Origin of the sequence: Jejuia spongiicola, assembly GCF_023502325.1 — a bacterium.
Taxonomy (GTDB): domain Bacteria; phylum Bacteroidota; class Bacteroidia; order Flavobacteriales; family Flavobacteriaceae; genus Wocania_A; species Wocania_A spongiicola.
Map to the genome: position 1 here is coordinate 230,687 of NZ_JAMFLZ010000004.1, position 57,671 is coordinate 288,357.

At 32.1% G+C, this 57,671-nt stretch carries 44 protein-coding genes, 1 tRNA gene and 1 riboswitch (2 of these 46 running past the window's edge); of the genes, 21 read left to right on the top strand and 24 right to left on the bottom strand.

The genetic code is table 11. The annotated features are described in order from the left end of the window. The 5 genes from M3P09_RS10785 to M3P09_RS10805 all read right to left on the bottom strand — a co-directional run. Positions 1 to 1,528, bottom strand: the 5' portion of a protein-coding gene (locus M3P09_RS10785; RefSeq protein WP_249973130.1) for a glutamate synthase-related protein. The gene continues 86 nt to the left of window position 1, outside the view; the window shows 1,528 of its 1,614 coding nt (coding positions 1-1,528); its start codon is at positions 1,526 to 1,528; its stop codon lies off the left edge, out of view. A gap of 174 nt (positions 1,529 to 1,702) precedes the next feature. Then, positions 1,703 to 2,317: a deoxynucleoside kinase gene (locus M3P09_RS10790; RefSeq protein ID WP_099563424.1), complete on the bottom strand. Its 615-nt coding sequence runs from the start codon at positions 2,315 to 2,317 to the stop codon at positions 1,703 to 1,705. Between the two features lie 3 nt (positions 2,318 to 2,320). After that, the gene (locus tag M3P09_RS10795; RefSeq protein ID WP_249973131.1) at positions 2,321 to 3,115 is read right to left on the bottom strand and encodes a hypothetical protein; all 795 of its coding nucleotides are present in this window, start codon (positions 3,113 to 3,115) and stop codon (positions 2,321 to 2,323) included. A gap of 33 nt (positions 3,116 to 3,148) precedes the next feature. Beyond that, positions 3,149 to 3,832 (bottom strand): response regulator transcription factor, encoded by a 684-nt coding sequence (locus M3P09_RS10800; protein ID WP_099563426.1) that lies wholly within the window; start codon positions 3,830 to 3,832, stop codon positions 3,149 to 3,151. Beyond that, positions 3,825 to 5,291 (bottom strand): sensor histidine kinase, encoded by a 1,467-nt coding sequence (locus M3P09_RS10805; protein WP_099563427.1) that lies wholly within the window; start codon positions 5,289 to 5,291, stop codon positions 3,825 to 3,827. Before M3P09_RS10805 ends, M3P09_RS10800 begins: the two co-directional genes overlap by 8 nt. 146 nt (positions 5,292 to 5,437) lie before the next feature. Here M3P09_RS10805 and M3P09_RS10810 point away from each other — a divergent pair, with 146 nt between their 5' ends. The 4 genes from M3P09_RS10810 to M3P09_RS10825 all read left to right on the top strand — a co-directional run bounded on the left by M3P09_RS10810 (position 5,438) and on the right by M3P09_RS10825 (position 10,145). Continuing rightward, positions 5,438 to 6,259 (top strand): GLPGLI family protein, encoded by an 822-nt coding sequence (locus M3P09_RS10810; protein WP_249973132.1) that lies wholly within the window; start codon positions 5,438 to 5,440, stop codon positions 6,257 to 6,259. A 137-nt stretch (positions 6,260 to 6,396) separates the two neighbouring features. Continuing rightward, positions 6,397 to 7,224, top strand: coding sequence for a GLPGLI family protein (locus tag M3P09_RS10815; RefSeq protein WP_249973133.1), 828 nt, complete (start codon positions 6,397 to 6,399; stop codon positions 7,222 to 7,224). Between the two features lie 47 nt (positions 7,225 to 7,271). Next, positions 7,272 to 10,010 (top strand): TonB-dependent receptor, encoded by a 2,739-nt coding sequence (locus M3P09_RS10820; protein ID WP_249973134.1) that lies wholly within the window; start codon positions 7,272 to 7,274, stop codon positions 10,008 to 10,010. Positions 10,011 to 10,063: 53 nt separating this feature from the next. After that, positions 10,064 to 10,145 (top strand) — tRNA-Tyr (locus M3P09_RS10825). An 84-nt stretch (positions 10,146 to 10,229) separates the two neighbouring features. On the opposite strand, the gene M3P09_RS10830 is transcribed toward M3P09_RS10825, so the two are convergent. The 12 genes from M3P09_RS10830 to M3P09_RS10885 all read right to left on the bottom strand — a co-directional run bounded on the left by M3P09_RS10830 (position 10,230) and on the right by M3P09_RS10885 (position 23,430). Continuing rightward, positions 10,230 to 11,093, bottom strand: a complete 864-nt coding sequence (locus M3P09_RS10830; protein ID WP_249973135.1) for an alpha/beta hydrolase — start codon at positions 11,091 to 11,093, stop codon at positions 10,230 to 10,232. A gap of 59 nt (positions 11,094 to 11,152) precedes the next feature. Next, a complete protein-coding gene (gene argH, locus M3P09_RS10835; RefSeq protein WP_249973136.1) occupies positions 11,153 to 12,427 on the bottom strand; it encodes an argininosuccinate lyase in 1,275 nt (424 codons plus the stop codon). A gap of 35 nt (positions 12,428 to 12,462) precedes the next feature. Further along, a complete protein-coding gene (locus M3P09_RS10840; RefSeq protein ID WP_249973137.1) occupies positions 12,463 to 13,533 on the bottom strand; it encodes a M20 family metallo-hydrolase in 1,071 nt (356 codons plus the stop codon). Continuing rightward, positions 13,533 to 14,309: an acetylglutamate kinase gene (argB, locus tag M3P09_RS10845; protein ID WP_099563577.1), complete on the bottom strand. Its 777-nt coding sequence runs from the start codon at positions 14,307 to 14,309 to the stop codon at positions 13,533 to 13,535. Before argB ends, M3P09_RS10840 begins: the two co-directional genes overlap by 1 nt. Continuing rightward, positions 14,306 to 15,247: an N-acetylornithine carbamoyltransferase gene (locus M3P09_RS10850; protein ID WP_249973138.1), complete on the bottom strand. Its 942-nt coding sequence runs from the start codon at positions 15,245 to 15,247 to the stop codon at positions 14,306 to 14,308. The genes argB and M3P09_RS10850 overlap by 4 nt, the downstream gene beginning before the upstream one ends. After that, the gene (locus M3P09_RS10855; protein ID WP_249973139.1) at positions 15,244 to 16,371 is read right to left on the bottom strand and encodes an aspartate aminotransferase family protein; all 1,128 of its coding nucleotides are present in this window, start codon (positions 16,369 to 16,371) and stop codon (positions 15,244 to 15,246) included. Before M3P09_RS10855 ends, M3P09_RS10850 begins: the two co-directional genes overlap by 4 nt. Continuing rightward, on the bottom strand, positions 16,368 to 17,168 hold the full coding sequence (gene proC, locus M3P09_RS10860) for a pyrroline-5-carboxylate reductase (protein WP_099563578.1): 801 nt from the start codon (positions 17,166 to 17,168) through the stop codon (positions 16,368 to 16,370). The genes M3P09_RS10855 and proC overlap by 4 nt, the downstream gene beginning before the upstream one ends. A gap of 101 nt (positions 17,169 to 17,269) precedes the next feature. Beyond that, complete coding sequence (gene argC / locus M3P09_RS10865) at positions 17,270 to 18,247, bottom strand: N-acetyl-gamma-glutamyl-phosphate reductase (protein WP_249973140.1); 978 nt, start codon at positions 18,245 to 18,247, stop codon at positions 17,270 to 17,272. Positions 18,248 to 18,250: 3 nt separating this feature from the next. Beyond that, positions 18,251 to 19,426, bottom strand: a complete 1,176-nt coding sequence (locus M3P09_RS10870) for an argininosuccinate synthase (protein WP_249973141.1) — start codon at positions 19,424 to 19,426, stop codon at positions 18,251 to 18,253. Then, positions 19,423 to 20,046 carry a GNAT family N-acetyltransferase gene (locus M3P09_RS10875; protein WP_249973142.1) on the bottom strand — a complete coding sequence of 208 codons (624 nt, stop codon included), beginning with the start codon at positions 20,044 to 20,046 and terminating at the stop codon, positions 19,423 to 19,425. Before M3P09_RS10875 ends, M3P09_RS10870 begins: the two co-directional genes overlap by 4 nt. A gap of 504 nt (positions 20,047 to 20,550) precedes the next feature. Continuing rightward, positions 20,551 to 22,143 (bottom strand): NADP-dependent glyceraldehyde-3-phosphate dehydrogenase, encoded by a 1,593-nt coding sequence (locus tag M3P09_RS10880; RefSeq protein WP_249973143.1) that lies wholly within the window; start codon positions 22,141 to 22,143, stop codon positions 20,551 to 20,553. 210 nt (positions 22,144 to 22,353) lie between these two features. Further along, on the bottom strand, positions 22,354 to 23,430 hold the full coding sequence (locus M3P09_RS10885) for a substrate-binding domain-containing protein (protein WP_249973144.1): 1,077 nt from the start codon (positions 23,428 to 23,430) through the stop codon (positions 22,354 to 22,356). 162 nt (positions 23,431 to 23,592) lie between these two features. On the opposite strand from M3P09_RS10885, the gene M3P09_RS10890 reads away from it, so the two are divergent. The 12 genes from M3P09_RS10890 (at position 23,593) to M3P09_RS10945 (ending at position 39,234) form a co-directional block, all read left to right on the top strand. Then, positions 23,593 to 24,411 (top strand): SDR family oxidoreductase, encoded by an 819-nt coding sequence (locus M3P09_RS10890; RefSeq protein ID WP_249973145.1) that lies wholly within the window; start codon positions 23,593 to 23,595, stop codon positions 24,409 to 24,411. Positions 24,412 to 24,429: 18 nt separating this feature from the next. Then, positions 24,430 to 25,590, top strand: a complete 1,161-nt coding sequence (uxuA, locus tag M3P09_RS10895) for a mannonate dehydratase (RefSeq protein ID WP_249973146.1) — start codon at positions 24,430 to 24,432, stop codon at positions 25,588 to 25,590. Next, positions 25,590 to 26,999 carry a glucuronate isomerase gene (uxaC, locus tag M3P09_RS10900; RefSeq protein WP_249973147.1) on the top strand — a complete coding sequence of 470 codons (1,410 nt, stop codon included), beginning with the start codon at positions 25,590 to 25,592 and terminating at the stop codon, positions 26,997 to 26,999. The genes uxuA and uxaC overlap by 1 nt, the downstream gene beginning before the upstream one ends. Further along, positions 26,971 to 27,984, top strand: a complete 1,014-nt coding sequence (locus M3P09_RS10905) for a TRAP transporter substrate-binding protein (RefSeq protein WP_249973148.1) — start codon at positions 26,971 to 26,973, stop codon at positions 27,982 to 27,984. Before uxaC ends, M3P09_RS10905 begins: the two co-directional genes overlap by 29 nt. A gap of 2 nt (positions 27,985 to 27,986) precedes the next feature. After that, positions 27,987 to 28,478 carry a TRAP transporter small permease gene (locus M3P09_RS10910; protein ID WP_249973149.1) on the top strand — a complete coding sequence of 164 codons (492 nt, stop codon included), beginning with the start codon at positions 27,987 to 27,989 and terminating at the stop codon, positions 28,476 to 28,478. A 2-nt stretch (positions 28,479 to 28,480) separates the two neighbouring features. After that, a complete protein-coding gene (locus M3P09_RS10915; protein WP_249973150.1) occupies positions 28,481 to 29,785 on the top strand; it encodes a TRAP transporter large permease in 1,305 nt (434 codons plus the stop codon). A gap of 260 nt (positions 29,786 to 30,045) precedes the next feature. Continuing rightward, a complete protein-coding gene (locus M3P09_RS10920; protein ID WP_249973151.1) occupies positions 30,046 to 30,795 on the top strand; it encodes a 3-keto-disaccharide hydrolase in 750 nt (249 codons plus the stop codon). 20 nt (positions 30,796 to 30,815) lie between these two features. Beyond that, on the top strand, positions 30,816 to 32,249 hold the full coding sequence (locus M3P09_RS10925) for a Gfo/Idh/MocA family protein (protein WP_249973152.1): 1,434 nt from the start codon (positions 30,816 to 30,818) through the stop codon (positions 32,247 to 32,249). Positions 32,250 to 32,371: 122 nt separating this feature from the next. Further along, a complete protein-coding gene (locus M3P09_RS10930) occupies positions 32,372 to 33,778 on the top strand; it encodes a 3-keto-disaccharide hydrolase (protein ID WP_099563447.1) in 1,407 nt (468 codons plus the stop codon). 14 nt (positions 33,779 to 33,792) lie between these two features. After that, on the top strand, positions 33,793 to 35,130 hold the full coding sequence (locus M3P09_RS10935; RefSeq protein WP_249973153.1) for a Gfo/Idh/MocA family oxidoreductase: 1,338 nt from the start codon (positions 33,793 to 33,795) through the stop codon (positions 35,128 to 35,130). Between the two features lie 193 nt (positions 35,131 to 35,323). Next, the gene (locus tag M3P09_RS10940; protein WP_249973154.1) at positions 35,324 to 36,901 is read left to right on the top strand and encodes a beta-N-acetylhexosaminidase; all 1,578 of its coding nucleotides are present in this window, start codon (positions 35,324 to 35,326) and stop codon (positions 36,899 to 36,901) included. 65 nt (positions 36,902 to 36,966) lie between these two features. After that, positions 36,967 to 39,234, top strand: a complete 2,268-nt coding sequence (locus M3P09_RS10945) for a DUF7133 domain-containing protein (RefSeq protein WP_249973155.1) — start codon at positions 36,967 to 36,969, stop codon at positions 39,232 to 39,234. A gap of 21 nt (positions 39,235 to 39,255) precedes the next feature. Here the strand turns inward: M3P09_RS10945 and ilvA are convergent, their stop codons facing one another. From ilvA to ilvD, 5 genes are read right to left on the bottom strand one after another with little or no spacing between them, the layout of a single operon-like run. After that, positions 39,256 to 40,521, bottom strand: coding sequence for a threonine ammonia-lyase IlvA (ilvA, locus tag M3P09_RS10950; protein WP_099563451.1), 1,266 nt, complete (start codon positions 40,519 to 40,521; stop codon positions 39,256 to 39,258). A gap of 12 nt (positions 40,522 to 40,533) precedes the next feature. Then, entirely contained in the window at positions 40,534 to 42,009 is a 1,476-nt protein-coding gene (gene ilvC, locus M3P09_RS10955; protein ID WP_249973156.1) for a ketol-acid reductoisomerase, read from the bottom strand. Between the two features lie 13 nt (positions 42,010 to 42,022). Continuing rightward, positions 42,023 to 42,556 carry an acetolactate synthase small subunit gene (gene ilvN / locus M3P09_RS10960; RefSeq protein WP_099563453.1) on the bottom strand — a complete coding sequence of 178 codons (534 nt, stop codon included), beginning with the start codon at positions 42,554 to 42,556 and terminating at the stop codon, positions 42,023 to 42,025. A gap of 12 nt (positions 42,557 to 42,568) precedes the next feature. Beyond that, entirely contained in the window at positions 42,569 to 44,302 is a 1,734-nt protein-coding gene (gene ilvB / locus M3P09_RS10965) for a biosynthetic-type acetolactate synthase large subunit (RefSeq protein WP_249973157.1), read from the bottom strand. Between the two features lie 9 nt (positions 44,303 to 44,311). Continuing rightward, the gene (ilvD, locus tag M3P09_RS10970; RefSeq protein ID WP_249973158.1) at positions 44,312 to 45,997 is read right to left on the bottom strand and encodes a dihydroxy-acid dehydratase; all 1,686 of its coding nucleotides are present in this window, start codon (positions 45,995 to 45,997) and stop codon (positions 44,312 to 44,314) included. A gap of 608 nt (positions 45,998 to 46,605) precedes the next feature. On the opposite strand from ilvD, the gene metK reads away from it, so the two are divergent. Beyond that, on the top strand, positions 46,606 to 47,859 hold the full coding sequence (metK, locus tag M3P09_RS10975; protein WP_249973159.1) for a methionine adenosyltransferase: 1,254 nt from the start codon (positions 46,606 to 46,608) through the stop codon (positions 47,857 to 47,859). A 182-nt stretch (positions 47,860 to 48,041) separates the two neighbouring features. Then, on the top strand, positions 48,042 to 48,833 hold the full coding sequence (locus M3P09_RS10980) for a 3-keto-disaccharide hydrolase (RefSeq protein WP_249973160.1): 792 nt from the start codon (positions 48,042 to 48,044) through the stop codon (positions 48,831 to 48,833). 184 nt (positions 48,834 to 49,017) lie between these two features. On the opposite strand, the gene leuB is transcribed toward M3P09_RS10980, so the two are convergent. Continuing rightward, a complete protein-coding gene (leuB, locus tag M3P09_RS10985) occupies positions 49,018 to 50,130 on the bottom strand; it encodes a 3-isopropylmalate dehydrogenase (RefSeq protein ID WP_249973161.1) in 1,113 nt (370 codons plus the stop codon). Positions 50,131 to 50,141: 11 nt separating this feature from the next. Further along, positions 50,142 to 51,317: a 2-isopropylmalate synthase gene (locus M3P09_RS10990; RefSeq protein ID WP_249973162.1), complete on the bottom strand. Its 1,176-nt coding sequence runs from the start codon at positions 51,315 to 51,317 to the stop codon at positions 50,142 to 50,144. A gap of 148 nt (positions 51,318 to 51,465) precedes the next feature. Here M3P09_RS10990 and M3P09_RS10995 point away from each other — a divergent pair, with 148 nt between their 5' ends. The 3 genes from M3P09_RS10995 to thrA form a co-directional block, all read left to right on the top strand. After that, positions 51,466 to 53,019, top strand: a complete 1,554-nt coding sequence (locus M3P09_RS10995; protein ID WP_249973163.1) for a hypothetical protein — start codon at positions 51,466 to 51,468, stop codon at positions 53,017 to 53,019. An 86-nt stretch (positions 53,020 to 53,105) separates the two neighbouring features. Continuing rightward, positions 53,106 to 53,226, top strand: a riboswitch (SAM riboswitch). Between the two features lie 120 nt (positions 53,227 to 53,346). Then, on the top strand, positions 53,347 to 54,621 hold the full coding sequence (locus M3P09_RS11000; RefSeq protein ID WP_249973164.1) for an O-acetylhomoserine aminocarboxypropyltransferase/cysteine synthase family protein: 1,275 nt from the start codon (positions 53,347 to 53,349) through the stop codon (positions 54,619 to 54,621). A gap of 18 nt (positions 54,622 to 54,639) precedes the next feature. Then, positions 54,640 to 57,671, top strand: partial view of a bifunctional aspartate kinase/homoserine dehydrogenase I gene (gene thrA, locus M3P09_RS11005; protein ID WP_249973165.1) — the 5' portion only. Its footprint extends 370 nt past the window's final position; 3,032 of the gene's 3,402 nt are visible here — the first part of the coding sequence; it begins with the start codon at positions 54,640 to 54,642; its stop codon lies off the right edge, out of view.

The following is a 57,671-nucleotide window of genomic DNA, read 5'->3' on the forward strand; positions in this document are numbered from 1 at the left end:
CATTATCATAACCACAAGAACGTGCTACAACTTTAATTAAATCGTTGGTAGCTTCAAAGTAGTTTTGTAATTGCTTTGCAGAAGAAGATATAATTAACCTACTACGCAACGACTCCTTTTGTGTTGCAATACCAACAGGGCAGTTATTGCTTCCACAAGCGCGCATTCCTAAGCAACCAATGGCTTGTAATGCAGAGTTTGAAACAGCTATCGCATCTGCCCCAAGCATCATTGCTTTAGCAAAATCTTCGGCTACACGTAAACCTCCAGTAATAACTAAAGTAACATTTGTAGCTCCAACTTTATCCATATACTTTCTGGCTCTCGCTAATGCTGGAATTGTTGGTACATTAATATGATCTCTTAAAATAGTAGGAGCAGAGCCAGTTCCACCACCTCGTCCATCAAGAATGATATAATCTACACCAACATCGAGTGCAAATTGAATGTCTTTTTCTATATGACTTGCTGCTATTTTAAAACCGATTGGAATACCCCCTGTACGTTCACGTACCTTATTGGCAAAATTCTTAAAATCTTCTACTGTATGAAAATTTGGGTTTGCCGCAGGAGAAATAGCTGTTTCACCTTCTTTTAATCCACGAACCTCAGCAATCTCTTTACTTACTTTATTACCTGGAAGGTGTCCACCTGTTCCTGTTTTAGCGCCTTGTCCGCCTTTAAAATGAAAGGCTTGTACATGATCTAATTTATCCCAAGAAAATCCAAATTGTGCTGATGCTAATTCATAGAAGTATCTTGAATTATTTGTTTGTTCTTCTGGCAGCATGCCGCCTTCACCAGAACAAATTCCTGTTCCAGCAAGTTCTGCACCTTTTGATAAAGCTATTTTTGCTTCGCGTGATAATGCCCCAAAACTCATGTCACTCACAAATAATGGCATATCTAGTTCTAATGGTTTTTTTGCTTTTGGACCAATAATCACTTTGGTTGCAACAGACTCATTATCTAATAAAGGGCGCGATGCTAATTGTGCAGGCAAAAATTGAATATCGTTCCATTTAGGAAGTGTATTTCTATCAACACCCATAGAAGCTGAAAAGCCATGGTGACCAATATTTTTTAAACCATTTTTTGCTAGTTCTTTTATATAACTAGTGTAAGGTTCTGTGTCCTCAGGATGCGTATCTGCATAAGTGCCCAAATACTCATCTCGATTGAAAGGTTGGGGGTGGTTAATTTCAAATTCTGCAATTTCATTTTCATCTACTAATAAAGAATCTTCTTGAATATATTCTTGAAATTTATGAAGTTGCTCATCGTTATTATACTCACTAACGCCAGTGTCGTACCTATAGTCCCAATGATGGACTCCACAAATAAGATTGTGCCCATCAATATAACCATCTGCTAATAAAGCTCCACGATGATGACAACGTCCATATAGAACAGAAATTCCCTTTTCATGTTTTATAATTACTAAATCGGTGTTTTTTACTAAGGCGTAGGTAGGTTGTTTGTCTTTAAGGTTTGAGATTTTTGCAATTTCAATTTTTTTTGACGACATAAAGTTGGAATTAGTTAATTACTAAAGTTACAACTTTTTTGACGAGAAATATTTGTGTTAATTACAAGTTAGAATTGATGTTATTTTGCGTTAGAGATTGATGTGGCATCCTTTTTTGAGGCACGAGAAAAAGATATAACGGAAAGCGCGGTTTACCTTTTTTGGTAAAACGCCCTAAAAAAGACCGTTAATTTCGGCTTCTACTTTATTAATAATACCGCCTAAATCTTCTGGATTATCAACAAAATCTAAATTATCAACATCAATAATTAGCAAATTGCCTTTATCGTATTTAGAAATCCAAGCTTCGTAGCGTTCGTTTAGTCTGCTTAAATAGTCAATACTTATTGAGTTTTCGTAATCGCGACCACGTTTATGGATTTGTTCCACTAAATTAGAGATTGAACTACGTAAATAAATAAGTAAATCTGGACCTTGTACAAAGGATTCCATAAGATTGAAAAGCGATGAGTAATTCTCAAAATCGCGATTAGTCATTAAGCCCATAGCATGCAAGTTGGGTGCAAAAATATGAGCATCTTCATAAATGGTTCTGTCTTGAATAATGTCTTTTCCACTTTCGCGAATTTGAGCTACTTGACGAAATCTGCTATTTAAAAAATATACTTGCAAGTTAAAACTCCAGCGCTCCATTTGATTATAAAAATCGTCTAAATATGGATTGTCTACAACATCTTCTAGTTGCGCTTCCCATTTATAGTGTTTCGCTAGTAACTTTGTAAGCGTTGTTTTTCCTGCGCCAATATTTCCTGCAATTGCAACGTGCATAATTTAATCTTTTATTAGTTGGTATTCATGAAGAAATTCATTGTCGTAAATATACAAGCTTCCTCTGGTTACTAAAAACTGTTTTATTAACAATTTTGGTATTTCGATTGATGTAATATTTTGATCACGATCTGTTAAATAGAATAACCTATTAGCAGATTTTAGTAAAATATTGTCATTATAATCTAAAGCTATAGCTGTGTAGTTTTTATTTTTAATTTTATAAATAAGGCTTCCGTAAGTATCATATTTATATAAATAGTTTTCTGTGAGTAGCCAACAGCTATTATAGCTGCTTTTCAAATCAATAATATTTGACTGTATTGGAAGAGATTTTGCTGATACTTTATTTGCTTTGTAATTGTAAAGTTCTAGTTGTTGTAAATCTTGATTGAAAACCCAAAGCTTGTTCCCAAAACCTGTAGAAACATGTGATACATTTTTATATGGCTTTATAGCGTTAAAATCAATTTTATCAGTTTCAGCTAAGCGATTATCTAAAACTATAACTGTATTAAAATTTTTAAAGAAGAGCTTAATTTTTAAAGGGCTAAAAGCATCTACGGATGTTATTTCACCTAGTTGGACATTACTATAATTATAAAAAACAGAATTTTTAATTTTTTTAAACAGAGTTTTATTATCTACATATTTAATAACTTCAGAACCATTGAATTTTTCAACAGAAATAATAGCTTCGGCTTTTATCTCAATGGTTTTTACAAATGAAGTTTTAATCGCTTTTTGAGGAAACGCAGCTATCGAAATAAAAAATAAAAGAAATGTAATTGACCTCATAGTATTTGGAAAAATACAAAAATCAAACCACTTTTAGCAAATTAATTTATATCCAAACCCACGAACATTTATAATTTGAATACTATCGTCTCGATTTAGTTTCTTTCTTAGTTTGGTAATAAATACGTCCATACTTCTTGCCGAGAAAAAATCATCATTCCCCCAAAGCTTATTTAATATTACTGACCTGTCTAAAACGGCGTTTTTATTCTTTATTAAATGAAATAATAAATGTGCTTCGCGGTGTGTTAACTGAATGTTTTCATCAGTTTTAAATTGAAGTATTTGTTTAGGGAAATTAAAAGTATATTCTCCAATATTTAGTATTTCCGATGTTTTTTGAAGCTTAGTTCTGTTTAGTAAATTGTTAATACGTACAATAAGCTCTTCCATACTAAAAGGCTTTTTCAAATAGTCGTTACCGCCTATAGTAAAACCTTCTACTACATCTTGTGTTTGCGATTTTGCGGTTAAAAATATAATAGGAATAGTATCGTCTTCTATCCTTACCTCTTTAGCTAAAGTAAATCCATCTTTTTTTGGCATCATTACATCTAAAACTAAAAGCTCTGGTTTTTCTTTTTGATAGGTTTTAAAAGCAACCTCGCCATTTTCGCATAGTAAAACCTGAAAGCCCCTAGTTTCTAGGCTTTCTTTAATTATTAACCCTAATGCAGGCTCATCTTCAGCTAAAAGTATGGTAGTTAATTTACTCATTAGGTAAAGACATTTTAAAAGTTGTTTTATTGTTTTCTAAATCTAAATGAATAGTGCCACCATGTTTTTCTGCAATTTTTTTTGCATAATATAAGCCAATTCCAAAGCCTTTTACATCATGGGTATTACCTTTTGGAACGCGATAAAATTTTTCAAATATCTTTTCTTTATTTGCTTTTGTTAGTGAGTTACCATCATCTGAAATGGAAATTGTAAAGGCAATTGGGTTTTGAGATAAATCAATATTAATTGTATTTCCGCCGTACTTTATCGCATTATCTAAAATGTTATTTATTGCATTTTCAAAATGAAAAACATCAATATTGGCAGTTATTTTATTTGAAGTTGCTGCGTAGTTTATTGATTTTTCAGTTTGTATTTTATGCTTTTCAACTATAGTTTGTAATATGTCTGATATATTATAATTGTCTCTTTTAAGTTTTAAGCTATCGCTATCTAAAGTTGCGGTTTCAAGAAGTTTTTCAACCATTACATTGAGCTTAGATAATTGATTGTTAGACATGTCTAAATACGTTTTAGTCTTCTCTTTATCATCAATTACATTAAAACTTTTAATACTTTCTATAGCAACACCAATGGTAGCAATAGGTGTTTTAAACTCATGGGTAATATTACTAATTAAATCGTTTTTTACTTCGGCTAGTTGTTTTTGGTTTTTTATGATTTTTAAAAGATATAATAAACAACTAATAACAGCTAAAACAAGAATTGTTGACATTAACAAACTTAAAGCACTTCTCTTTAAAATGATTTTTGTAGCATTTGGGTAGGTTATTTCTAAACTTTCATTTTGTTTTAAAAAGGTTGATTTTGATTTAGTTTTTAGAAAATCAGGACTATCGAACTCAATATTATATGCATTAAAAAGGCTATCGTTTTTATAATGTTCTAACAAGTAATCAATATCTAATTGCTTTCTTTTAAGTTCATCGTTAATAATAGGTGTTAATTTTTTAAAATCTAATGTATCATTATGGATGGATATAAAAATGGACGTAATGCCTTTTATAAGTTTTAAGCTATCTGCAGCTTTTTTGCCTTTAATGACTTTAATTCGTTTTATATGATTTTCTTTTTTTGAAAATGTAAAACCACTATCTGAGTCTATTATTTGTGTAAATCCCGATATTTCTTTATCAATCTTACCTTTATAATCTTCTTGAACTTTTCTTATTATCAAATCGGGGTTTATGTGATTTAATTCATCTTTAAATTTTAAACTGTCAGCTTCAATGTCAATAAAAGTCATTTGGTTAGATTCAGCTAAATCTGCATAGTAAGTGTCCAAAGCATTATCAAAACTAACCTGCACTTGGTTTATAAAGTTTTGTTTGTTTTGCAAATAATTTTTGTAATTCCAATAGCATTGTACAACTATTGTTAATAATACAGTTGTAACAATTAAATATAAAAGCCATTTATATTTTTTTTCATTCATAATTCAAAAGTAAATGTTAAACTAATACAAAACCAATTGGTTAACACACGTTAACACTCATTAACTATTAAAAGATATTTTACTTTTCATATTTGTACCTCATTAATCAAAAAACGAATAGTAATTAATTTTAAAAGAAGATTAACATGAAAACAATTATTAAAGCAGTTATTGTATTACTAACCTTAGCGATAACTAAGGTTAGTGCCCAAGATTTTCAAGGCGTAGCTACTTATAAATCACACAGAAAAGTAGATTTAAAGCTGGGTAATGAAAACATGAATGATGAGATGCAAAAACAAATTCAAGAACAATTGCGAAAACAGTTTCAGCAAGAGTATAAACTCACCTTTAGTAAGCATGAGTCTATATACAAACAGGTTGAGAAATTAGATGCTCCCAATCCAATTCAATCGGGAATTCAAATTCGTGTATCTCAAGGGTCAAACATTATGTATAAGAATATAAAAGAGAATAGGTTTGCCAATAAAACTGAAATATTTGGAAAAATATTTTTAATACAGGACTCTTTAACAAATAGAAAATGGGAGTTAGTTAACGAAACAAAGAACATTGGAGATTATACCTGTTTTAAAGCGGTGTTTAATGATGAATATACTACAGAAACATTAACACAAGGAGGAGAAATAGAAACGGTTACTAAACCAAGAACGACTACGGTTTGGTATACACCTCAAATACCTGTTAATAATGGACCAGCAGAATTTTTTGGATTACCAGGGCTTATTTTAGAAGTTAATGATGGTGATTTAACCCTTGTTTGTACAAAAATTGTAATAAACCCAAAAGAGGATATAAAAATTGTTGAACCTTCAAAAGGAAAAAAAGTAACACAAGAAGAGTTTGATGAAATTCGCGACGAAAAATCTAAAGAAAGGATGGAACAGTTTCGTGCAAGAAGCAATGGTGAAGATGGAGAACGTGTTATGATTAGAATTGGTGGATAATAGTAGTTAAACATTATTTTTATTCATCTATTAAACTAATGGTAATTATTGTGGTCTAAAGATTAAGTGAAATCTTTAAAAAATATTTTGTTTAATTATTTATTATATTTGTTAAACAAATAATTTATGCAACCACAATGAAAATCTTTATCACTAAATTCTCTGCTTTACTTTTTATTTTATTTTATGCCATTTCAATTGAAGCTCAAGAGTTTCAAGGAAAAGCTTACTATTTTTCCAAAACTCCTATGGAGTTAGGGCGTTGGGGGGCTAAAATGAGCGAGCAGCAGAAAAAACAAGTAGAAGCACGATTAAAAAACAGGTTAGAAAAAACTTATGTTTTAACATTTAACAAACAAGAGTCGATGTATAAAGAAGATGAAAAACTTGATGCGATTTCTGGAGCTACAGATTCTTGGGGTAAAAATTTCACACCTGGTAATCAATATAAAAACATAAAGACCAATACATTTATTCAAAACCAAGAGTTTTATGGTAAAAAGTTTTTAGTTAAAGACAGTTTACAACCCATTGATTGGAAAATGGGTAGTGAAACAAAAACTATAGGTAAGTATACATGTTTTAAAGCAACAGCTTTACTTCTTAAATCTCAGCTTTCTTGGTATTCTTTTTCATGGGGTCAATTACGTAATAATACCGCAAATTCTAATGATGAGAACAATAATAGTAAAGTAGAAATGGTAGAGGTTGAAGCTTGGTATACATTGCAAATACCTATAAGCCAAGGCCCAGGAGAATATTGGGGTTTGCCTGGTTTAATTCTAGAAGTTAGTGAAGGTAATACTACTATACTTTGTTCAAAAATTGTAATGAATCCAAAAGAAAAAGCCAATATAAAAGTTCCAGAAAAAGGGGAGAATGTTACCCGTAAAGAATATAAAGAAATTATAACCAAAAAAATGACAGAATTTAGAGAGAATAGAGGGAGAAGAAGAAGACAGTAAATTACTCCACTATTTTTAATAAACACGTTTGGAAATCAATCAAAATCATGAAAAAAATAATTTTTGTAGCGCTTTTGTGCTTATCAAATATTACATATGCCCAAATTAAACTTCAAGGAGTAGTTAAGGATAGTATAGGAAACCCATTAGAACTTGCCAATGTTATAGCTATAAATCAAAAAACACAAGCTCTGGAGTCTTATGGAATTACTAACGAAGCAGGGCGTTACAAATTAGATTTAGCAAAAAATACAACATATAGTTTACAGATAAGCTATATAGGAATGAAAGCTTTTAAAGAAACTATTTCTACTAAAGAAATTGACATAGCTAAAGATGTTACATTGGTTGTAGATAATGCCTTAGATGCTGTGGAACTAACCTACGAAATGCCCGTTACGGTTAAAGGCGATACATTAATTTATAACGCAGATTCCTTTAAAAATGGTACTGAGAGAAAGCTTGAAGATGTTTTAGAAAAATTACCAGGTGTTGAAATTAATGATGACGGGCAAGTTGAAGTAGAAGGGAAAGTTGTAAATAAGTTAATGGTTAATGGAAAAGACTTTTTTGATGGCGATACCAAATTAGCCACCAAAAATATACCATCAAATGCAGTAGATAAAGTACAAGTGTTACGAAATTATTCAGAAGTTGGACAATTAAGAAATGTTACAAATAATCAAGATAATATAGCCTTAAATATTAAACTTAAAGAAGGAAAAGAAAATTTTTGGTTTGGAAATATTACAGCCGGCAGTGGAGCGTCTCCAGACAATGAGTTGTATTTAGCACAGCCTAAATTGTTTTATTATAGTCCTAAGTTTAGCCTTAATTTTATTGGAGATTTAAATAACATTGGAGAGCTAGCTATAACCCGTCGCGATCTTCGTGGTTTTGGAGGAGGTTTTAGATTACCTAGTAGGCGTAGTGGTACTAGTATTAATTTAGGCGATAATGGACTTAACTTTTTAACAAGCCAAAATAATGCACTTGAAATTGAAAATAAATTGGCTGCAACCAATTTTAGTTATTCGCCAAATAAGGCATTAGATATAAGCGGATTTGCCATTTTTAATAGTAGTAGAATACTATCAAAAGAAACGAGTTTTGTTCAATATACTGATGGTGATTTAGGGATTCCAGATGAGACTACCGAGCAAAATAGTAAAGAACGCTCTAACCAAGGTTTGGCTAAGTTAAGCGCATCATACAAGCCAAATTTGAATAACCAGTTAGATTATGATGTTTTGGGACGATTTTCTAAAGATACCCAAAATCAAAATCAATTTTCTTCAGTTATTGGTAATACTAATCAATTAGATAAAGTAACACCATTCAGTTTAAATCAAAATTTAAATTACTACTATACGCTTAATGAAACTAATATTTTTGCTTTTGAAGCACAGCACTTAATAAAAAATGAAGATCCATTTTATAATGCTCTATTAGTAAACGACCCTAACAATAATAGCGAAACTAATCCAGACGATAGAGATGCTTTTGATACAACTGCTGAAGCAATGGGATTTAATACTCTACTAAATAATTACGATTTTGCTCAAAACAGGCGTATAAAATCTAATCAACTTGATGCTAAGCTTGATTATTACAATATACTTAATGCAAAAAGCAATATTAACTTTACTTTGGGTACTATTTTAAGTAAACAGCAATTTAATTCTAATATATTCCAGTTTTTAGATGATGGCTCACAATTTAACCCTACACCAAATTTTAATAATGGTCTTAGCACTAATGATACCGATTATAATTTTAGCGATTTTTATTTAGGAGCTCACTATACATTAAAAGCAGGAAAATTTACTATAACTCCTGGGTTTTCTGTACATGCATATGGTAATAAAAATAGTCAATTTGGTGAAACATTTAAAAATAATTTCTTTAAGATCTTACCAGATTTTGAAACTCGAGTTCAATTTAAAAAGAGTGAGAGTTTAACTTTGAGATATAATATGCTAAATCAGTTTACAGATGTTACCCGTTTAGCTCAAGGGTTAGTTTTTAATAACTTTAATAGTATTCAATATGGCGAACCAGATTTACAAAATGCTTTATCTCATAATATAAGTTTGTTTTATAGCAGTTTTAATTTGTTTAATTATACCAATGTATTTGGGCGTATTTCATATTCAAAAAATATAGATCAAATTAGAGGGCTTACAGATTTTGAAAATGTAATAAGAACCAGTTCTTTTTTTAATTCAAATTTTGCAGATGAAAGCGTGTCTGCTAATGGACGTATACAGCGCACTTTTGGAAAAATAAGGGCAAGTTTATCTTCTAGTTTTAATTTTAGTAAAATTAATCAATTTGTTCAAGGAAGGCAGTCCGTAAGTGAGCGCTTTACACAAAGTTATCGACCAGAATTACGTACAAATTTTAGAGTAGCACCAAACCTAAGACTAAGGTATCGTTATAGTGTTACAGATAATAATTTAGGAACAAGTACAACCAAGTTTATAACTAATGCGCCTTCAATAGATTTTGATGCTTATATTTGGAAATCTGTTACTTTTAAAACAGAGTATACATACACTAACCAGAGTAGTAGTGTGCAACCTTCGCAATCATTTGAAACTTGGGATGCTTCTTTGGCCTATCGAAAAGATAGAGATGCTAAATGGGAATATGAAATTAAGGCTACTAATTTATTAGATATAGATTCGCGAATAAGAAATAGTGCTAGTAATTTAGCAGTATTTAATTCAGAAACTTTCATTCAGCCCCGATTTGTAACCTTTAGAATACGTTATGAAATTTAGTATATATTTCTTTTGTTAAATTGATAAACAGTAATATATTTGCGGTCGATTTTGGGGAGATACTCAAGCGGCCAACGAGGGCAGACTGTAAATCTGCTGACTACGTCTTCGCAGGTTCGAATCCTGCTCTCCCCACAAATAATACAAAGTCTGCATGTAAATGCAGACTTTTTTATTTTAACTAAAAAGAAGGAAGTATAATAACTTTATTCTTGAGAGTTATCTATGAAACCCTTCAGAAACAAACTTTAAAACCTCGGGAAGCGATTCTCGCCAATATTTCCACGAGTGTCCGCCATCTCTAATTCTAAACTCATGCTTTACTTCCTTTTTTCTTAAAGCAAGATGTACTAAGCTATTGCCTTCATAAAGAAAATCGTCATCACCACAATCTATATACCAACGTACAGATTCAATTTGTTTTTTAGTCATATTTTCAATTAATGACAACGCATTATGTTTTGGAAAATAGCTTTCAGCATCAGCATCGTTAACTTCAAAATTATTATAGCGTTTAGCAAACCGCTTCATTTCATCAATCGATTTTGGTCCGATATAAGCACTTAAAGGACATGCCGATGCAAATAATTCTGGATGATGTAAAGCATACATAAAAGAGCCTCCACCTCCCATTGATAAACCAGCTACAGCACGATACTCTTTTTTGCTTTTAATACGATATTTACTTTCTACATAAGGCATTAATTCTTTAAAAAAGTAATCTTCGTAATTCCAATCACCTCTTACATCATTAAAGTAGCCTAACCTAGTTGTGTAGGCATCTGGCATTACAATTATCATAGAAGTAGCATGACCTTCTTTTATTGCTTTATCTGTAATTTGCAATACTTCACCAAACTGTACCCAACCTGTTTGGTCATCGCCAGCACCGTGTAATAAATACAAAACAGGGTAACTACGTTGCGAAGTATCATAATCTGGAGGTAAATAGATTGCAAAATTTCGCTCTTGTTTTAAAATTTTACTGGTATGAGATAATTGATCAAATACCTTTCCTGTTTGTGAAAACCCAATACTTGAAGCTAAAAAGCATAGTATGAATAGTAGAACTGTTTTTTGCATGATTTTTAAAAGTGAATTAATTATGAGAACAAGTTAAATGTTATTAATATGAAAATCAATTATTCTGGAAACTTATCCTTTATTTTATTCAAACATAAATTATGAATACTCCCAATGTGCGAATGTTTTTTAGACATGTCTGGTGTATATGTTCCTGCTTGTACTTCGTTACCAATTTTTTGATAAGCCTCTCTAAAGCTCATCCCATCTACCACTAAATTATTAATATTATCAACAGTAAATAGGTATTTATATTTATCATCATTTAGGTCAATGTCTTTAACAACAATTTGCTGAATGGCATAATTAAAAATATCTAAAATAGCTTTTAATTCTTCAAAAGCAGCAATAGTATTTTCTTTTAATAATTGAAAATCTCTATGATAGCCACTCGGTAAATTGTTAGTGATTAATACCATTTCGGTTTGTAAAGCTTGTATTTTATTACATTTACCTCTAATCAATTCAAACACATCAGGATTCTTTTTATGTGGCATAATGCTACTTCCCGTTGTTAACTCGTCTGGGAAGGTAATGAAACCAAAATTCTGACTCATATATAAACATATGTCCATTGCAAAACGCGACATGGTGTTTGCTAGACCTCCTAATGTAGCAGCTATAGTGCGCTCACTTTTACCACGACTCATTTGTGCGGCAACTACATTATATTTTAAGGTTTCAAAACCCATTTCTTTAGTTGTAATGTCTCTATCGATAGGGAAAGAACTACCATAACCTGCTGCTGAACCTAACGGGTTTTGATCTATAGTTTTTATAGCAGCGTTTAATAAATACACATCATCAATTAATAGTTCTGCATAGGCAGAAAACCATAAACCAAATGATGATGGCATGGCCACTTGTAAATGCGTGTAACCAGGTAATAATGCTTCTTTATGTGTTTCAGCTAATTGCAATAAAGTTTCAAAAAAGGTTTTTGTTTTTGATTTTATTTTAGATAAGTTGTCTTTATAGTATAAATGAAGCGCTACCAAAACTTGATCGTTTCTTGAGCGTGCTGTATGGATTTTTTTCCCAATCTCACCTAAGGATTTGGTAAGTTCAAACTCAATTTTAGAGTGCACATCTTCAAATTGTCCATCAATTTCAAACGTTCCATCTTCAATTTGGGTTTCTAAAATTTTTAACCCACTTAACAAATCAACTAGTTCTTCAACAGTTATAATGCCAATTTTTTGAAGCATTTTAGCATGTGCCCTAGATGCTATTACATCGTATTTAGCAATATGTATATCAATTTCTCTATCGTTGCCAACAGTAAATTGCTCTATTTGCTTGTCTATTGTAAATCCTTTATCCCAGAGTTTCATCTTCTTATTGTTTATTTGTTTGTACGTTGATTTGTTTAAACTATCACTTTGTTTAACAATTCAATATAAATCCTAATCCCTTCTTCTATTTCGTTTACATAAATAAATTCATCTGCAGTGTGAGAGCGCGTACTATCACCTGGGCCTAATTTTAGCGAAGGGCAAGTCAATACCGCTTGGTCTGATAAGGTTGGAGATCCATAAGTTTCTCTACCCATAGTTATTCCTGCTTTTACTAATTCGTGTTCAATTGGAATCGATGACGAGTTTAATCGTAAACTTCTGGCTTCAATAGTATCACACGGCGCATTGGATACTAATAAATCGGCTATTTCTTGATTGGTATATTTATCATTTACTCGAACATCTATAACCAGTTTTACATCAGCAGGTACAGCATTATGTTGCTTTCCAGCGTTAATTTGGGTAACTGTCATTTTTACCTCACCCAGTACTTCCGATATTTTATTGAACTTAAAGTCTTTAAACCATTTTAGTACTTCAATAACATTGTAAATAGCATTATTATCATTTGGATGTGCTGCATGACTAGGAGTTCCATGTACTTCAGCATCAAAAACAACCAATCCTTTTTCAGCCACTGCTAAATGCATTAAGGTAGGTTCACCAACAATAGCTACGTTTATTTTGGGAATTACTGATAGCATGCTATTTAACCCATTTGGCCCACTACTTTCTTCTTCAGCAGAAGCTACTAAGACCAAATTATATTTTAAATCTTCTTTTTCGTAAAAATAAGTAAATGTTGCAATTAAAGATACCAAGCAACCACCAGCATCATTACTGCCTAAACCATATAATTTGCCGTCTTCTATAATGGCTTTAAAAGGGTCTTTAGTGTAACCATTATTAGGCTTTACTGTATCGTGATGCGAATTAAGCAATAAGGAGGGCTTATTTTCATCAAAATACTTATTGACTGCCCAAACATTATTTTTTGTACGCGTATAATCAATATTATTGGTAGCTAACCAAGTTTCTAAAATCACTGCTGTATGTTCCTCTTCAGATGAAAAAGATTGTGTTTCAATGAGCTTTTTTAGTATAGCAATTGCTTCTTCTGTTAATTCTTGTTGTGTTTTCATTACCCTTGAATTGTGGTATATTTTATATTTGATTTAAAAAGCATTTCTGGTTTGCCAATACATACTTTATCTACATTATGGTTAATGGCATGAAAGCAGTTGTTAAGTTTTGGTAGCATACCATCTGCAATAATTCCATCATTTATTAATGCTTTATAATTTTCAGAATTAATATGTTCAATAACCGAATTGTCATCACTTACATTCTGTAACACACCATTTTTTTCAAAACAATAATATAATTCAGTTTTAAAAATATTGGCAAAACCGATGGCTAATTCTGATGCAATTGTATCTGCGTTTGTGTTTAAAAGTTGCCCGTTTTCATCATGCGTTATAGCACAAAATACAGGAGTTACTCCAGCATTTAAAAGCACTTCAAGCGTGTTAGTATTAACCTTTAGGACATCACCCACAAAACCAAAATCGACATCTTTTATAGGACGCCTTTCTGATACTATGGTATTTCCATCTGCTCCAGAAAAACCAATGGCATTGCATTGTTTTGTTTGTAGTTTTGCGATAATATTTTTATTGATTTTACCTGCATAAACCATGGTAATAATATCTAAAGTATCAGCATCTGTAATACGCCTCCCATTGGTCATTTTTACTTCAACACCCATTTTATTAGCTAGCTTCGTTGCTAGTTTTCCCCCACCATGCACTAAAATTTTAGGACCTTCAATTTTTGAAAACCTTTCAAGAAAGTGATTTAATACTTGTTCGTCGTCAATAATATTTCCACCTATTTTAATAACTTTTAGTGTTTTCATTTTAAATCTTCTAATATTTTTTTTAGCACCCATTGTGCCGCAAAAGTTCTGTTGTTGGCTTGCTCAATTACTATGGAGCTATTACTGTCTAAAACAGCATCTTCTACTACTACATTTCGTCGTACGGGTAAACAATGCATAAATTTTGCCGCTCCTAATTTTTCTTTAGTTATTGTCCAATTTGTATTTGTATTTAGTACTTTTCCGTAATCGTTATAAGCACTCCAGTTTTTAGTGTACACAAAGTCGGCATCTTTTAAAGCTTCTCCTTGATTATATATAACTGGAGTGTTGCCAATTATTTTAGGATTTAAATCATACCCTTCGGGATGTGTAATTACAAAATCAACATCCATACTTTGCATGGCATGAATAAAGCTATTTGCCACAGCATGTGGTAATGCTTTAACATGTGGAGCCCAACTTAATACCACTTTTGGCTTATTTACTTTTTTGTGCTCAGTAATAGTTATAGCATCGGTGAACCCCTGTAACGGGTGTGCCGTTGCGCTTTCCATATTTACAATAGGTACAGAAGCATATTTTACAAAAGAACTTAGTACCTGCTCACTTTCATCTTTAGCTTTATCTGTTAACGTAGGGAAGGCTCTAACTGCAATAATATCGCAATATTGAGAGACTACAGCTGCGGCTTCTTTAATATGTTCGGCTGTACTAGTATTCATTACAGTACCATCTTCAAACTCAATACCCCAAGCATCTCCAGAGACATTCATTACAATAGGATTCATTCCTAAGTTTAAAGCTGCTTTTTGAGTGCTTAACCGCGTACGCAAACTCGAATTAAAAAAGAGCAATCCTAATGTTTTGTTTTTTCCTAATTCTGAAAACTCTAACGGATTTTTTTTCAAATGAAGAGCCTCTTGAATGGCTTTAGAGAAATTCTTAATATCTGATATGTTGGTATATTTTTTCATTTTAACTCTTTTTTTAAAGCCTCAAAAAACACATCGACATGCTTTTTTTGAAGCGTTAAAGGAGGAAGGATTCTTAGTAAGTTGGGGTTTTTAGCACTTCCTGTAAATACATGATGGTTGAAAATGAGGTTTTTACGCATCGCGGTAATTGATGAATCAAATTCTAATCCTAGCATTAAACCTCTTCCTTTTACAGTTTTTATCTGAGGAACTGTTTTTGCTTTTTTAATAAAATATTCTGAAACAATTTTGGCGTTTGTCATTAAGTTTTGACATCGCATCACTTTTAAAACGGCTAATGAAGCTGCACATGCTAAATGATTTCCGCCAAAGGTTGTTCCTAATAATCCGTACGACGCTTTTATACTTGGGTGAATTAAAATGCCTCCAATTGGAAACCCATTACCCATACCTTTTGCCATTGAAATAATATCTGGTGTAATACCATGTTTCTGATATGCAAAGAAATCGCCAGTTCTTCCAAATCCACATTGAATTTCATCAGCAATTAAAAGTGTATTATATTGAGTTGATAAACTTTCTAAACCTTTTAAGAATTCTGTAGTAACTTCATCTAAACCACCAATGCCTTGAATGGTTTCTATAATTATAGCACAAACATCGTTTTTAGATAGGGCCTTTTTAACACCTTCTAAATCACCTAATTCAAAAAGTTCAACCTCTTGTTGTGCGTTTATTGGGGCTATAATTTTAGTATTATCTGTTGCTGCAACTGCTGCTGATGTTCTTCCATGAAAACCATTTTTAAAAGCAATAACTTTTGTTTTACCTGTATGAAACGACGCTAATTTTAATGCATTTTCATTAGCTTCTGCTCCAGAATTACACAAAAACAATTGGTAATCTTTACATCCCGAAAGACTTTCTATTTCTTTTGCTAATTCGACTTGCAATGGGTTTTGGATAGAGTTGCTATAAAATCCAATGTTGTTTAGCTGGTTGCTTAACGAACACACGTATTCAGGATGAGAGTGTCCAATAGAAATAACAGCATGTCCACCGTAAAGATCTAAATACTCAACACCATTTTTGTCGTAAACATAAACGTCTTTTGCTTTAACAGGCGTAATGTCAAACAAGGGATATACATCAAATAGACTCATAATTGTTCGGTTTTTATAGTGTTGATTTTATTAAAAGATGCTACCATACCTTGGATTAAAGATGAGCTCAAACCTTGATGTTCCATTTGGTTTAAACCTTCAATAGTACAACCCTTAGGCGTAGTTACTTTATCTATTTCTTGTTCAGGATGATTACCAGTAGTAATTAATAAATTGGCTGCTCCTTCGCAAGTATGCATGGCCAATTCTTGTGCTTCGTTTGCTTCGAAACCTAATTGAATAGCAGCTTGAGTAGTTGCCCTTATTAATCGCATCCAAAACGCAATACCACTTGCGCAAACTACGGTTGCCGCTTGCATTTGATTTTCTGGAATAGAAATAGAAGTTCCTAAGCGGTTAAAAATAGCTTCGGCAATTTTAATACGTTCAGTTCCTTTTTTGTTACTACATAAACAAGTCATCGATTTTCCTACAGCAATGGCTGTATTTGGCATTGCCCTGATAATGAATTGGTCTAGACCAACAACACCCTCCATTTTAGAGATTGAGAACCCTGTAATAGTAGAAATTAAAACATGTTTTTCATTTAATAAAGGTTTAATATCGTTTAAAATAGTTTCAAAATGTGCTGGTTGTACAGCAAAAATGATGATATCTGATTGTTTAACCGCTTCATTATTATCCGTGGTTAAAAAAACATTTTTATACCCTTCAAATTCTTGAATAGAATCTAAATTCCTTTTGGTTAAATACAAAGATGTAATGGCATTGCTTGTTATTAAACCTTTAGCAATCGATTTACCTAAATTCCCCGTTCCTATAATAGCTATTTTCATTTTTAAATCCTTTTTTGTCATTCCCTCAAAGGAGGAAATCTTTTAATTTTAACTTTATGTTGATTAGATTTCCACCTTCGCGGAAATAAAAAATATATCTATTAAAAGAAATTTGCTTTTAGTTGAATGCCTTCAGTTTCTTCAAATCCAAACATTAAATTCATGTTTTGAATAGCTTGACCTGAAGCCCCTTTTAATAGATTGTCTATGCAACTTGTAATCAATAATTTATTATTGTGTTTATGTAAATGAATTAAACATTTATTAGTATTTACTACTTGTTTTAAGTGCAATTGATTATCAGAAACAAAGGTATAAGCAGCATCTTTATAATACCTTTTGTAAATAGATTTTGCCTCTTCTAAACTGCCATCAAAATAGGTGTAAAGGGTTGCAAAAATACCTCTAGAAAAATCTCCTCTATTTGGCATAAAAATAATCTCTGACGAAAAATTGTTTTGCAGCTGTTTTACCGATTGATTAATTTCTCCTAAATGCTGATGTGTAAACGGTTTGTAATAAGAAAAATTATTATCGCGCCATGTAAAATGTGTGGTTTTTGATAATGATGTTCCTGCTCCTGTAGCACCAGTTACGGCATTAATGTGTACATCGTTTTTTAATAATCCATTAGCAGCTAACGGCAGTAAACCTAACTGAATTGCTGTTGCAAAACATCCCGGATTTGCTATATGTTTTGCTTGTGTTATGGCCGCTTTTTGTAACTCTGGTAAGCCATAAACGAAGGTTTTTTTATCAAAAATCTTGTCAGATTCCAATCTGAAATCGTTTCCTAAGTCTATAATTTTTGTATGCTCTGAAAAGTTATTGTTTTCTAAAAACTTCACCGAATTCCCATGCCCCAAGCATAAAAACAATACGTCTACATTTGGGTTAACAGTATCAGTAAATTGTATGTCTAAACTTCCTTCTAAATCTTGGTGGATATCACTAATTTTATTGCCAGCATTCGAGGTGCTAAAAACAAAATTGATTTGAACTTTTTTGTGATTTATCAACAATCTAACTAGTTCTCCTGCAGTATAACCTGCACCTCCTATTATTCCAACTTGAATCATAACTTACGAATTTACTTGTTGATATATTTTATTTTGATTTCCTAGAATTTTGATAAACCCTTTAGCATCATCGGCAGTCCATGCTTTGTTTTCTTCACCATAACTTCCAAACTTTGCGCTCATTAAATCATGTTCAGAAATTATTCCGTCTAAAGAGAAATGGTATGGTTTTAATGTAACTATAACATCTCCCGAAACATGTTCTTGACTACTTTGTAAAAAGGCTTCCATGTTTCGCATTACAGGATCTAAATACTGACCCTCATGTAAATGCATTCCGTAAAAACTAGATAAGTAATCTTTGTGCTGTAATTGCCATTTAGTAAGTGTGTGTTTTTCTAATAAATGATGTGCTTTAACTGTAATTAAGGCAGCTGCAGCTTCAAAACCAACACGCCCTTTTATACCCACAATAGTATCACCCACATGGATGTCTCTTCCAATGGCATAAGCTGAAGCAACATCGTTTAACAATTCGATATTTTTTTCTGGAACATTTTCTTTTCCATTTAGAGCAACTAACTCGCCTTTTTTAAAGGTTAAACTAACTTTTTCTTCTACCTTTTTTTCTAGCTGTGATGGGTATGCATGCTCTGGTAATGGCTTTTCGGATGTTAAAGTTTCTTCACCACCAACACTAGTTCCCCAAAGACCTTTGTTTACAGAGTATTTTGCTTTTTCCCAAGAGATATCAATGCCATTACTTTTTAAGTAATCAATCTCCTCTTGTCTGGTTAATTTTTGATCTCTAATCGGCGTTATAATGTTAATTTCAGGCGCTAAGGTTTGAAAAATCATATCAAAACGCACTTGGTCGTTACCTGCTCCTGTGCTACCGTGCGCAATATATTTGGCATCTATGCTTTTAGCATATTCTACAATTTCAATAGCTTGAATTATACGTTCTGCACTTACTGATAATGGGTAAGTGTTATTTTTTAACACATTCCCAAAAATTAAATACTTAACTACTTTTTGATAAAAAGAAGACACGGCATCTATATTTTTATAAGTTGCAACACCCATTTTATAGGCGTTACTTTCTATGGTATTAATTTCGTCCTTGGTAAATCCACCTGTATTCACACTTACCGCATGTACTTCGTATTCTTTTGATAAGCTTACGGCACAGTAAGAAGTATCTAATCCGCCACTATAGGCGATAACTAATTTTTTCATTTTTTATTCTTTTTAAAAAACATGCTCTGTTTTATATTTTTTAACCTTGTCCAAACTTTTTTATCGTAATTATGCTTGTGTATTTTTGACCCTTCTTTTTTATTAGGGTCGAACAGCATTCCTGTACACAGACACATAGATTGGTTTGTTCTTTGTAAAACATCATAGTTTTTACAGGTTTGACAACCATTCCAAAAGGATTGATCGTCTGTTAATTCTGAAAATGTAACAGGTTTGTAACCTAAATCACTATTCATTTTCATAACGGCTAAACCTGTAGTAATACTAAACACTTTAGAGTTTGGGAACTTGTTTCTTGAGTGTTCAAAAATTTTCTTTTTAATCTGTTTAGCTAAACCTTTTCCTCTGTAATTTGGGTGTACAATTAACCCAGAGTTGGCAACAAACTTACCATGTCCCCAAGCTTCTATGTAGCAAAAACCTGCAAAAGAGTCTCCGTCTAAAGCTATTACCGCATTACCATTTTTCATTTTAGTAATGACGTATTCTGGAGTACGTCTGGCAATACCAGTACCTCTAACATTTGCAGAATCTGCAATAGTATCGCAAATGTCTTTGGCGTATATACTATGTGATTTATCAGCAATAATGATTTTCATTAGTTACTTCTTATTGTTTTTCTAAGGTTTAATGCAATCTTACGATTTCATTATCTAGATTTTATTGTTTTTTTGTTTTGAAATATTGATTTTGAAAAGCTGAACTGGACTCACCTAAGTTCAATGATTTATTAGATACCCTTACGGGCGACGCGGGAAAATGCGACGTGCTAAACTTCTATTATTTAAAGAAATAATAATTGTTTGAAGTTGTAAAGTAAAATATGATATAAACATGATAAAAAAATAAAATTAAACGTGACGATTATAATAGCTAAATAGAAGAATTAGCGACGGCGGTTGCGCAAGCGCAAACCGGGAGAAAACGTACGTATTTTATTTTTCTGTGAATTCATTGGTGTAAAACTATAAATTAAATTTTAGTAACAACCATGGTTTTACCATTTTTTGAAAATAATTATGAAATTTTATTTAAAATACCCATTTTGCTTTTAATTCTTCATTTGTAAGAGGCAATATTTAAAATATCATTTTTACAAAAGACTATAATATATAATCAGTACTTATGAAGTTAGATGATTTTTTCTCTAATAATTCATTCAAAATGGCATTGTTATAATCGTTGTCTTTTGAGGCTACGAAAGTTCTTATAGAAAATGAACGAAGCGCATCATGAACGCTTAATGTTCCAAATGCTGAATCTTTTCTTCCAGTAAATGGGTATACATCTGGACCTCGTTGGCAAGAACTGTTTAAGTTTACTCTACAAACTAAATTTACTAAAGTATCAATTAAAGGAGATAAAGTATTTATATTTTTTCCAAACAGACTTACTTGCTGCCCGTAATCAGATTCTGCCATATCATCTAAAGGTTCTTCAATATCTGAGAAAGAAACAATTGGAACCACTGGTCCAAATTGCTCTTCTTTAAAAACTCGCATATCTTTAGTTACAGGGTATAAAACTGCAGGGAAAATATAATTTTCAGACGTTTCGCCTCCTTTTTTATTTATAACATTTGCGCCTTTTTCTTTAGCATCATCAATTAGTTCTTGAATATATGCTGGCTTGTCTTCTTCAGGAAGAGGTGTTAATTTGGCTCCTGCCTCCCAAGGATTTCCAAATTTAATCTGATCTACTTTAAAGGCAAAACGTCTATTAAATTCCTCGACTACAGATTCATGAACATAAATAACTTTTAGTGCCGTACAACGTTGTCCATTAAACGATAACGAACCAGCTATACACTCTTCTACAGCTAAATCTAAATCGGCATCAGGTAAAACAATTGCTGGATTTTTTGCTTCTAAACCTAACACCATTCTTAATCTGTTTCCTTTTGGGTGTTGAGCTTGTAAAGCATTAGCAGATTTACTATTTCCTATTAATGCTAATACATCTATTTTTCCTGATTGCATAATAGGGGTTGCTAAAACACGACCTCTTCCATAAACAATATTTACTACACCTTCTGGAAAACTACTTTGAAATGCATCCAATAATGGTGATATTAGTAAAACCCCAAGTTTTGCAGGTTTAAATATTACAGGGTTTCCCATAATTAATGCAGGGATTAATAACGTAAATGTTTCATTTAGTGGGTAGTTGTACGGTCCTAAGCATAAAACTACACCTAGAGGCCCTCTACGAATGTGAGCATAAACACCTGAGTTTTTTTCAAACTTTGCAGAATCTCTATCTATTTGTTTATAAGCTTCAATAGTATCGTAAATATAATCTACGGTTCTATCAAATTCTTTTTCAGAATCAGGAAGATTTTTACCAATTTCCCACATTAAAAGCTTTACAACTTCCTCTCGTTTAGTTTTCATTTGTTCTACAAAAACCTCCATACAAGCTATTCTGTCAGCAACTTTCATTGTTGGCCATAAACCTTTTCCGTTATCATAAGCTGATGTTGCAGAATTAAGTGCTTCTAAAGCTTCTTTTTCGCCTAACTGAGGAATACTTCCTAAAAGTGTTGGTTTATATTTTTCAGTAGAAGAAATAGTAGAATATACTTCTGCCGAATCACCTTTCCATTGTTTTAACTCCCCATTAACTAAATAGGTTTTTTGATGTAAAAGGGAATCGATTTTATAGGATTCTGGAATTTCTAAAAAAGTCGTTTTCATATCTAAAAAATAGTTTTAAGCTATAGCTAATATATTTATATTTAAGCTTTAGCACTTTTAAAAATATGAGTTTGTTGGAAGAAATATCATATTCTTAACGCTTTAATTACATCAGCGTAAAATATTTATGACTCAAACGTTTTCGGCTGTTAATTTTAATGTTAAGATTCTGTAAGTAATATGTTCTATATGATATTTTTTTGTGTAACTCTAAATAGAATCGCTTTCAAACATTGATTTATCCCTTTCATTATATATTACATTTTCTTTTGTCAAAATATCAATTGGAGAATATATTTTTTTAATTGGTGTTTTATTTTTGATTAAAAAATCAGTCATTAAATGAATAGATTCATAGCCTTGATCAAAAGGCTTTTGAGAAATTAAAAATGAAACTTTGTTTTCTTGTAAGCATTTTATATTAGGTTCTGTGTTGTCAAAGCCAATTAAGTTAAGATTATTCATTAGCGGTTCATCTATACAATTTACTATTATAGAAATCCGACTAGAAGGAACAAAAACTCCTTTAATAGACTTTTCTTTTTTTAATAAAGAGTTTAAATTTTTGCCAACTTCTTTTAAGTCTTTTAGGTTGTCAAAATTTAAGTTTATAATATTTACCTTAATGTCATTTTTAGTAAAGTAATCGTTAAAACCTTCAATTCTTTTAGAAAAAGCATAATAGTTATTAATATTTAGTCTAGTTTGTATTACTAATATAGAAGATTGGTCAGGGCAGCTTAAATGCATTAACTTACCCGCAACATAACCTGCTGCATAAGAGTTTTGGCCTACAAATAAAATGTTTTTAAATCCCTCTAAATCAATGTTCAAGAATGCATACGGAATGTCTAATTTCTCTAATTCATTAACAATTTCTTTAGTTTCTTTAATAAATGTAGGAGCTATTAAAACAGCATGCGGTTTTGACTTTATTAAAGTTTTAAACTCATTTAAATATGAAGAAGGCTTAAATTGATCAAAAGTATAGTTAGTTACCTCTACGCCATATGCACGAACTTCTTGGCTTGCCTTTAGTACGCCTAATAATGGAGATTTCCAGAATAAATTTGTTTTATCATGATTAGGCATTAATGTATATAAACTAAATTTATTCTTTATAGAAAGAGCTCTGGCTATAGGGTTTACTGTATAGTTATGCTTTTTAAGAATTTCTTTAATTAATTTTTCTGTTTTTAATGAAACTCCTCCTCTGTTATGTAAGACTCTATCGACTGTTCCTTCTGAAACATTTGCCAATTTTGCAACATCTTTAATTGTAATCATGTTCTAAAAAAGTCTTATTTTATAGTTAGTTAATTTGAAGCAAAATAGTAATAATATTTAATACATAATAGTGATAGTATTTAATAATATTTATATTTTCGTGTTCGCACACGTAGAATTTTGTATATTTCGTGTTCTGATACGAACCAAGATTAAAAATAAATGAACAATCTTTTTGATATAGAGAATAAAATAATTGTAATTACTGGTGGTACTGGTGTGTTGGGAGGCTGTGCAGCCAGAAACTTAGTAGAGTTAGGAGCAAAAGTAGTTGTTCTGGGTAGAGATCTTTCAAAAGCCCTAAAAAAAGCTAATGAACTAAACAGTTTTAGTCCAAACTCTGCTTTAGGTTTAGAAACAAATATACTATCCGAGAAATCTTTGAACGATGTAAAAAATAAAATAATAGCACATTACGGTAAAGTTGATGTCTTAATAAATGCTGCTGGAGGTAATATGTCTGGGGCAACTATAGGAGAACACCAAACTATTTTTGATCTTTCAATGGAAGATTTTCAAAAAGTTACAGATTTAAATCTTAACGGTACTGTATTACCATCTTTGGTGTTTGGTAAAGTAATGGCAAATCAAAAAGAAGGTGTTATTATAAATTATTCTTCAATGGCAGTAGATAGAGCTATTACAAGAGTAGTTGGGTATTCAGCATCTAAAGCAGCTATGGAAAACTTTACACGATGGATGGCTGTAGAATTGGCAACAAAGTTTGGAGGTAATATTAGAGTAAATGCTATTGCACCAGGGTTTTTTATAGGCAATCAAAATAGAGAATTGTTAACCAACTCAGACGGGTCATATACCCAAAGAGGACAAACAATAATTAATAATACACCAATGAAAAGATTTGGAAACGCTGATGAGTTAAATGGTATTATACAATTATTATGCAGTGATGCTTCTAAATTTATTACAGGAACTGTAATTCCAGTTGATGGAGGTTTTAGTGCTTTTAGTGGCGTTTAATTAATTTATATTTCCAGTATGAAAGAAACTTTTAGGTGGTATGGTGAAACAGATTTGGTTACGTTATCAGATATTAAGCAAGCAGGAGCAACAGGAGTAGTTACTGCATTGCACCATATTAGAAATGGAGAAGTTTGGGAGATAGATGAAATTCAAAAGATTAAAAACACCATATTAAATGCAGGCTTAGAATGGACATTTATTGAGAGTATTCCAATCCACGAAAATATAAAACTACGTAAAGGTGATTACCTAATTCGTATTCAAAATTATAAACAAAGTTTAATTAATGTTGCTAAATGTGGGATTAAAAATGTGTGCTATAATTTTATGCCAGTTCTTGACTGGACACGAACTCACCTTTATTGGGAACTCAAAGATAAAAGTACAGCATTAAGATTTGATAAAGTTTACATGGCTATTTTTGAATGTTATATTATGAAATTAGAAGGTGCTGAAAAATCATATACTAAAGACGTTTTAGAATTGGCTAATTCAAAGTTTTTAAGCATGTCAGTACATGAAAAAAAACAATTAGAAGATAGTATCTTAAAAGGTTTGCCTGGAACAGTAGATGACTTAACCATACCTGTTTTTAAAGAAATGATTGCTCAATATAAAGGTGTTACACACGAAGATTTAAAAAGTAACCTATCATTTTTTTTAAACGAAGTAATTCCTGTTGCAGAAGCAAATGGCATTAAAATGGCAATACACCCAGACGATCCTCCTTTTGATATTATGGGGTTACCAAGAATTATAAAAAATGAAGATGACCTGGAATATTTAGTAAATTGTATAGATAGTGTTTCTAATGGAATTACATTTTGTACGGGATCATTAGGAGCTAATCCTAAAAATAATTTGCCAAAAATGATAGAAAAGTTTAAAGACCGAATTCATTTTCTTCACCTCCGTAATGTAAAGCGTGAAAATGATGGTAGTTTTTATGAAGACAATCATTTGGAAGGCTCATCAGATATGTATGAAATTGTAAAAGCAATCTTAAAAATTGAAAAGGAAAAAGGGATATCTATTCCTATGCGACCAGATCATGGTCATCAAATGTTGGATGATTTACAAAAAGAAACTATACCAGGGTATTCAGTCATTGGCAGGTTAAGGGGATTGGCTGAATTACGAGGTTTAGCATTAGGGATATCTAAAAGTTTAAGCTGATGAATCAAATAAATTCAGAAACATTTATTACAGATAATTTTCTGCTCAACTCAAAAGAGGCTATAATTTTGTACCATGATTATGCAAAGAACATGCCTATAATTGATTATCACAACCACTTGTCTCCAAGACAGATAGCTGAAGATTTGCCTATTGAAAACATAACAGATGTTTGGTTGAATGATGATCATTACAAATGGCGAGCAATGAGAGCAAATGGTGTTGAAGAAAAATATATTACTGGAGGAGCTTCAAAAGAAGAAAAGTTTAATAAATGGGCAGAAACTGTGCCTTACACATTAAGAAATCCTCTATTTCATTGGACACAATTGGAATTAAAGAGATATTTTAATATTGATGATATATTACAACCAAGTACAGCTGCAACTATTTATGGGAAAGTAAATGGTGTTTTAGAAAATAAAACACCAACTAAGTTATTAGAACAGATGAATGTGAAAGTAGCTTGTACTACCGATGATCCAGCAGATGATTTAAAACATCATCAAACCATTGCTAAAAAAAATACTTTTACCAAAGTATTACCCACTTTTAGACCAGATTCTCTACTATTAATTGAAAGCGTTACATTTATAAGTTACCTAGAGAAAATAGAGGCTTGTGTTGGTTTCTCTATTAAGAATTTAGAAGACTTATTAGATGCAATACAAAGTAGAGTAGATTATTTTAATGAGCATGGTTGTCGCTTATCAGATTATGGTTTGGAGCAAATATTTGCTTATAATTTCACCGAGGAAGAAGCAAACGTTGTATTAAAAAAACGATTGAATGGTGATGAAATTACAAAGCATGAAGCAAACATATATGCTTCATGTATTTTATATAAGCTGTGTAAAATGTATCACAGCAAAGGCTGGGTACAACAATTTCATTTAGGAGCTTTACGAAATAATAATAGCCGGCTACTAAAGGAAGTAGGAAAAGATGTTGGGTGTGATTCTATTGGAGATTTTAGTCAAGCAGAGTCTATGTCAAAACTATTTAATTTGTTAGATTCAGAAAAATGCTTGAGTAAAACTATTACTTATAATTTAAATCCATCTCAAAATGAAGTATTTGCAACAATGATGGGTAATTATAGTGAAGCAGGAATACCAGGGAAAATGCAATGGGGATCAGGCTGGTGGTTTTTAGATCAAAAAGATGGTATGGAAAAGCAAATAAACACGCTTTCAAATATGGGGCTTTTAAGTCGATTTATAGGCATGTTAACAGATAGCCGTAGTTTTCTGTCTTTTCCAAGGCATGAGTATTTCAGAAGAATTTTATGCAATTTAATGGCAGAAGATATCAACAAAGGCTTAGTTCCAAATGATATTCCATTTACAGGAAAAATGATACAAGATATTTGTTATTATAATGCAGTCAATTATTTTAACTTTAAGTAGAAAAAACATGCTTAAAAACAAACTACCACTAGTTATTATCTTTTTTTTACTAATTATATCTTGTAAAAAAGAAGATGGTGCTAAAGTGCTTTATTTAGGACATAGTTTGCCACAATCACATCCTGTGCATAAAGGCATTTTAGAGTTTCAAAAGGCATTAGAGAACAAATCAGGAGGTACATTAAAAGTTAAGATTTTCCCTGATGGACAATTAGGCTCTGAAAGAGAGGTATTAGAATTACTGCAAATAGGTAGTGTTGCAGCTACTAAGGTAAGTGCAGCAACTTTGTCCAATTTTGTGCCCGAATACCATATTTTAGGAATTCCTTATTTGTTTAGAGATAAGAATCATCGATTTGAGATTTTAGAAGGAGCCATTGGTAAATCTATATTAGAAAAAGGGAGTAAGTTTTGGCTGCGCGGGCTTTGCTATTATGATGCTGGTAGCAGAAGTTTTTATACTAGTAGTAAACCCATTAGGACTCCTGATGATTTAAGAGGATTAAAAATTAGAGTAATGAATAACCAAATGGCTATTAATATGGTAAATGCTATGGGCGGTTCGGCTACGCCTTTAGCATACGGAGAACTTTATACTGCCATTCAGCAGGGTGTTGTGGATGGCGCAGAAAACAACCCGCCTTCTTTTGTTACTTCTAATCATTACGAAATAAGTAAATACTATACCCTAGATCAGCACTCTGCAGTACCTGATGTACTTTTAATTGGAACTAAATTTTGGGATAAATTATCTGATAAGGAAAAAATTTGGGTACAACAAGCAGCAGATGAGTCGGCTCAAGCACAAAAGAAGTTTTGGAGCGACTCTGTTGATGAGTCGATGAGAATTGCAAAAGAAGCAGGGGTGGAAATAATTATTCCCGATAAATCTCTATTTGCCAAAAAATCAAAGTCAGTTTTAGAAGAATTTGTGAATAAATATCCAGATATGGAAACAATTGTAAACCAAATTAAAAATGAGTAGTTATGAGCACAGCTAAAATTATTTTTAATAAGGTGAATAAATTACTTGAATGGTTCTTAATTGTAATTTTTGCACTTTTGGTGCTAGATGTTTTATTTCAAGTCTTTTCAAGATATTTTTTAGGAACCTCTTTTACATGGACAGAGGAATTTGCACGCTTTTCATTGATTTGGATGACCATTTTAGGAGCAGCTTATCTTAATGCAAAAAGAGAGCATTTATCCATGGATTTTTTATATCAAAAATTCTCAACCGCCAATAAAAGAAGAGTATCAATTCTTATAGAAGTATTTATTTTTCTTTTTGCCTTAGTAGTTATGGTAATAGGTGGATTGAATTTAGTTTATACAACATTGCATTTAGAACAGCTTTCAGGAACACTACGAATTCCTCTAGGGTATGTTTACGCTATTATGCCTTTTAGTGGGTTGTTAATTATGTGTTTTTCTATCTATCATATTTCAAATATTTATTCAAGTAAAACCAATAATTAATTATGAGTATTGAAGTTATAAGTATCATCGTTTTATTTGTAAGTTTCTTCGGGTTACTATTATTGAAAGTTCCTGTGGCTTATAGTATTGGAATTTCAACGACTTTAAGTTTGTTGTTAAATATTGATAAAATGCCAGGTATAACAACAATAGCTCAAAGGATGACAACCGGAATTGATAGCTTTGCCTTATTAGCTATTCCATTTTTTATATTAGCTGGTGAAATTATGAAACGTGGAGGTATTGCAAATCGATTAATAAATTTTGCAAAATCTTTGGTAGCTAGTCTTCCTGGGGGGTTAGCTTATGTAAACGTATTAGCTTCCATGCTTTTTGGTGCAATTTCTGGGTCGGCCCTTGCAGCAGCATCTGCAATAGGTTCAATTATGACTGATAGAATGGAAGAAGAAGGCTATCCAAGAACTTTAAGTGCGTCAGTAAACATTACCGCCTCAACAACTGGGTTGTTAATTCCACCAAGTAACATTTTAATTGTTTATGCCTTAGCAAGTGGCGGAACGGCTTCTGTTGCTGCATTGTTTATTGCTGGTTACTTGCCGGGAATATTATTAGGATTAGCTATTATGGGGTATGTTGCATTTATTGCGATTAACAAAAATTATGCTAAAGGAAAACGAGCCACATTATCAGAAATTTGGACTTATTTTAGGAAAGCTATTTTTAGTTTGCTGCTATTGGTAATTGTAGTAGGAGGCATTGTAGCAGGTATTTTTACAGCAACTGAAGCTTCAGTAATTGCTGTTTTGTATGCCGCTTTGTTAGCTTTGGCTTATGGCGAGATGAAAAGAAAAGATATTCCATCGATATTATTGTCTAGTGCAAAAACAACAGCTGTGGTTATGTTTTTAATTTGTACTTCAATGGCTATGTCTTGGTTGTTTTCTTTTGAAGGCATTCCAGAAATGATAAGCTCTTTTTTATTAGAGTCATTGCATAATAAATTTGTCATATTTTTTGCTATAAATATTATTTTACTCATTATAGGAACTTTTATGGATATGACTCCAGCAGTTTTAATATTTACCCCAATTTTTTTACCTGTTGTTACTGCTTTAGGAATGGACCCTGTTCATTTTGGAATTGTAATTGTATTAAATTTGTGTATTGGAGTTTGTACACCTCCAGTAGGTACGCTTCTTTTTGTAGGGAGCGGTGTAGCTAAAGTTTCAGTCACACAAGTAATTAAGCCATTACTGCCTTTTTTATTAATTATGATAGCTGTTTTAATGCTGATAAGTTACATCCCTGAAATATCAATGTTTTTACCAAGACTATTTGGATTGTAATGTTATGCTCAAATGATTTTAAAACACCATACGCTTTATAAATTAGGTGTATAAGCAAATGTTTTCGGCTATATATTTTATTTGAGCTCATAATGTTAATCGTTTCAAATTAGTTACTGGTCGTGTAAACTTAGTTATCCATATAATAAACTCGTTTTTTTAGCAAAATCCCTTGTCTTTTTCCTATATTTAATTCTTAATTTATTTGATAATAGAATCTCATTTAATGATAAAATAATTAAGTAATATATTTTAATTCCATGAAACAATCAATTTCAATTTTAGCAATTATAATCATTCTTTTTTCTTGTAAGCAGAATAAAAAGGTAGAACAAGAAGTAGCCGACCAAAAAGTCGAAGCGCAAGTAGATGACTGGATTTATCTTTTTGATGGCACAAGTTTAGATGGGTGGCGAGCTTACAATGGAGATATACTACCTGCTGGCTGGATTATAAAGGATAGCACATTAACCTTTGATACCGAAAAGCGTTTAGAAGCCAATCGTAAAGGAGGAAAGGACATTATTTATGCCGCTGAAAAATTCGATAATTTCGAACTATATTGGGAATGGAAGATTCCTGAAGGCGGAAATAGTGGAATGATGTATCATATACAAGAAGGTGATTGGGCGCCGTACGAGGTGTCTCCAGAATATCAAATGTTAGATGATTTAAAATGGGAGGAAATTAATAATGGGACCTTAGAAGAATGGCAGAAAACAGGAGCTGACTACGCCATGTATCTACCAGATTTAAGTCAAAAAATAGTAAAACCAGCTATGGAATGGAATACTTCTCGTATCATTTTTACAACAGAAAAAGTAGAACATTGGCTAAATGGCAAAAAACTGCTTGAATTTGTGCCTTGGTCAGAAGATTGGGAAACTCGAAAAAAATCAGGTAAATGGAAAGACTTTCCAAAATATGGTACTTTTAAATCTGGCTACATTGCTTTTCAAGACCACGATAGCCCTTTATGGTTACGAAACATAAAAATAAAGAAGCTGTAATATAATTAAAGGTTATAAAAATGAATAAAAGAGATTTTTTAAAGAAAAGCGGGTTAGGAGTTGCAGGTATTACATTAGTACCTTCGCTAATTATGTGTAAAGAAAAACCTGTAATAAAGGAACGTATTCGAACTGCTCATATTGGTGTAGGTAACATGGGACTAGCAGACCTTAAAGATATATCATCTCACCCATTAGTAGATGTTACAGCTTTATGCGACGTTGATTCAAATTATCTTAATGAAGCTAAAAAACTGTTTCCAAATGCAAAAACTTTTTCTGACTATAGAGTGATGTTGAAAGAGATGAAAAATGATATTGATGCTGTTGTTGTTTCAACACCAGATCATACTCATGCTCCAGCATCTATGCTAGCTATGAACATGAACAAACCTGTGTATTGTCAAAAACCATTAACACATCATGTTTCGGAAGCAAGAGCGATGAACAAACTCGCTAAAGAAAAAAACTTAGTTACTCAAATGGGTATTCAAGTGCATTCTTTTTATGATTATAAGCTGGCTACGCTGTTAATTCAGTCCGGAATTATTGGTAAAGTACATACTGTGCATGCATGGTCCCCAAAAAATTGGGGTTATGATGGGTCTGCTCCTGAAGGTAGTGATACAGTTCCTGAAACATTAGATTGGAATCTTTGGTTGGGAACTTCGGCTAAGCGACCTTACAAGGAAGGGGTGTATCACCCAGGGAACTGGCGTAAATTAGTAGATTATGGATGTGGAACTTTAGGAGATATGGGAGTGCATATTTTTGACACGCCTTATAATGCTTTAGAACTTGATGTGCCTAGAACGATTAAGAATGAATGCAGGCAACCTAATGGCTTTGGTTACCCAGAAAATAATATTGTTACGTACGAATTTCCACAAACAAAGCATACAGCTGAAACCTTAAAGTGGATTTGGTATGATGGTCCTGGAGTGCCAAAAGAGCATAAAGATTTAATACTACCAGGAGCAAAAAAGGAAAAGCCGTCAAATAGTGAAGACAAATCTTTAGAAGATAAAATGTCCTTAGATACTAAAATAGCAAGCGAAGGCACTTTGCCTGAACAAGGCGCCATGTTTGTTGGCGAAAAAGGGCGCTTGCTTTTACCACATTTTATGCAGTTGCCTAAAAAAATTGTTGACGGGGAATATGTAGATATATCCTCTGAAATTACTGCTGTTGAAAAAGCTAATAATATGGGGAAACCTATTCGTAATTATGCTTCTGAAGGGCCAAAACATTATCATCAGTTTATTGATGCTTGTTTAGGTAAAGATACATGTAGTGCGCCTTTCTCTTATGCGTCCAGATTAACTGAGACCATACTATTAGGTGTTATTGCTGGACGTTTTCCAAATGAAACGTTGCATTGGGATAGCGTTAATGCTAAATTTTCAGAAGAAGAAGCTAATCAATATTTAAAAGGAGACTATCGGGAGTTTTAATGAATCATTGATAAATACCTAGCAAATACTAATAGAAATCAAAACTTTTTAGTATAAAAAATTGGATATCAATCATAAATATGTAAATTTACGTGTGCGCACACAATTTTAAAAATACACTCATGAAACAACCACAATTTACACTCCTTTTCTTAATTAGTTTTCTTATAATAAACCTAATGGGTTTTAAAGTTAACTCACAAACATCCGAAGATGGATGGACCTCTCTTTTTAATGGCAAAGATTTAACCGGTTGGAAACAATTAAATGGTACCGCTAAATATAAAGTTGAGAACAACGAAATAGTTGGCATTACTAAAACCAAAACCCCAAATAGTTTTTTGACTACTGAAAAGAATTATGGTGATTTTATTTTAGAGTTTGATGTTATGGTTGATCCATCCATTAATTCTGGAGTTCAGTTTAGATCTAATAGTTTTAAGGATTATAGAAATGGTCAAGTTCATGGATATCAATTTGAGTTAGATCCTAGCAATCGTGCGTTTAGTGGAGGCATTTATGATGAAGGAAGAAGAGGCTGGGTGTACCCATTGTCTTTAAATAATAACGGACGAAAGGCTTTCAAAAATGGTGTTTGGAATAGTTGTAGAATTGAAGCTATTGGTAATTCCATTAAAACTTGGATAAATGGTATACAATGTTCAAACTTAATAGACGATTTAACGCCTTCAGGATTCATTGCATTGCAAGTTCATGGTATTGGTTCGAACGAAAATCATGCAGGAAAGGAAATTAAATGGAAGAATATTAGAATAAAAACAGAGAACTTAAACGAAGAACGTTGGTCTTCAAACCCAAATGTAAAAGAAATGAGCTATTTAATAAATAGACTTACTCAAAATGAAGTAGATAAAGGTTGGCGTTTACTTTGGGACGGTAAAACTAGTAAGGGATGGCGTGGAGCGAAGCTTGATTTCTTTCCTAAATCTGGTTGGGATATTAAAGATAATGTATTAACAGTATTGGCAACCGATGGCGCAGAATCTACTGGTCCTGGTGATATTATAACGGAAAATGTTTTTAGCAGTTTTGAATTGGAGTTAGAATTTAAAATTACTAAGGGAGCAAATAGCGGAATTAAATATTTTGTTGATGCCGAGCTTAATAAAGGAACTGGTTCAGCAATTGGATGTGAATTTCAAATTTTAGACGATAAAAACCATCCTGATGCAAAAGCAGGTACAAATGGAAATAGAACTGTTGGTTCTCTTTACGATTTAATTAAAGCAGAGAATCTCTCCATACCAGGAAGGGGTAAACAGTTTAAGGGTATTAATAACTGGAATAAAGCAAGAATAGTTGTTAAGGGCCCTCTTGTAGAACATTGGTTAAACAATGAAAAAGTAATTGAATATGATAGGTCTTCTCAAATGTTTAGAGCCCTTGTTGCTTATAGTAAATATAAAAAGTGGCCTGAATTTGGACAATGGGTAAGTGGTCATATCTTGCTTCAAGACCATGGAGATACAGTGCATTATAGAAGTATAAAAATTAGAGAGTTCAATTAAAAACAATTAATAAGATGAGTTCAAATAGAAGAGATTTTCTTAAAAAAGCAACTGCTGGAGCTGTTGGTGTTGCATTTACTGGTGGTTTAACAAGTCTTACTGCTCAAAGCTACTCCAGAGTCTTAGGCGCTAACGATCATATAAATTGTGCTGTTATTGGTGTGCGAAGTAGAGCGAAAGCCCATGTTATAGCAATTCATCAAGATTTAAATGCAAAAGTGCTTTATAGCTGCGATGTGGATGATACTATTTTAGAAGAACATAATGTTTGGTGTAAAAAAAATATTGGCTATATACCTAAAGTAGAAAAAGACTTTCGAAAAATTTTAGAAGATAAAGATGTTGATGCTGTTTTCATAGCCACCCCAGAACATTGGCATGCTCCTATGGCTATTTTAGCATTACAAGCTGGTAAACATGTTTATGTTGAGAAACCTTGTAGTCACAACCCTTATGAAAATAATCTTTTAGTTGCTGCACAAAAAAAATATGGAAAGAAAGTACAAATGGGAAACCAACAGCGTTCAGCTCAGACATCTATTAATGCCATAAAAGATATAAAAGCAGGAATTATAGGAAACGTTTATAAAGGAGAAGCCTATTATTCAAATAACAGAGGCTCAATTGGTATTGGAAATAAAATAAACATTCCAAATACATTAGATTGGGATTTGTGGCAAGGACCAGCCCCAAGAAAAGACTATAAAGATAATATACATCCATATAATTGGCATTGGTTTCGTAGTTGGGGAACTGGAGAAATTCACAATAATGGTACTCACGAAATTGATATTTGCCGATGGGCATTAGGAGTTGACCTCCCTGAGAGTGTTACTTCTTTTGGTGGAAAATATACTTATAAAGATGACTGGGAATTTGTAGATAATCAACAAGTAACCTACAAATTTGCTGATGATAAATTCATCACTTGGACTGGACATAGTAGAGGTATAATGAAGCCGAAAAGACCGGGGAGAGGAATCACTATTTATGGAAGTAAAGGCTCTATTCAATTAGATCGTAATTTTTATAAACTTTTCGACTTACAAGGAAACTCAATTAAGGAAGAATTAGAAAAAACGGCAAGTGCAACAACTAATACAAGAGGAATTGGAGGGCTAGACGTAAACCATATTGGTAATTTCTTTGATGCAATAAGAAAAGATAAAAGCCTTAATTCTGATATTCAAGATGCCAGTATATCTACAATGCTTTGCCATTTAGGTAATATGGCACAAGACGCTGGAGAGACTTTAAAAATAGATTCCATTACTGGTAAAGTTTTAAACAACGAAAAAGCCATGAAGAGCTGGAAAAGAGAATACCAACCAGGGTGGGAACCTAAACTATAAATGTAATTTAGGAAATTCAATTATATACTTAAGACTAGCATGCTGTATAATTATTTTTAGAAGCATTGCATAACAGAAAATATTCAAGAATGAAAATGTAATGATATTTTTAAAAAAAAGCTTATACACACTAATCGCATTTGCATCCTTAACTTTTTTAAGTTGTCAAAAGTCAATTAAAAACACAATAGACATGTATTCTGTAGTCCCATTTCCAGAGACTTTAGAAATAAAAGATGGTAGATTTAATTTAAATAGTGAAACAAAATTTGTTTTTATAAATAACTCAAATAAGTTAAAAAACTGTAGTACTGTATTTAGAGAATTAATCGAACAAAAACTGGGATTTGATTTAAAAGTTGAAACAGAACTAAAATCAAATAAAAATTATATTTCTGTAAAAACTGTTTCAAGTTTATCTTCTGAAGAATCATACAATTTAATTGTCACTAATAATTCAATTAATCTTATAGGAGGTTCAGAAAAGGGTGTTTTTAATGGATTACAATCCTTAAGACAATTGCTTAAATTAGATACTATCCAAGGCAAAGAAAAAAATAATGGAATTGAAATTCCTAATGTTGAGATTAAAGATTCACCTCGTTATGCTTGGAGAGGTATTATGGTTGATGAATCACGGCACTTTTTTGGAAAAGAAAAAATCAAGCAGCTTTTAGAGTTAATGTCTTTACAAAAGTTGAATAAATTTCATTGGCATCTTACTGATGCTCCAGGTTGGCGTATTGAAATTAAAAAATACCCAAAGCTTACTCAAATAGGAGCCCTAGGCAATTATAGCAACCCGACTGCAGAACAACAATTTTACACCCAAGAAGATATAAAAGAAGTTGTGCAGTTTGCTTCTCAACGAAACATTGAAGTTATACCAGAAATAGATATGCCTGGGCATGCTTCAGCAGCTATTAGAGCTTATCCTGAACTTTCGGGTGGTGGCACTGAAAAGCATCCTCATTTTACGTTTCACCCAGCACGTGCTTCCACCTACAAATTTTTAACAAACGTTCTGAAGGAAGTTACAACTTTGTTCCCTTCAAAGTATATTCATATTGGAGCTGATGAAGTAAGTTTTGGGAATCAGCATTGGGCAAAAGACGAAGAGGTTATCGCTTTAATGAAAAAAGAAAATTTAAAAAACATTAAAGAAGTTGAAACGTATTTTATTAACCGAATGAGGGACTCAGTTATTTCATTAAAAAAAGAAATTATAGGATGGGATGAAGTTATTGAAAATAATATGAATAACGAAAATACACTAGCCATGTGGTGGAGACATGATAAACTTGATATTTTAGAAAAAGGATTATCTAAAAATTACAAAATGATACTATGCCCTAGAAAGCCTATGTATTTTGATTTTGTTCAAGATGATACACATAAACTTGGTCGCAGATGGGATGGTTTTGGTTCACTTAACGATACTTATGATTTTCCGGATTCTTTGAAAAATATTGATTTGACAAATCCAAAAATTTTAGGTATTCAAGCAAATTTATGGACAGAACAAATTAAAACCGAAGAAAGGTTTGATTATATGTTGTACACGCGGATGTCTGCAATGGCAGAAGCTGCTTGGACAAGAAAAAACAACAAGTCCTTTGAAAGTTTTGAAAACCGATTGAAAAACATCTTTAATATTTATAAATCAAAAAACATCTATTATTTCGATTACTTCTCACCCCAAAACACAAAAGAACCAGGTGAAGTTTTAAAACCTAATTGGACTCAAAACTTTAGTACTTTCAAAAATTGAAAGCTAAAATTCTAATTATAAATCCCTTTTTTATATATCTTCGAAGTCGATATGATCAATAACCTATGCTCAATTCAATAGTTATAAAATTAAAACATACCACATTTCTTTTATTGACGCTCCTACTAATAATTTCTGGATGTAACTCTATTTCCTATAACGAACCTAAAGTTTCTTTAGACAAGTATCAAATTGAAGAAGGATTCAAACTACAAGCAATCGCTTCCGAACCATTTATTGAGGCCCCAGTATCAATGGATTTTGATAATGACGGTCGAATTTGGGTGGTTGAAATGAAAGGTTACATGCAAAACCTTGAAGGGACTGGTCAAGAGATGCCTAATGGTACAATTACTATTCTAGAAGATTTAGATAACGATGGGATTACCGATCATTCAAAAGTATTTATAGATAGTTTGATTCTTCCAAGAGCAATTGCTCATGTTTATGGAGGTTTATTATATGCAGAACCACCAAATCTTTGGTTTGTAAATATAAAAAATGACAAACCTGTAAATAGGGTGTTAGTTGACTCTTTGTATTCAGATGGTGGGAATGTAGAGCATCAACCTAATGGCTTAATGATGCACATAGATAATTGGATTTATAGTGCTAAATCGAATTTCCGGTATCAAATTAAAAACGGAAAGTGGGTTAAAGAGCCTACATCATTTCGAGGCCAATGGGGGATAACTAAAGATAATTTTGGAAGGTTATATTACAATAATAACTCCACTCAATTAATAGGAGACTATATTTTGCCAAATGTTTCTATTAAAAACCCTTATTACAAACCCAATGCAGCATTAAATAATATTTTAACTCCAGATCAAAGAGTATATTCTTTACATGCAACTTCTGTAAATAGAGGATATCAAAAAGGAGTTTTAGATAAGGACAGTCTTTTAGTTAATGTTACATCAGCATGCGGGCCAATGGTTTATAGAGGAGATCAATTTTCTAAAGCATATTATGAGAATGCATTTGTCTGTGCACCAGAAGCAAATCTTGTTAAGCGAAATATTTTAACAATAAAAGGTAATAAAGTAACGGCTAAACAAGCTATAGATAATAAAGAGTTTATTGCTTCTACTGATGAAGGCTTTCGGCCTGTTAACCTATTTAATGGACCCGATGGCAATATGTATATTGTAGATATGCATAGAGGAATAATACAAGATAAGGCTTTTTTAACGCCTTATTTGCAAAAGCATTATGCCAATAAAAAGTTAGATACCATTATAGGAATGGGGCGAATTTTAAAAGTAAGTAATGAAGAAAGTAGCTCAAATGAAATCATCGAAATTGAAAAATTAAATACTAAAAAGGTTGTTGATTTATTATACAGTACTAATGGATGGCTAAGAGATAGAGCACAACAATTACTTGTTTTTAGAAAAAATAAATCTGCGACTCCTCTTTTAAAGATAGTAGCTACTGATAAAACCAACCCTATTGCTCAAATACATGCAATGCATACTTTAAATGGGCTAGATACTCTTAATTATAAATTACTAGAAGGGATACTTTCTTCAAATAGTGAAAGTGATGTAATAAGTCACGCTTTAGTTTTAATAGAACAATTTGCTTTTATAGATAATTTAGATTCAATATCTAATCTTATAAATAATTTGCTTCTAAAAAATGATGAAGAGATTGATTTGTATACAGCAACAGCTTTAGGTAAATGGATACAGGTTTCGACTGAAAAGTTTTTTCCATTGATATTAAAACTATCAAATAAATATAAAAACAATAAAGCGTATCAAGAAGCTATTGTAAATAGCTTGAGAGGTGTTGAAAATGAGTTTTTAATTTTTTCGAATCTAGTTAAAGAGGATTTGTCTGAAACAATTTTATTAGAATTGTTAAATGAAACTTTAGAAAATAAAAAGAAAGATTTAAAGAATTTTATATACACAAAAACATCAGTAGGGACAGATTCTAGAACTGCTGGATTCAAATTGTTTAGGAATATATGTGCCACTTGTCATGGAGTTGATGGGGATGGAATTGATGGTTTAGCACCTCCATTAAAAAATTCAGAATATGTTAAAGGGTCAACCGAAAAACTAGCTTTAATTATTTTGCATGGATTATCCGGTCCAATTCATGTCAATGGTAAGTTATATGACATGAATGTTGTTATGCCAGGATTAGCGAATAATCCCGATTTTACTGATAAGGATTTACAAGATATTATTAGTTATATAAACAATGCTTTTACAAATAAATCTGAGAATATAAGTATAGAAGAAATAAAGTTATTGAGAGATAAAAAACCAGACAACGGAAGTACGTTTAGCGAAAAAGAATTGCTTGAATTAAAGTAACGTGTTAAAAAAATATTAGAGCTATACTAAAAACTGAAACAAATCTGGTTTATTATTTAAGTAATCTCCATAAAATTTCTGCTGTTTCATTTTAGCAATTAAAGGGTCTAAATCATTTGAAGATTTTAATTGAATGCCAACTACGGCTGATCCATTTTCTCGGTTGGTTTTTTTAGCATATTGGAAGTAAGTGATATCATCATTTTCGCCTAAAATATCAACCACAAATTCTTTTAATGCTCCTGCTCGTTGTGGAAATTTAATTATAAAATAGTGTTTTAAATTGGCATATAATAAGGCGCGTTCTTTTATTTCAGAAGTTCTAGTAATATCATTATTACTTCCGCTAACTACACAAATCACATTTTTTCCTTTAATATCTTCTGCATAAAAATCGAGAGCCGAAATACTTAGCGCACCAGCAGGTTCAACCACAATGGCATCTTTATTATAAAGTTCTAAAATAGTTTGACATACTTTGCCTTCAGGAACTGTTATCATATCATAAAGACTCGCCTTGCATATTGGAAATGTTAAATCTCCAACACGTTTTACTGCTGCACCATCAACAAATTTTTCTATGTGTTGTAGTGTAATATTTTTATTATTTTTAATAGATGTAGACATAGATGGAGCGCCTTTAGGCTCTACGCCAATAATTTTTGTTTTAGGAGATAAAGTTTTAAAAACAGTTGATAAGCCTGCGGCTAAACCGCCACCGCCTACAGCAATAAATACATAATCTATTGGAACATCGGTTTGTTCTAAAATTTCTAAACCTATGGTTGCTTGTCCTTCAATGACTTTTTTATCATTAAAAGGATGAATAAATGTTTTGTGTAATTCTTCACACTCTGCTTTTGCTAAATGGTAAGCATCATCAAAAGTATCGCCTTCTAGAATAATGGTGACATAATCATCTCCAAACATTTTAACTTGCTCTACTTTTTGATTTGGTGTTGGTGCAGGCATATAGATGGTTCCTTTTATTTGCAGTAATTTACAAGATAAAGCAACACCTTGAGCATGATTTCCTGCACTGGCACAAACTACACCTTTTTTGGCTTCATCTTTTGATAATGAACTTATCTTATTAAAAGCACCTCTAATTTTGTAAGATCTAACTTGTTGTAAATCTTCACGTTTTAAAAAGATGTTTGCACCGTACTTTTTAGAATACCTCAAACTTTGCCCTAAAGGCGTAACTGCCGATACATTTTTAATGGTATCGGCAGCTACTTTAATATTATCTATACTAGGAAAATATGTGACGTTTTCCGTATTCATAATTTTTATTCTTTATACTATTGGCTTCATAGCCGTCATAGAAGCTCTCAAAAATTCTCCAACTTTTTCAACTGGATGATTTCTTAAAGTAGCATTGATTTCAATTAGCCTTGCATTATCAATACCTTCACCATTGTCTGCCGCGTATGTTTTTCCAATAACATCGGTATCAATAGTTTTCATGAAATCTGCTAATAAAGGTTTACAAGCATGATCGAATAAATAGCAGCCATATTCAGCCGTATCAGAAATCACACTATTCATTTCGTATAACTTCTTTCTTGCTATAGTATTTGCTATAAGTGGCGTTTCGTGTAACGATTCGTAATATGCAGAAGCATCAATAATTCCAGAATCTGTCATAGCTTCAAAAGCAAGCTCTACGCCGGCTCTAACCATGGCAACCATTAATACTCCATTATCATAAAATTCTTGTTCAGAAATCTCAACATCTCCGGCAGGTGTTTTTTCAAAAGCAGTTTCAGCTGTTGCTGCTCTCCAGCCTAATAAATCTTTATCATCATTAGCCCAATCGGCCATCATTCCTGCAGAAAAACGACCTTCAATGATATCATCCATATGTTTTTGGAATAATGGACGCATAATATCTTTTAATTCTTCTGATAATTCAAAAGCTTTAATTTTTGCAACATTAGAAAGGCGATCCATCATATTAGTTATTCCTCCATATTTAAGACCCTCAGTAATAGTTTCCCATCCGTATTGAATTAATTTTGAAGCATAACCTGCATCTATTCCTTTTTCAACCATTTTGTCAAAACAAAGAATAGAACCTGTTTGTAACAAGCCACATAAGATGGTTTGCTCTCCCATTAAGTCACTTTTAACCTCGGCAATAAAAGATGAAGCTAAAACACCAGCTCTATCACCACCAGTTGCTACTGCATAAGCTTTAGCTTGAGCCCACCCTTTTCCTTCTGGGTCATTCTCTTCGTGTACAGCAATTAAAGTTGGTACACCAAAACCTCTTTTGTACTCTTCTCTAACCTCTGTGCCAGGGCATTTAGGTGCTACCATAATAACCGTAAGGTCTTTACGAATTTGCATGCCTTCTTCAACAATATTAAAACCGTGAGAATAAGATAGTGTAGCGCCTTGTTTCATTAAAGGCATTACTGCATTTACAGCACTAGTATGTTGCTTATCTGGTGTTAAGTTTAATACCAAATCCGCCGTTGGAATTAACTCTTGGTATGTGCCAACTGTAAAACCATTTTCTGTTGCATTTACATAAGATTTACGTTTCTCTGTAATGGCAGCATCACGTAAAGCATAAGAGATATCTAAACCAGAATCTCTCATGTTTAAACCTTGATTTAATCCTTGAGCACCACAGCCTACTATGACAACTTTTTTGCCTTTTAAAGCATTTACACCATCTTCAAATTCTGAAGAATCCATAAATCTACACTTCGATAATTGATTTAATTTGTCTCTTAACGAGAGTGTGTTAAAATAATTTCCCATTTTAATTTTATTATTATTGGTTATTGAATGCCTGAAGCATTTCGGTTATTTTCATTGGTTTTTTAGTTACAGAAATACGACCAGAACGCACAAATTGCATAATACCAAAAGCGTTTAACTCTCGTCTTAATAATTCTATTTCTTGACGCCTGCCTGATTTTTCAAGAACAAAAAACTCTTTATTTACAGTTACAATTCTTGCATTACTATCTTTAATTATGTTTTGAATTTGAGGCTCATCAAATAGTAAATCTGATTTTATTTTAAACATACCAGATTCTTGATATATGGTTTCTTCATCAGTATGATAATAGGCACGAATTACCTCTATTTGTTTTTCAAATTGACCTATAATTTTTTTTGCTTGAGGTTCTGTGATATTTACTACCACCACAAATCTATTAACACCTTCAATTTCTGATTGAGATGTTGTTAAGCTTTCAATGTTTATGTGTCTGCGTTGAAAAATGGCAGATATACGATTTAATAAACCGATATTATTTTCGGTGTATATTGAAATAGTAAGTGTTTTTATTTCTTCGTTCATTTCTTTTAATATTTAGCTTAATCTTACATCGGAAACTGATGCTCCTGACGGAATCATAGGAAATACATTATCTTCTTTTTCTACACAAACTTCTAAGAAATAAGATTCTTTTGAAGCTATCATTTCTTTAACGGCATCAGCCAATTCTTCTCTTTTTACTACTTTTTTAGCTTTAATATAATAGCCTTCTGCAATAGCAACAAAGTTTGGATTTGTCATTTCAGTTGATGCATAACGCTTATCGAAAAATAACTGTTGCCATTGGCGTACCATACCTAGAAACTCATTGTTTAATACTACAATTTTTACAGGTACTTTTTGCTGAAAAATGGTGCCTAATTCTTGAATATTCATTTGGTAACCACCATCACCAATAATAGCAACTACTTCACGATCAGGCGCTGCCATTTTAGCGCCAATTGCTGCCGGTAATGCAAACCCCATTGTTCCTAAACCTCCAGAAGTAATATTACTTTTAGTTTTATTGAATTCTGAATAACGACAAGCAATCATTTGGTGTTGCCCTACATCTGAAACGATAGCAGCGTTACCTTTACTTTGCACATTTATTTCATTTAAAACCTCACCCATGGTTAAACCTTCTTTGGTTGGGTGAAGATCGTTTTTTATAACTTTTTCGAATTCAATAGCATATAAATCTTTAAATTTTTGATGCCATGAATCATGTGAATTTTTATTTAATAATGGTAATAATTGTGCTAAGCTATCTTTAGAATTACCTAAAACAGCCACATCTGCAAATACATTTTTATTAATCTCAGCAGGATCAATTTCAAAATGAACCACTTTTGCTTGTTTAGCGTAAGTATTTAAATCACCAGTAACACGGTCATCGAAGCGCATACCGATAGCAATTAATACATCACATTCATTTGTTAGTTTATTAGGTGCATAATTACCATGCATACCAACCATACCAATATTTAATGGATGTGAGGTAGGTAAAGCTGAAGCTCCCATAATGGTCCATGCAGCTGGAATACCAGCTTTTTCTATAACAGCTTTTAATTCTGTTTCTGCTTCTCCTAAAATAACGCCTTGCCCCCAAACAATCATTGGTTTTTTAGCAGCATTAATTAATTCTGCAGCAGCTTTAACTGATTCTGAGTTAATTTTAGGAACAGGAATGTAACTTCGTACACCTGTACATTTTTCATATTTAAAATCAAGCTCTCCAAATTGTGCGTCTTTAGTAATATCAATTAAAACTGGTCCTGGGCGACCGCTTTTGGCAATATAAAATGCTTTTGCTAAAACTTCAGGAATCTCTGAAGCTTTGGTTACTTGATGATTCCATTTTGTAACAGGAGTTGAAATACCAACAATGTCTGTTTCTTGAAAGGCATCACTACCTAGTAAATGGGATGGGACCTGCCCAGTAATACAAACTAATGGGGTAGAATCTATTTGCGCGTCAGCAATACCTGTAATTAAGTTTGTTGCTCCTGGACCAGATGTAGCCATAGCAACACCAACACGACCAGAAATTCTGGCAAACCCTTGGGCTGCATGTGCAGCTCCTTGTTCGTGACGTGTTAAAACATGATGAATTTCGTTTCTGTATTTATACAATTCATCATAAACAGGCATAATAGCTCCTCCTGGGTATCCATAAAGAATATCAACACCTTCAGCTATTAAACTTCTAACGATTGCTTCACATCCAGTAATGCGCTCACTTGGTTGGTCTAAAAACTTTGCTTTTGTCATAGTCTTTGCTTCCATAAATTTCAATTAAAACGCATCAGTTATGCATCCTTTAGAAGCAGATGCAACTGACTTAGCGTATTTATATAATATTCCTTTTTTGTGTTTTAATTCTGGAGCTACCCATTGTGATTGTCTCTCAGCAATTTCTTCATCTGATAGCAATACATTGATTGAGTTGTCTTCAGCACTAATTCTAATTTTGTCTCCAGTTTTAAGTAGACCTATAGTTCCTCCAGATTGAGCTTCAGGAGTGATGTGACCTACTACAAAACCATGTGTTCCTCCAGAAAACCTACCATCAGTAATTAAAGCAACTGATTTGCCTAATCCAGCACCCATAATTAATGAGGTTGGTTTTAACATTTCTGGCATTCCAGGACCCCCTTTTGGCCCAACATAGCGAATAACAACTACATCACCTCTTTCTACTTCTCCATTTGAAATTCCTGTATTTGCAGCTTGCTCACCATCATAAACCACTGCTTTTCCTTCAAAATTTAAACCTTCATTTCCACTAATTTTAGCCACAGCACCTTCAGATGCTAAGTTTCCATAAAGAATTTGTAGGTTTCCTGAAGATTTTAAAGCTTTATCTTTTGGGTGAATAACATCTTGGCCATCTTCAAATGTAAGAGGTTTAACATTAGCTAAATTTTCGGCTAAAGTTTTTCCTGTTACTGTTAAACAATCACCATGTAAATAGCCGTTGTCTAATAAATATTTCATTACTGCAGGAGTTCCTCCAATACCATGAACATCTTCCATTAAGTATTTTCCTGATGGTTTTAAATCAGCAATTAGTGGTGTTCTATCACTAACTCGTTGAAAATCTTCTAGAGTAAAATCAATATCTGCAGCATGTGCAATTGCTAAAAAATGTAATACAGCATTTGTTGAACCACCTAATGCATTTACAAGAGCAATGGCATTCTCAATAGATTTTTTTGAAATTATATCTAAAGGTTTTAAATCTAATTCTAAAAGATTCTTAACTGCTATAGCTGTTCTTTCACTTTCCGATAATTTATTTGGATTTTCCGCTGGAATAGAAGAGTTATATGGTAAAGAAAAACCCATACATTCTATAGCAGAAGCCATGGTGTTAGCTGTATACATACCGCCACAAGCACCTGCTCCTGGAATAGCTCTTTTGATAATTTCTCTATATTCATCTTCATCAATTTCTCCAGCAACTTTTTGTCCTAAAGCTTCAAAAGCCGAGACAATATTTAATTTTCTTCCTTTATAATTACCAGATGCAATGGTTCCGCCGTACATCATTATTGATGGACGATTTAAGCGCAACATTGCTATAACCGCTCCAGGCATATTTTTATCACAACCTACAACAGAGATTAATGCATCATAACTTTGAGCATTCATAACAGTTTCAATAGAATCTGCTATAATATCTCTAGATGCTAAAGAATAATTCATACCAGAGGTTCCCATAGAAATACCATCACTAACACCAATAGTATTAAATCCTAAACCAACTAAACCTGCTATTTTGCATTCAATTTTCACTTCTGCCGCTAAATTGTTTAAATGCATATTACAAGGGTTTCCATCATACCCTGTACTTGCAATACCCACTTGAGCTTTTTGCATATCTTCATCAGATAAGCCTACGGCGTATAACATGGCTTGCGATGCAGGTTGAGATTCGTCTTGTGTTAGTCTTTTGCTATGTTTATTGAGTTCTTTCATATTTATTGCAAAAAATTTCGCTTTTATTCTTTAATGATATATATCTTCTTGATATTTAAGATTTTGTTTAAAAAGCTAACAATGCCTTTAAAAAGGTTACGAAATTAATTTATTACATTTTTAAATCTGTTTTTCAGTGTTTTTTATGGTTAAATTCAGCATGATTAAATTTGATTTACAATACTGATTATCAAATTGTTAAACTATATTTTTTATGATGTTCAAAACATTTAAAATATTCAATAAAAAAAGCCTTCCGTTTAAGGAAGGCTTTAAAATTTATTTTAAGTTTTAATATACCATCCCTTATCATTGTGAAATAATCACAATGACAAAAATTGAAATGATATTTAAAATTTGTTTTTTCATCTTTTGTTGCACCAAATATTATAAATTATTTTCACATAACAGTTATTTTTTAAAAAAAAGAAAAATTCACTTCCATATTCTTTTATTTTTTTACTTTTGCCAGCATAAACAATAGAGGAAAGATTTGACTGATTGCAACCTCTTATATCGAATTAGATTATTGATATAAATAAAAATGCTAAAGGCAGTGTAAACTTCCTTCGACGCTATCGTCAAATCTTTTAAAAAAAACTTAAAATATGGCTTATTTATTTACTTCAGAAAGTGTTTCTGAAGGACACCCTGATAAAGTAGCAGATCAAATTAGTGATGCTTTAATTGATAATTTTTTAGCTTTTGATACAGAATCAAAAGTGGCTTGTGAAACATTGGTTACTACAGGGCAAGTTGTTTTAGCTGGCGAAGTAAAATCGTCAACCTATTTAGATGTTCAAAAAATAGCAAGAGAAACTATTAATAAAATAGGGTACACTAAAGGCGAGTATATGTTTGATGGTAATTCTTGTGGAGTTTTATCGGCTATTCATGAGCAATCAGATGATATTAACCGAGGAGTAGATAGAGCTAGTAAAGAAGAGCAAGGAGCTGGTGATCAAGGTATGATGTTTGGTTATGCCACTCGTGAAACTGAAAATTTTATGCCTTTGGCTTTAGACTTGTCGCACAGAATTTTAAAAGAACTTGCTGAATTACGTAGAGAAAATAAAGACATTACTTATTTAAGACCTGATTCTAAAAGTCAAGTAACTATTGAATATAGTGATGATAATATTCCGCAACGTATTGATGCTATCGTAGTTTCTACACAGCATGATGATTTTGGAGATGATGAGATTATGCTTGCTAAAATAAGAAAGGATATTGTTGAGATTTTAATACCTAGAGTTGTAGCAAAATTGCCAAAGCAAATACAAGTATTGTTTAATGATGCAATTACATATCATATAAACCCAACAGGGAAATTTGTTATTGGAGGTCCTCATGGTGATACAGGTTTAACGGGACGTAAAATTATTGTAGATACTTATGGAGGAAAAGGCGCTCATGGTGGTGGTGCATTTTCTGGGAAAGACCCTAGTAAAGTTGATAGAAGTGCAGCTTATGCAACTCGACATATAGCAAAAAATTTGGTAGCCGCTGGAGTAGCTAATGAGGTTTTAGTACAAGTTAGTTATGCAATTGGTGTTGTTGAGCCTATGGGTATTTTTATTGACACCTATGGTACTTGTCCTTTTAATATGACTGATGGAGAAATTGCAGAAAAAGTTTCTGAACTATTTGATATGCGACCATTTGCTATTGAAGAACGTTTAAAATTGCGCTCACCAATGTATAGTGAAACAGCTGCTTATGGGCATATGGGACGAGAAAACGAAACAGTTACAAAAACATTTAGTCAGCCAAATGGGGAAACTACTACTCTTGATGTGGAGTTGTTTACTTGGGAAAAGCTAGATTATGTTGATAAAGTAAAAGAGGCTTTTGGATTGTAAATGTCAACCCCAATAAAACAATATTAAAAACCTTGTAATCTATTTTACAAGGTTTTTGCTTTTGGTAGAACTTTGACTTAGTCAGAAAAAATGTCGAAATTCGTTTAATGTTTTTCAAGTATACGTTTCTGTAACGTCATGATAATAAAAAATAAGCATCAATTAAGTAATAATCAAACATTATGAAATTTAAAACTATTTTATTTTGCATAATACTAATTCTTTTTTCATTAGAAGATATCAGTGCTCAGGAAAATTTTCCAAATACACCACCAGAAGAATCGCCAATGCTAATGCAACCAGAAATGACTGAAATATGGGAGCCTCAGGTTAAAGTTATATCAGCTGCTAAAACTTTAGGAAATCCCCCATCAGATGCAATTATTTTATTTGATGGAAAAAGCCTTGATGCATGGGTAAGTCAAAGAGATACTATGAAATTAGCGCAATGGAAAATTATTAATAATGATTACTTTGAAGTTGTCCCTGGCTCAGGTTCGATTCAGACAAAAATGAAATTTGGAGACTGTCAATTACATATTGAATTTAGTGCTCCAGATTCTGTGAAGTTTTCGGGACAAGGGAGAGGTAATAGTGGCGTTTTTTTTCAAAATCGATACGAACTTCAAGTCTTAGATTCGTATAACAATAGAACATATTCAAATGGTCAAGCAGGAAGTATTTACAAAGACCATGCACCTTTGGTAAATGCAATGCGTAGCCCTCTCGAATGGAATTCTTATGATGTTATCTATACTGCACCTCGATTCAAGAAAAACGGAAAATTAGAATCACCTGCAAAAATTACTGTACTACACAATGGTGTATTGATTCAAAACAATGTTTCTATTAATGGTCTTACTCGTTATATTGGTTTGCATGATTATCCTTCTGCTCATGGTGATGACGTTATTTTGCTTCAGGATCATGGAGCTAAAGTTCAGTTTAGAAATATTTGGATAAGAAAAATATAGACGAGAATGAATATGTTATTTTGCGTTAGCGATTGAAGTGGCATTCTTTTTTGAGGTATAAGAAAAAGATACAACGAAAAGCGCAACCCTTGTGGTAACGCCCAGATAAAATAAAAAAGCGCACTTTAGAAATGCGCTTTTAATAATCCCAAAAATTTTTAAAAAAGTGACTAACTTAAAATAATTAAATAATTGTGGACTGTCCGAGATGTATGTTTTTAAAGTTTAAATTGGTTTCTTCTGGGTTATTTATAAAATCCTCTATAAAATCACCCACTTTTGTGGTGGTTATATTATCATACTTAGTGTTTAAATCTGGTGTTGTAATATGTAATTTTAACGATTTATCTACAGCTTGTCTCACCAAAGCAGCTTCTTTGTCTAATCCAAAATGATCCAGTAGCATAGCAGCTGATAAAATTGAAGCTATTGGATTAGCAATACCTTTATTAGCAAATTTGTCATAAGCACCGTGTATAGGTTCGAACATGGCATACTTATCATTTATTGATGCAGATGCTAGCAAACCTATGGAGCCAACAATAACACTGGCTTCTTCAGATAAAATATCACCAAACATGTTTTCGGTTAAAATAACGTCAAATTGTCTAGGGTTTATAATGAGCTCCATGGCTGCATTATCTATGTACATGAAATTTAATTCAACATTTGGATATTGTGATGCTAATTCTTTGACCACTTTGCGCCATAATCGAGAGGTCGCTAATGCATTGGCTTTATCTACCAAAGTTAGTTTGCCTTTTCTAGTTTGGGCTGCTTTAAAAGCTAAATGTGCAATACGTTCAATTTCAAAACGTGAGTATTCACAAATATCTGAAGCGTTATCATTGCTGAGTTTTTTCTCTCCAAAATATAAACCACCAGTAAGCTCGCGATAAATCAAAATATTTGTATCTCTTATTTGCTTTACTTTCAAAGATGATTTATTTAGTAAATCTTCGTAGGCTATAACAGGTCGAATATTAGCATATAAATCGAGTGATTTACGAAGTCTTAAAAGACCTTGTTCTGGCCTTACTTTAGCATCAGGATCCATATCATATTTAGCGCTTCCAATGGCACCAAATAAAATAGCATCTGCGTTTTGGCAAATGCTAATAGTTTCTTCTGGCAAAGGGTCGCCGGTTTTATCTATTGCCGATGCACCCACAAAAGCTTTGTTGAAAGTAAATAAATGACCAAACTCCATGGCTATAGCTTTCAAAACCTTGACGGCTTGTGCTGTAACTTCTGGTCCTACACCATCACCTGGTAAAACGGCAATATTTAATTTCATTTCATTTAAATTTAAGCAGAAGTAATTTCATTATATACTTTGCTATTTTCTACAATTTGATGAATGTCATTGTCATCAACTTCTTTCTTTTTATCTGCAAAATCTAAAAAGTTAGTATAAATTTCGTCTAGTTGAAGCTTCGTTAATTCATAACCAATATTTTTTGCTCTGTAAGCCAAAGCTGCTCTTCCGCTTCTTGCTGTTAAAACAATTGCAGATTCAGTTACACCAACATCTTTCGGGTCAATAATCTCGTAAGTTTCACGATTTTTAATAACACCATCTTGATGAATTCCAGAGCTATGTGCAAAAGCATTTGCTCCAACAATAGCTTTATTTGGTTGTGTGTAGATTCCCATACTATCTGATACTAATTGACTAATACCATATAACATTTCGGTTTGAATCTTAGTATCTAAATCCAAATAAGGGTGTTGCTTTAAAATCATAACAACTTCTTCTAGTGCTGTATTTCCTGCACGTTCTCCAATACCATTAATAGTACATTCTATTTGTCGAGCACCGTTAATAACTCCCTCGATAGAATTTGCTGTTGCCAAACCTAAATCGTTATGGCAATGGCACGATAAAATGGCTTTATCAATACCTTTTACGTTTTCTTTTAGATACTTTATTTTTGCTCCGTATTCATGAGGTAAACAGTATCCAGTTGTATCTGGAATATTTAAAACTGTGGCACCAGCTTTAATAACGGCTTCGCAAACGCGGGCTAGATACTCGTTATCTGTCCTGCCAGCATCTTCTGCATAGAATTCAACATCTTCTACAAAAGATTTTGCATAGCTAACGGCTTTAACAGCGCGCTCAATAATATCGCTTTGAGTCGATTTAAATTTATGTTTTATATGAGAATCAGATGTCCCAATACCTGTATGTATTCTAGGTGTCTTAGCATATTTTAAGGCCTCGGCAGCTACTTTTATATCGTTTTCAACAGAGCGTGTTAAACCACAAACTGTTGCGTTTTTTACAATTTTAGATATTTCTTCAACCGATTTAAAATCTCCTGGACTTGAAACAGGAAATCCAGCTTCAATTATATCTACTCCTAAATTGTCAAGCTGTTCTGCTATAATTAATTTTTGTTCTGTATTAAGTTTACAACCAGGAACCTGCTCTCCATCACGAAGTGTTGTATCAAAAATTTGGACGTTATTATTAGACATTTATTAGAATATATTTTTGTATTGTACTACGAATGTATATTTTGGTTTCGTAAAACGAGAATTCAACATATAGTTTTTACGATGTTTAACCTAAAGTATTAATTTTTAATTTATTGAATATAAGCAAGTTAAATGTGTTTTATTAACTATGACAAAAGAGCAAAAAGATAATTTGTTTGTATTAGTAAAGTCGTTGTCTAAATCTGAAAAAAGACAATTTAAGCTTTACGTTGGCAGATTAGGGGTAAATGAAGATTCAAAATTTTTGACTCTTTTTAATATTCTTGATAAGCTTTCTGTATACGATGAGGTTGTTATTTTAAAGAAAGGAATTGTAAAAAAACAACAATTATCAAACTTAAAGGCACATTTGTATAAGCAAATTCTTATTAGTTTAAGGTTGAATCCATCACATCAAAATGTTAGAATTCAAATACGAGAACAACTAGATTTTGCAACTATTTTGTATCACAAAGGACTTTATAAGCAAAGCCTAAAAATTTTAGATAAAGCCAAAACTTTAGCAATAAATAATGAAGAAAAAAATATTGCTTATGAGATTGTTGAGCTCGAAAAAATTATTGAGTCTCAATATATTACACGAAGTTTAAATAATAGAGCAGACGAGTTAACAGTACAAGCAAAAGACCTTAGTTTACAAAATGTTTTGGCTAGCAAGTTATCTAATTTATCACTCCAGTTATATGGATTGTTTTTAAAAACAGGATACATAAAGAATGATACCGAACATAGAAGAATAACAAAATATTTTAATGATAGACTACCAGAATATGATATTAATAAATTAGGATTTAGAGAGAAATTATGGCTGTATAAAGCATATTTGTGGTATAGTTTTTTAACTCTAGATTTTTTATCGTGCTACAAATATGCTACTAAATGGGTAGACCTTTTTTATGGGAATAAAGATATGATTGTATTAAATCCTGTCTTTTTTTTAAGAGGAAATCATTATTTGTTAGAAGCTTTATTTTATTTAAGACATTATGAAAAGTTTAAAGAAACCCTTTATAAATTAGAAGAGGTTACTAAAGAAAAATGGTTTCCGTTAGATGATAATAATGAAAGCTTAGCGTTCTTATATATTTATAACAATAAATTTAACTTACATTTTATTGAAGGTAGTTTTACAGAAGGATTACCTTTAATAGATGAGGTCTTAGAGCAATTAAAAAAATATAAAAACCGTATTGATGAACACCACGTTATGGTTTTTTATTATAAAATTGCTAGCATGTATTTTGGTGCAGGCGAAACTAAAAGATGTATTCAGTTTTTAGAAAAAATAATTAGTAATAAATCGCTGCACATGCGAGAAGATTTGCTGTGCTTTTCTAGAATATTAAATTTGGTGGCACATTATGAAGCTGGCTTAGATTATAATTTAGATGTGTTAATAAGAAGTACTTATAAGTTTTTAATTAAAATGGAAGACCTATATGAAGTACAAAAAGAGTTTATCAAGTTTTTAAGAGGCTTAGGAGATATTTATCCACAAGATGTTAAGGGAGAATTTATTAAGCTACATAAAAAGCTAAAGCAGTTTGAAGATGACCCATACCAAAGTCGAGCATTCTTGTATTTAGATATAATTTCATGGTTAGAATCTAAAATTGAAAACAAACCTGTTGGTTTGATAATCAGGAATAAATTTGAAGCTCAAATTTTACGAAATCCATAATTTTTTCAAAAAAAATTCAAAAAAATTTGGTTTATAACTTTTTCTGACCGAATATTTGCACTCACAAAGTTCAATAACTTATTGAAATGTTATCAAGAAAGGTGGAGGGATTAGACCCTGCGAAACCTTAGCAACCCTTTATTTGTAAAGAAGGTGCTAAATTCTACTTAAACTACTAATATAACTAGTGTTTTAGATAGATAACCAAACGAAATTACTTTCAGTAATTTTTATAATTTCTTTTTAACATTTTTCTATTAAGTACGCTTTTATAAGCGCATTTTGACTTTTGGTTTAATCATTTATTAACTCAAAAAAATTAGAAAAATGAGTACACAAAAATTAGCAACAAACGCATTACACGCTGGACACGACGTAACTACAAACGCAGGAACTAGAGCAGTACCAATTTATCAAACTACATCATATGTTTTTAATAATTCAGATCATGCTGCAAACTTATTTTCATTACAAGAACTAGGGTTTATTTATACGCGTTTAAACAATCCAACAAATCAAATTTTACAAGACCGTTTGGCAGCAGTAGAAGGAGGAATAGGAGCTGTTGTATTTGCATCAGGAACTTCTGCCATTTCAACAGGCTTATTAACGTTATTAAAAGCTGGAGATCATATTGTAGCATCTAGTAGTTTGTATGGAGGGACTTATAATTTATTGAGTGTAACATTACCACGCTTAGGTATAACAACTACATTTGTTGATGCTTCTGAACCTGAAAATTTTGCTGATGCTGTACAAGATAATACAAGAGCATTTTTTGTTGAATCTTTAGGAAACCCAAAACTAGATGTATTAGATATAGAAGCTATATCGGAGCATTCAAAAGCAGCAAGTGTTCCTTTTATTGTTGATAATACAGTAGCAACGCCTGCGTTATTAAATCCATTGAAGCATGGAGCAAATATTGTTATTCATTCATTAACAAAATATATTGGTGGTCAAGGTACTTCTATAGGAGGGGCTATTATTGACGGTGGAACTTTTGATTGGAGCAACGGGAAATTTCCTGAATTTACTGAACCATCAGCAGGTTACCACGGATTAAAATATTATGAAACTTTAGGTGCTGCATCTTATACCTTTAAATTAATTCTAGAAGGCTTAAGAGATTTTGGAGGGGCTTTAAGTCCAACAAACGCATTTAATATTATTCAAGGTTTAGAAACGTTGCCTGTTAGAATAAAACAGCATAGTGAAAATGCCTTGGAGCTTGCCAAATGGTTAGAGTCTCAAGATGAAATTGCTTGGGTAAATTACCCAGGTTTAGAATCTAGTTCGTATAAATCATTAGCTGATAAGTACTTGCCAAAAGGGCAAAGTGGAATTGTAACCTTTGGACATAAAGGCGGTTTTGATGCAGCTAAGAAAATTGCAGATAATACTAAATTATTTTCTTTACTGGCTAACATCGGTGATACTAAATCACTTATTATCCATCCAGCTAGTACAACTCATCAACAATTAGATGAAGCTGAGCAAGAATCAGCTGGTGTTTCAGCAGATTTAATCAGATTGTCAGTAGGTATTGAAGATATCGAGGATTTAAAAAATGATTTAAAAGAAGCATTTAAAACGATTTAATTAGCATAAATTTTTCTATTGGAAGATTCACTGTCGCATATCATTATTTCAGACTTTATTACCGAAAGTAAAGCTGCAAACCCTGAAATTAAGTTGAGCTATCAAGTATTTGGTAAACCTATAGGTACAGCACCAATAGTTTTGGTAAATCATGCTTTAACAGGAAACAGTGATGTTGCAGGAAAAAATGGTTGGTGGTCAGATTTAATTGGGAATAATAAAGTAATTGATACAAAACTGTATTCCGTTTTAGCATTTAATATTCCTGGGAATGGTTATGATGGTTTTGTTATCGAAAACTATAAGGATTTTGTAGCTCGAGATATTGCAAAACTGTTTTTAATTGGTTTAGAAAAACTAAAAATAGAAAAGTTATTTGCTGTCATTGGAGGATCGTTAGGCGGAGGGATTGCTTGGGAAATGGCCGTACTACAACCTGATTTTACAGAGCATTTAATTCCGGTAGCGACAGATTGGAAGTCTACCGATTGGTTAATTGCTAACTGCCAAATTCAAGAACAGTTTCTGTTAAATTCTAAAAACCCAGTACATGATGCAAGAATGCATGCCATGCTTTGTTATCGTACTCCAGAATCGTTTAAGGAACGTTTCCAACGCTCAAAAAATGAAGCTTTAGAAATTTTTAATGTTGAGAGTTGGTTATTACACCATGGTAATAAATTGCAAGAACGTTTTCAGCTTTCAGCTTATAAATTAATGAATCAATTACTAAAAACGATTGATGTTACTAAAAACAGAAAAAACGATTTTAATGTACTAGAAAACATTAAAGCCAATATTCACATTATTGGTGTAGATTCTGATTTGTTTTTTACTGCTGAAGAAAACAGGCAAACTCATAAGCAACTTGCAGTTACGCACCCTAATGTAACCTATAACGAAATTAATTCTGTACATGGACACGATGCGTTTTTAATAGAATACGAGCAATTAGAAAAAATAATAGAAGGCATTTTTGTGCCAAATTCTAAAAAAAGAAAAATGAAAGTATTAAAGTTTGGAGGGAAATCTTTAGCAAACGGAAACGGATTAAATAAAGTACTTTCCATTATTGAAAATAAAATAAATGATGGTGAAAAAATTGTCGTGGTCGTTTCGGCTAGAGGCAATGCAACTGATGATTTAGAGTCCATCTTAAATGCATCGATTAAAGGAGAAGATTACCAAGAGTTATTAAAAGTTTTTAAAGATTATCAAAGAGAACCTTTAAAAACGATTGACTTTTCTGAAGAATTTTCAGTCCTAGATAAACTTTTTGAAGGCGTAAGTTTATTACGAGATTATAGCCAAAAAACTAAAGACAAAATTTTAGCACAAGGCGAGTTACTATCAGTTAAACTAGTGTCTGCTTTATTAAATGAAAGAGGAATAAAAGCAAAAGCAACAGATTCTAGGCAGTTAATTAAAACTGATGAATCTTTTGGGAATGCGCAACCAATTTCTAAGCAAACTAAAGATAATGTTAGAAATTATTTTAAGCAAAATAATGGAGATACGGTTAACATTGTAACAGGTTTTATTGCATCAAATTCTAAAGGAGAAACGACTACGCTAGGTAGAAACGGGAGCAATTATTCAGCAGCTTTATTAGCAAATCATTTAGATGCAGAAGAGCTTCAAAACTACACCCATGTAAATGGTATTTATACAGCAAATCCAGATTTAGTGGCAGATGCTCAAAAAATTAGAGAATTATCATTTAGTGAAGCTAACGAACTTGCTAACTTTGGAACTACTGTTTTACACGCTAAAACTATAATTCCACTAGTTGAAAAAAACATTAGCCTTCGTATTTTAAATACTTTTAATCCAGATGATGAAGGAACTTTAATTACTGCGAAGTCAAATTCAAAAGAAGTAACATCTTTATCTGTTTTAGATAATGTGGCTTTATTAAATTTAGAAGGACGCGGGTTATTAGGAAAGATAGGTGTTGATGCTCGAATTTTTAGAGCCTTAAGCGACCATGGAATTAGTGTAAGCATTATTTCTCAAGGATCGTCAGAAAGAGGTATAGGGTTAATTATAGATGCAGAAAAAGCAACCCAAGCAGTAATTGCTTTGGAACGTGAATTCGAAAATGATTTTTATTCGCAAGATGTAAATAAGATTGAAGTAGTTGACGATGTTTCAGTAATTTCAATTATTGGGATTGAGCTTAGTTCTTTCCATAAACCGTTTAATGCATTAATTAAAAATCAAATTACACCACTGTTATTCAACAATACATTTACAGGTAGAAATGTGAGTCTGGTAGTTAAAAAGAATCAATTGCATAAAGCCGTTAATGTTATTCATGGTGAAGTTTTTGGAATTTCAAAAAAGATAAACATTGCAATTTTTGGTCACGGAGGAGTAGGAGGCGCCTTAATTAATCAAATTTTAAAGTCTAAGGATGAAATTGAAAAACGAAAAGGAATTAACTTAAATGTTTTTGCTATTGCTAACTCAACAAAACTCATTTTAAATAAAAATGGCGTTAATGAAAATTGGCAAGATGATTTAAAAACAACTTTACAAGAAAGTTCAATTGAATCTATTATTGCTTATGCAAAAGCACATCATTTAGAAAATTTAATAGCAGTTGATAATACTTCAAGTTCAGAGTTTCATTCAAATTATGTGCCTTTAGTTGAGGCTGGTTTCGATTTGGTGTCATCAAACAAAGTAGCGAATACTATATCGCACGATTTTTATACAAATTTAAGAGCTCAGTTAGAAGAGCATAATAAACAATATCTATATGAAACAACGGTTGGTGCAGGTTTACCATTGATTGATACGATTAAACTGCTACACGAATCTGGTGAAAATATTACGAGAATAAGAGGTGTGTTTTCAGGAACTTTAAGTTATTTATTTAATAATTTTTCTATTCAAAATAAACCTTTCAGTGAGATTATTCAAGAAACAATAGACAAAGGATTTACAGAACCAGACCCAAGAGAAGACTTTTCAGGAAATGATGTGGCAAGAAAGCTTTTAATTTTAGCAAGAGAGTTGGATTTACAAAATGAATTTGAAGATGT

Bases quoted from the DNA above. Each gene is read 5' to 3' on its own strand.
- M3P09_RS10790 (WP_099563424.1), bottom strand. From the start codon at position 2,317: ATGCACGTTGCAATTGCAGGAAATATTGGCGCAGGAAAAACAACGCTT.
- M3P09_RS10795 (WP_249973131.1), bottom strand. From the start codon at position 3,115: ATGAGGTCAATTACATTTCTTTTATTTTTTATTTCGATAGCTGCGTTT.
- M3P09_RS10800 (WP_099563426.1), bottom strand. From the start codon at position 3,832: ATGAGTAAATTAACTACCATACTTTTAGCTGAAGATGAGCCTGCATTA.
- M3P09_RS10805 (WP_099563427.1), bottom strand. From the start codon at position 5,291: ATGAATGAAAAAAAATATAAATGGCTTTTATATTTAATTGTTACAACT.
- M3P09_RS10810 (WP_249973132.1), top strand. From the start codon at position 5,438: ATGAAAACAATTATTAAAGCAGTTATTGTATTACTAACCTTAGCGATA.
- M3P09_RS10815 (WP_249973133.1), top strand. From the start codon at position 6,397: ATGAAAATCTTTATCACTAAATTCTCTGCTTTACTTTTTATTTTATTT.
- M3P09_RS10820 (WP_249973134.1), top strand. From the start codon at position 7,272: ATGAAAAAAATAATTTTTGTAGCGCTTTTGTGCTTATCAAATATTACA.
- M3P09_RS10830 (WP_249973135.1), bottom strand. From the start codon at position 11,093: ATGCAAAAAACAGTTCTACTATTCATACTATGCTTTTTAGCTTCAAGT.
- argH (WP_249973136.1), bottom strand. From the start codon at position 12,427: ATGAAACTCTGGGATAAAGGATTTACAATAGACAAGCAAATAGAGCAA.
- M3P09_RS10840 (WP_249973137.1), bottom strand. From the start codon at position 13,533: ATGAAAACACAACAAGAATTAACAGAAGAAGCAATTGCTATACTAAAA.
- argB (WP_099563577.1), bottom strand. From the start codon at position 14,309: ATGAAAACACTAAAAGTTATTAAAATAGGTGGAAATATTATTGACGAC.
- M3P09_RS10850 (WP_249973138.1), bottom strand. From the start codon at position 15,247: ATGAAAAAATATACCAACATATCAGATATTAAGAATTTCTCTAAAGCC.
- M3P09_RS10855 (WP_249973139.1), bottom strand. From the start codon at position 16,371: ATGAGTCTATTTGATGTATATCCCTTGTTTGACATTACGCCTGTTAAA.
- proC (WP_099563578.1), bottom strand. From the start codon at position 17,168: ATGAAAATAGCTATTATAGGAACGGGGAATTTAGGTAAATCGATTGCT.
- argC (WP_249973140.1), bottom strand. From the start codon at position 18,247: ATGATTCAAGTTGGAATAATAGGAGGTGCAGGTTATACTGCAGGAGAA.
- M3P09_RS10870 (WP_249973141.1), bottom strand. From the start codon at position 19,426: ATGAAAAAATTAGTTATCGCCTATAGTGGCGGATTAGATACTTCTTAC.
- M3P09_RS10875 (WP_249973142.1), bottom strand. From the start codon at position 20,046: ATGAAAATCATTATTGCTGATAAATCACATAGTATATACGCCAAAGAC.
- M3P09_RS10880 (WP_249973143.1), bottom strand. From the start codon at position 22,143: ATGAAAACGACTTTTTTAGAAATTCCAGAATCCTATAAAATCGATTCC.
- M3P09_RS10885 (WP_249973144.1), bottom strand. From the start codon at position 23,430: ATGATTACAATTAAAGATGTTGCAAAATTGGCAAATGTTTCAGAAGGA.
- M3P09_RS10890 (WP_249973145.1), top strand. From the start codon at position 23,593: ATGAACAATCTTTTTGATATAGAGAATAAAATAATTGTAATTACTGGT.
- uxuA (WP_249973146.1), top strand. From the start codon at position 24,430: ATGAAAGAAACTTTTAGGTGGTATGGTGAAACAGATTTGGTTACGTTA.
- uxaC (WP_249973147.1), top strand. From the start codon at position 25,590: ATGAATCAAATAAATTCAGAAACATTTATTACAGATAATTTTCTGCTC.
- M3P09_RS10905 (WP_249973148.1), top strand. From the start codon at position 26,971: ATGCAGTCAATTATTTTAACTTTAAGTAGAAAAAACATGCTTAAAAAC.
- M3P09_RS10910 (WP_249973149.1), top strand. From the start codon at position 27,987: ATGAGCACAGCTAAAATTATTTTTAATAAGGTGAATAAATTACTTGAA.
- M3P09_RS10915 (WP_249973150.1), top strand. From the start codon at position 28,481: ATGAGTATTGAAGTTATAAGTATCATCGTTTTATTTGTAAGTTTCTTC.
- M3P09_RS10920 (WP_249973151.1), top strand. From the start codon at position 30,046: ATGAAACAATCAATTTCAATTTTAGCAATTATAATCATTCTTTTTTCT.
- M3P09_RS10925 (WP_249973152.1), top strand. From the start codon at position 30,816: ATGAATAAAAGAGATTTTTTAAAGAAAAGCGGGTTAGGAGTTGCAGGT.
- M3P09_RS10930 (WP_099563447.1), top strand. From the start codon at position 32,372: ATGAAACAACCACAATTTACACTCCTTTTCTTAATTAGTTTTCTTATA.
- M3P09_RS10935 (WP_249973153.1), top strand. From the start codon at position 33,793: ATGAGTTCAAATAGAAGAGATTTTCTTAAAAAAGCAACTGCTGGAGCT.
- M3P09_RS10940 (WP_249973154.1), top strand. From the start codon at position 35,324: ATGTATTCTGTAGTCCCATTTCCAGAGACTTTAGAAATAAAAGATGGT.
- M3P09_RS10945 (WP_249973155.1), top strand. From the start codon at position 36,967: ATGCTCAATTCAATAGTTATAAAATTAAAACATACCACATTTCTTTTA.
- ilvA (WP_099563451.1), bottom strand. From the start codon at position 40,521: ATGAATACGGAAAACGTCACATATTTTCCTAGTATAGATAATATTAAA.
- ilvC (WP_249973156.1), bottom strand. From the start codon at position 42,009: ATGGGAAATTATTTTAACACACTCTCGTTAAGAGACAAATTAAATCAA.
- ilvN (WP_099563453.1), bottom strand. From the start codon at position 42,556: ATGAACGAAGAAATAAAAACACTTACTATTTCAATATACACCGAAAAT.
- ilvB (WP_249973157.1), bottom strand. From the start codon at position 44,302: ATGGAAGCAAAGACTATGACAAAAGCAAAGTTTTTAGACCAACCAAGT.
- ilvD (WP_249973158.1), bottom strand. From the start codon at position 45,997: ATGAAAGAACTCAATAAACATAGCAAAAGACTAACACAAGACGAATCT.
- metK (WP_249973159.1), top strand. From the start codon at position 46,606: ATGGCTTATTTATTTACTTCAGAAAGTGTTTCTGAAGGACACCCTGAT.
- M3P09_RS10980 (WP_249973160.1), top strand. From the start codon at position 48,042: ATGAAATTTAAAACTATTTTATTTTGCATAATACTAATTCTTTTTTCA.
- leuB (WP_249973161.1), bottom strand. From the start codon at position 50,130: ATGAAATTAAATATTGCCGTTTTACCAGGTGATGGTGTAGGACCAGAA.
- M3P09_RS10990 (WP_249973162.1), bottom strand. From the start codon at position 51,317: ATGTCTAATAATAACGTCCAAATTTTTGATACAACACTTCGTGATGGA.
- M3P09_RS10995 (WP_249973163.1), top strand. From the start codon at position 51,466: ATGACAAAAGAGCAAAAAGATAATTTGTTTGTATTAGTAAAGTCGTTG.
- M3P09_RS11000 (WP_249973164.1), top strand. From the start codon at position 53,347: ATGAGTACACAAAAATTAGCAACAAACGCATTACACGCTGGACACGAC.